Origin of the sequence: Actinospica sp. (assembly GCF_035552695.1) — a bacterium.
Taxonomy (GTDB): domain Bacteria; phylum Actinomycetota; class Actinomycetes; order Streptomycetales; family Catenulisporaceae; genus Actinospica.
On sequence record NZ_DASZKT010000131.1, the window covers coordinates 1 to 56348 of the forward strand.

Sequence of the window (56348 nt, forward strand, 5' to 3'; positions counted from 1 at the left end):
GTCGGCTGCGGCGCGGCGCAGTGCGCGCGCTGGCTGGCCGATCGGGGCGCGCGGGTCGTCGGGTTCGATCTCTCCGGGCGGCAGTTGCGGCACGCGCGGCGGATCGACGAGCAGTCGGGCCGTCCGGCGCTGAACCTCGTCCAGGCGGAGGCGACCGCGCTGCCGTTCGCCGACGCGTCGTTCGACGTCGCGTGCTCGGCCTTCGGCGCGGTGCCGTTCGTGGCGGACTCGGCGCGGCTGATGCGCGAGGTGGCGCGGGTGCTGCGGCCGGGCGGGCGCTGGGTGTTCTCCGTGCCGCACCCGCTCCGCTGGGCGCTGCCCGACCTCCCCGGCGACGAGGGCCTGGTCGTGCGGCACTCGTACTTCGACCGGCGACCGTACGTGGAGCAGGACGACGACGGTGCGGCGACGTACGTCGAGCATCACCGCACGTTCGGCGACCGCATCAGGGAACTGACGGCGGCCGGGCTGGCCGTGGCGGACCTGGTCGAGCCGGAATACCCCGAGGATCTCGGCGACCGCTGGGGCGGCGGCTGGTCCGCGCTGCGCGGCCGGCTGGTGCCCGGCACGGCGATCTTCGTGACCCGGAGAGTCGGCGTTTAGTTCACCTGGCGTCCGGTGCGGCGATTGGAGTGCCTCGGCTTCACCCTCTAAAGTCTGCGCCGAAACCGGGGACCCAAGTGAGAGAGGCGGCGCCATGGCACGCAAGCTACTCGCCGACAGCACGATCCTCGCCGTCGGGATGCTTTCGGGGAACGCCCTTTCCTACGGCTTCAGCTTCGCGCTCTCACACCACCTCGGCGCCGCCGACTACGGCCAGATCGGCACGCTGCTCGCACTCTTTCTCATCGCCTCGATCCCGGCGACGGCCCTGCAGGCGGTGACCGCTCGGCGGATCGCCGCCGCGAAGGCACAGGACGGTGCGACAGCGGGCGAGCGCGTGCACGCGATAGCCGGCCCGCTGCTGCGCTGGTCGGTGCTCGTCGGCGCGGCCGAGGCCGTGCTGTTCGTGCTGCTCTCCCCGCTTATCTCGGCCGCGCTGCCCGCGATCACGACCGCGCAGGTGGCGTGGACGGCCGTGTCGCTGCTGCCGTTCTCGGTGATCTCCGGCTACTTCGGCCTGTCCCAGGGCTCGAGCCGCTTCCGGGACTTCACGCTGCTGTTCATGCTCGTCTACGGGATGAAGCTGGTCGCGGGCGTGGCGGTCGGCATGACGCTCGCGAACCCGACGCTGGTGATGGCGGCCGTGGCCCTGTCCTGGTTCCCGACCTGCGCCGTGTGCCACTACCTGCTGCGCGACATGGTCACCGTGAGAACCTTGATTCGCGGCGACGGCTACCTGCTCGAGTTGCGCAGGGCCTCGTGGGGCATGGGCGTCGCGCTGCTGTTGTCGCTGCTGGACGGCCTGCTCTCGGCGCACTACTACCGGGGCCCGACGCTCGGCAGCTATCAGGCGGGGGCGCTGTTCACTCGTGCGGGCTACTTCGGCCCGCAATTCGTCGGCATCCTCGTCTATCCGCGGCTGGCCGTGCCGGAGACGCGCAAGACCGCGTTGCGCGTGGGCGTTCTCGCATCCGTGGCGATCGGCGCCTTCGTGATCATGGTTTCCGCGCTGTCGGCCGGACCGTTGATCGACTTCGCCTTCGGCGAGCACTACACGGTCGGCTCGGACTTCGACCTGAGCAAGGTGGCGTGGATCTTCGCGTACGCGGGGGCGATGCAGTCGCTGGTGCAGCTCGCGCAGCTCGACGCGGTGGCACGCGGCTCGGCGGCCGTGGGCTGGCTGGTGCTGTGCGGCACCGGCGCGGAACTGCTGACGATCATGACCGTGGCGCATCACGATCCGGTGCAGCTGATCAGCGTCGCCGCGATCGTCGCCACGGTGACGGCGGCAGGCGGGCTGCTTATGGCGGCGCGGTCCAAGCACGAGTCGGGCGTGCGTATGCGGAAGCCCGAGTACGTACCGGCCACATGATCTTTCCGAAACCTATGTGGCCGGACCACATGCGCCACCCGGCGCCTCGGCCTTACGGTCGAGTTCATGGCGAGGAATGTGGATAGCGTCAACCTGCGGGGCCGCACGGCCGTGGTGACGGGGGCTGCGAGCGGCATCGGCCGAGCGTGCGCGACGGCGCTGGCCGAGGCGGGGGCGAAGGTGCGAGTGCTCGACCTCGACGCGGACCGGGCGCACGAGGTCGCTGCCGCGATCGGCGGCGAGGCTCACGTCGTGGACCTGTCGGAGCCGCAAAACGTCGTGCACCTGGCCGAGGGCGCGGACGTCCTCGTCAACAACGCGGGATTTCAGGTGGTGCGTCCTCTGGAGGAGTTCCCACCGGATCAGTTCCGCCGGATGCTCGCGGTGATGGTCGAGGCACCATTCCAGCTCATCCAAGCCGCGCTGCCGCACATGTACGCGCAGGGCTGGGGCCGGATCGTGAACGTGTCCTCGGTGCACGGCCTGCGCGCGTCGGCGTACAAGGCGGGTTATGTGACCGCGAAACACGCGCTCGAAGGGCTGTCGAAGGTGGCGGCCGTCGAGGGCGGACCGCACGGCGTCACATCGAACTGCGTGAACCCGGGCTATGTGCGTACGCCACTGGTGGAGAAGCAGATCGCGGATCAGGCGGCGGCGCACGGGATTCCGGAGCAAGAGGTCATCGAACAGGTGCTGCTCGCGCGCTCGGCGATGAAGCAATTGATCGAACCCGAGCAGGTGGCTGGTCTGGTGCTGTATCTGTGTTCCCCGGCGGCGGCGTTCATCAACGGTGCCTCGTTGTCGATGGACGGCGCATGGACAGCTCAGTAGCCGAAGACGACACCATCTTCCTCTCCTTGCTGGCCCGCGACGCGCCGGCCGTCGAGTACGACGAGCCGGTCCGGTTCGCGCGCGAGGCCGGAGCATCCCCGGCGCGCATCGCAGCCCTCGAACAGGCGCGGGCCGTGGCACTCCGCGTGCGCGCCACGATCCGGGATCAGCGTCGACGCGAGAACGAACTGGCGGCGCTGTTCGAGACTGCCGGCGACCTTGCCGGTCTGCGCGACCTGGACGACGTGCTGCGCGCGATCGTCTTGCGGGCGCGCAAGTTGCTGGGGACGGACGTCGCGTATCTCTCGCTGCACGACGAGAACGCCGGCGACACGTACATGCGCGTCACGGCCGGTTCGGTCTCGGCCGAGTTCCAGCGCGTGCGCCTCGGCATGGGCGAGGGTCTCGGCGGGCTCGTGGCGCAGACGGCGTCGCCGTACGCGACGGCGGACTACTTCAACGACGACCGGTTCCGGCACACGCGGCCGATCGACAGCGCGGTGCACGACGAAGGCCTGGTCGCGATCCTCGGCGTTCCGTTGCTCGCGGGCGGCGAAGTGATCGGCGTGCTGTTCGCGTCGGACCGCAAGGTCAGGCCGTTCACGCGGGACGAGGTGGCGCTGCTGAGCTCGCTGGCGACGCACGCGGCGATCGCCATCGAATCGGCGAATCAGCTCGCTGAGACCAAGGCGGCACTCGCGGAGCTGGCCGAGGCGAGCCGCGTCATCCGCGAGCACAGCGCGGCGGTCGAGCGCGCCGCCGAGGCGCACGAGGCGTTGACCGGTCTGCTGCTGCGCGGCGCGGGATTGAGCGAGTTGGCGGAGTCCGTCAGCGAGATCCTCGGCGGAGCGGTCTGCGTCACGGACGCGCACGGCCAGGTGCTGCAGGGCTCGGCGTCGAACGTGCACGGGCCTGATGTCGAGGCGGCGACCGCGGAATCCGAACGCACCGGCAAGGCGGTCCGCGCCGAGCGCGAGCACCTGTGGATCGCGGCCGTGCAGGCAGGCGGCGAGCGGCTGGGCACGCTCGCCGTCCGCGCGGACGCGAGCCTGGACCCGGCCGACCAGCGCATCCTCGAACGCGCGGCGATGGTGACGGCGCTGCGGCTGCTGACCGAGCGGTCCGTGCGCGAGGCGGAGTACCAGGTGCGCGGCGAGCTGCTGACAGACCTCTTAGATGCGGCCGACCGCCCGGATCCGGACGCCGCCGCGTTGCGCGATCGTGCCAGAAGGCTGAACGCTGACCTCGACGCCGCGCACGTGGTCGTCGTCGCGAAGGCCGAGGACGCGGACCGCAGACGCCTGGCGTCGGCCGCGGCACATCTCGCGGCGACGAAGCACGGTCTGGCCGGCGAGCGGGCGGGGATCACTGTGTTGCTGCTGCCCGGCAACGACCCCACGGCCATCGCCCGCGACGTCGTCCACCAACTCCACGCCGCCATCCAGCGCCCCGTCACCGCCGGCGCCGCGGGACCCGGCCACGGCCCGCTCAAGCCCGCGCAGCTGTACACCGGGGCTGCCCACTGCCTCAACGCCCTGCTCGCCCTCGGCCGCATCGGCGACGCCGCCAGCGCCACCGACCTCGGGTTCGTCGGTCTACTTCTCGGCGGTGGCCAGGTCCCCGGCTTCGTCGAGCGCATCCTCGGCCCCGTTCTCGACTACGACGCCCGCCGCTCCACCGACCTGCTGCGCACCCTCGAGGCCTACTTCGCCTGCGGCGGCAACCTGATGCGCGCCAAGGACCGGCTGCACGTCCACGTCAACACAGTGACGCAGCGCCTCGACCGCATCGCCAAGCTCCTCGGCCCCGACTGGCAGTCCCCCGACCGCGCCCTCGAACTCCAGCTCGCGCTGCGGCTGCACAGCTTGCGATAGCGCGGGCGCCTCGCTGGGTGGCCCTGCGGCTACCAGCCAAGGCGGGGCCACGACCCACGGGCGCGAGCTGGCTAGCGTCGGGAGGCGGAAGCCGCCCGGCACACCGGAGGAATGACCATGAGAATTCAAATGCGACGCGCACGTCTCGTCCAGCTGTCTATCGCGGCGGCGGCCGCCGCGGCCGCCTTCGCGCTGCTACCCACCGCGAGCGCTTCCGCGGCCGGGACCTCGGCGTCGAGAACGGCGTCGAGCACGACGCCCGCCACGCAGAGCGCGAGTGACCGGCAGGCCGAGGCGAACAAGGCTCTGGTGCTCTACGTCCAGGATCAGCTGTGGAACGACGGCAATTACTCGGTCATCGACAAGTACGTCTCCGCGGACTACCTCCAGCACAACCCGACCGTGGCCAACGGCCCGGACGCGCTGCGCAATCTGGTCATCCAGGTCCGGGCGGCGGTTCCGCAGCTGCACATCACGGCGGTGCGCGAGGTGGCCGAGGGCGACCTCGTCTTCCTGCAGAACGAGTCCGGGAATCAGGCGAACTTCGACATCTACCGCGTCGAGAACGGCAAGCTCGTCGAGCACTGGGATGTTCTGGAGACCGCGCCGACCACGACGGCCAACGGCAACGATCCGTTCTCGCAGCTCAGCCAGCCCGCCGGCGACAGCGCTCCGGCCGCGGTGACCGCGCAGGACAAGGGCGTCGTGCTCGACTACGTCACGACCCTGATGCAGGATCACGATCTGAGCGCCATCGACCGGTACGTCGCCCCCTCGGTCTACCAGCATGATCCGGCGATCGCCAACGGGTCGGCCGCGCTGACGGCGTACTACTCCTCGCTGTTCGCGCAGAACCCGTGGTTCGGCGTCCAGATCGCGCAGGTGGTGGCCGAGGGCGACCTGGTCGCCGTGCACGCGCACGTCAAGGACGCGCCCTCAAACCTCGGCCAGGCCGCCGTCTACCTCTTCCGCGTCGAGGGCGGCAGGATCGTCGAGCAGTGGGGCTCGGCCGAGAACGTCCCGGCCACCTCGGCCAACGACAACACGATGTTCTAGACCCCGTCCCGGCGGCCCGCCATCTCGGCCAGCGCGGCTAGGCGGGCCGCCGAGGCGCTGCCGGGTTCCGCCTGGAACGCGGCGAGAAACCGGCCGGCCGTTCCCGGCACCGGGCCCGGCTCGTTGAGCGCGGCGAATCTCTCGTACCGCAGTTTCAGCTTCCCGACCCGCGGATGGTCGAACACGGCGACCCCGCGTGTACGGGCCCTGATGTCGTGTCGGCTCCACAGTTCGCGGAATCGCGCGCTGCCCGCCGACAGTTCCTCGACCAGCGCGCACCGTCGGATCCTCCTCGCCCAGCGCCCCGACCGTCGCGCGCAGCGCCGCCGCCCGGTCCGCGCTCTCCGCCGCCCAGCCTGGACGCGCGGCCCAGACCGGGTCCAGGAAGCACACCCGCAGCAGGCTGGTCCCGGGACAGTGCAGCGGGGAGAGCAGCCGCGCGAGCGGGTTGGCGGCGAGGACCGTGCCCAGACAGCCGGTGACGATCGCCGGCGTCAACGGCCACGCGTCGATCAGCCGGCACAGCGCGGGCGAGGCCGCGGACTCCGCCGCCTTGCGCCGGGCCGGCACCGGCCGGGCCAGCCGGTACAGGTGGACGGTGGCCTGCTCGTCCAGCCGCAGCGCGCCGACCGGCGCGTCCAGCACCTGCTTCGACGGATTCTGGTCCCGCCCCTGCTCCAGCCGCACGTAGTTACTCGGTGCTGATCCCGCACAGCGTGGCCAGTTCGTTCCGGCGCAGGCCCGGCACCCGGCACCCGGCGCCGGCCGCGGTCCGCGAGGCCCACGCTCTGCGGCCGGATCGCGGCGCGCCGGGCACGCAGGAAACGGCCGAGCTCGCTCTCTCCACCGACGCTCACAGCATCAGCATAGCCTCGTCGTAAAATAAATCCCTTCTCGTAAATTAAATCCCTTCGTCTTGACGCCGCACCCCCGAATCGTGAAACTTCCGCATGTCAGAAGTGCGCGATCCCATGCGCATCTCGCATTCAATGAGGAATGCCCATGCGAATATCCATTCCGGCCGGACTCGCGGCGATCGCGCTCGCGCTCGCCGTGCCGACCGCCGCGTTCGGCGCCCAACCGAACGCCGCCGCGGCCTCGTGCATCGCCTCGGGCGACGTCGCGGGCATCACCGCCGCGCTGTCCGGGCAGGGCGCGGCGGCCGTGCTGTGCCCGAGCGCGGTGTTCGACCTGACCAGCCCCGTCGCGTTCACCGCGGCGAACCAGCAGATCTACACCCAGGGTCTGCCGACCGGTTCCACCCGCGCGAGCCTCGTCGTGACCGGCTCCGGCCAGTCGTCCGCGATCACCGGCGCCAACGAGTCCGGGATCACGATCGAGAACATCCAAGTCAACGGCAATCGGCCGGCGCTGGGCCGGATCGCGAGCGGCAGCAGCGCGCTCATCGAGATCGGCGGTAACGCCAGCGGCCAGGCCGTGCAGAACGTCTATGCCTACGAGACCAGAGGCTGGTCGACGATCCACATCACCGAAGGCACGGTGACCAACAGCACGCCGGCGTGCCAGAGTGCGAAGATCCTCAACAACACGTTCGCGGAGGCGGGCACCGACGCATCCGGCACGTGGGCCGACGGCATCTCGCTCGCGTGCGGCAACAGCGAAGTCGAGAACAATACGGTCAATGACGCCACCGACGGCGGCATCGTCGTGTTCGGCGCGCCGGGCTCGACGATCTCCGGCAACACCATCACCTCGCTGACCGAGAACGAACTCGGCGGCATCAACATGGTCGACTATTCGCCGATGAACGGCAATTACACCGGCACCGTCGTGAAGAACAACGTCATCGACGGAAAGAGCGCGCTCATCAAGGTCGGTATCGCGATGGGGCCGCAGGTGTGGGGTTGCGGCACGGGTACCAACTACGGCGGCACGGTGACCGGCAACGTCGTCGAGGGCGAGAACGTGGCCTACGGCTACGCCGTCAACGGCGTGACCAACTGGACGGTGACGGGCAACAGCGACACCGCGCGGCACGTCGGCGTCACGTCGTCCAGCGGCTGCGGCGGCACTCCCGCGTCGCCCGCGGCGTATCTGGTGGACTCGGCGACGTCGAGCACACTGCAGAGCCAGTTCGTGTCCACCACACAGCTTGAGTACCTGCTGGGTGTGAGTGAGCCGTCGATCCTGACGGTTCCTCAGGCGCCGACGGCTTGCGGCGTCATGACCGCCAACCAGGGTCTCTACCCCGGGCAGTCGTTGGCCTCGTGCGACGGGCGCTTCACGCTCGACATGCAGGGCGACGGAAACCTCGTGCTCTACTTCAACGGCGCCGCCCTGTGGGCGTCGAACACCTCCGGGCACTCCGCCGGCGAGGCTCTGATGCAGGGCGACGGAAACTTCGTGGTCTACGACGCCACCGGGACGCCCGACTGGAGCAGCGGCACGACGAACAACTCCGGCGCCAAGCTCGACCTGCAGAACGACGGCAACCTCGTCGTCTACAGCTCGTCCGGCGCGGCGCTCTGGACCAGCAACACCGGAGGCCACTGAACCCTGCCACTGAACCCGATTGGGATCGCGCGGGCGCCCGCTGCAGCTACCGCAGCAGCGCCCGCGCGACCGCCTGCGCACCGGCGCCCGGAGCGAGGATCGTGTAATGGTTCGTATCGGGGACGAACTCGATGCGGGCGGGAGTGCGGTCGAGCCCTGCGAGCGCGAGGCGCTCGGGGTCGTAGAGCGCCTGCGATTCGTTGAGCAGGCCGCGGGCGGCGTAGAGGAAGTCGACGTCGCAGCTCACGTTGTTGACGATGTTCGTGCGGACGTGTTCGTCGAGCAGCACCTGCTTGCCGTCCGCGCGAATCGCCTCCTCGCGGCAGGAGCTGACGACCTGTCCGTTCGGGAGCATGCGGACATCGCGCACGAGGTACGCCGTCAACTGCGGGGTCCAGTTGCCGACGAAGGCTGGGTGGACGCGGTGGAAGTCGAGGTACGCCTGTTCGTCGGCGAAGGTCATCGAGAGCTTCTTGACCGCCGGGCCGACGATGGCCTCGAGGACGGCGTCCGCGTCGGCGCCGGGTGGCAGCGGGAAGCCGAGGCCGCCGTCGATGGCGACGAAGCGGGTGAACCGCTTGGGGGACGTGGCCGCGGCCTGCGCTGCGACGAATGCTCCAAGTGAGTGACCCACGAGCAGCGCCTGCTCCAGGTGCAGGGCGTCCAGCACGGCCACCAGGTCGGCCGCGTTCCGGTCGATGCCCCAAGGGCCGTCGATCTCCCGGGAGCCGGCCCGGCCGCGCAGGTCGACGCCGATCAGCTCGGCCCGGCCGCCGATCTCGTCCACAACTCCGGCCCAGGCCAGGGCGTTGCCGGTGATGCCGTGCACGAGCAGGATCGGCGGCGGCGGCGCGGCGGCTCCCGGCTCGGTCGCGGGCCAGCGGAGCACCGCCAGATCGCCGCCGGGCACCGGGACACTCGTCTCGGTGTACTCCCGCCACGTCGTCGTCATCTGATCTCAGACCTCCTCGATGCCCGTAGTTCTCTTCGCCCCCGTGCGCCCGGCCAAACCGCCGGGGGCTAAGAAGACGATCAGGACGAACGCCGCGCCGAGGAGCCGGCGCGCCCATGTGAGCCGCGTACACATTCCGCGCGAACCACATGTGTCCGGCGGACATCCGATCAGCCGGGGCGAACGGGCGAGACTACAGTGCTGGATGAACGACCATCACTGGATCGGCATCGACAAGGAAGTCAGAGATTCCTATGGACAAGGTGGTCGCCACGGCTGAGGCCGTGGCCGACATCCCGGACGGCGCCACGATCGCCGTCGGCGGGTTCGGACTGTGCGGGATCCCCTCCACGCTGATCGCCGCGCTCCTCGCCACAGGTTCACGAGACCTGCGCGTGGTGTCCAACAACTGCGGCGTGGACGGCTGGGGCCTCGGCCTGCTCCTCGAATCCGGACAGATCTCCCGGATGACCAGCAGCTACGTCGGAGAGAACAAGGAGTTCGCCCGGCAGTACCTGCACGGCGAACTCGAGGTGGAACTCACCCCGCAGGGCACGCTCGCCGAGCGGCTGCGCGCGGGCGGCGCCGGCATCCCCGCGTTCTACACCGCGACCGGAGTGGGCACGCAGGTCGCCGAGGGCGGGCTGCCGTGGAAGTACCACGCGGACGGGACCGTCGCGCTCGCCTCCCCGCCGAAGGAGGTCCGCAGCTTCAACGGCCGCGAGTACATCCTCGAACAGGCCATCACCACCGACTTCGCCCTGGTGCGCGCCACGATCGCGGACCGGCACGGCAACGCGGTGTTCAACGGCTCCTCGATGAACTTCAATCCCCTCGCGGCGATGGCCGGGCGGATCTGCGTGCTGGAGGCCGAGCGGATCGTCGAAGCCGGCGAGATCCCGCCGAGCGCGGTGCAACTGCCCGGCGTGCACGTACACCGGGTCGTCGAGGCGACGGTGGCCGAGAAGCGGATCGAGCGGCGCACCGTGCGCCCGCGCACGGAAGGGGTCTGACACCATGTCGCTCGACCGCAACCAGATGGCCGCGCGCGCCGCGCGCGAACTTTCCGACGGCCAATACGTGAATCTCGGCATCGGCCTGCCTACGCTTATCCCGAACCACGTGCCCGATGGCGTGCACGTGGTGCTCCAGTCCGAGAACGGGATCCTCGGCACCGGCCCGTACCCCTTCGACGGCGACGAGGAACCGGACCTGATCAACGCGGGCAAGGAGACGGTGACGCTGCTGCCCGGCGCCGCGCTGTTCGACTCCGCGGCCTCCTTCGCGATGATCAGGGGCGGCAAGATCGACGTGGCCGTGCTCGGCGCGATGCAGGTCTCGAAGGACGGGGACCTCGCGAACTGGATGATCCCCGGCAAGATGATCAAGGGCATGGGCGGCGCGATGGACCTCGTGCACGGGGCCAGACGGGTGATCGTCCTGATGGAGCACACCGCCAAGGACGGCGAGCCCAAGATCGTCGAATCCTGCACGCTGCCGCTGACCGGCAAGCGCGTCGTGCACCGCATCATCACCGACCTCGCGGTGATCGACATCGAGCCCGGCGGCCTGGTGCTGCGCGAGCTGGCGCCGGACGTCACCGAGGAGCAGGTCGTCGCGGCCACGGGCGTACCGCTCAAAATCGAGCTCTAGAAGCGCGAGGGGCCCGCACGCTCGAAGCGAGCGGGCCCTGCCTTGTGCCGAGTGCCGAAGACTACGGCTTGAGCGCCGGCCAGCTCGTGTCGAACAGGTCGTTGTCCTTCAGGAAGCCGTGCAGCGGAGTGGTCTCCGGGTAGTGGCCCCACTGGTGGTCGCCGTACGTGTGGCCCGGGCGCGGCTGGTGCAGCGACTCGCCGAGCAGCTGGCGCTGCACCGGGTTCAGGGAGGCGAAATCGGGACGTGCCCGGACGGCCTCGACCTCGTCGCGGATCGCGATCCAGCGCAGCGTGTAGGCGAAGAACATGCCCTTGCGCGTCACGTCCGAGTAGTTGTTGGTCCGGGTGTGCCAGATCCGCCGGTCGAAGAACACGGCGTCGCCCGGGTTGGCGAGCACCTCGACGGCGCCCTCCGGCTCCGGCCACTCGACATCGCGCCGCGGCGGCCCGTCGATCCAGTTCCTCAGGTGGCTGCCCGGCACGACCTTGAAGTTGCCGCGGCCCTCGGCCGACACGTCGGAGAGCCAGTAGGCGAGCTTGACCGACAGCCGCGGACGCGGGTCGGTCTCGATCTCGCGGTTCTGCCGGCCGCCGTCCTGGTGCCACTCGAAGCGGAAGGGCTTCGGCACGGCGATCTTCGGGTGCACGTCCAGGTGCGAGTGGTAGATGTGCACGTTCCAGCCGAGGATCGACCACACCAGCGGGAAGGTCTTCGGGTGGTCGAGCAGCGGAGCGACCTCCGGGCTGCGGTGCACCGCGGAGAGCACGTGCATCGCGCCCTCCGGCGAGAGAGCGTCCTTCGCCTTCTCCTCGGCGTAGATCCGGTCGATGACCTCGGTGTAGTACGCCACCTCCTCGGCGCTGAGCGCGTTCGGAATGACGAGGTAGCCGTCGCGATCGAACTGCTCGCGCTGCTCCTTGGACATCGGGGTCGTCGCGGAATCGCTCGCCGCCGGTATCTCCGTGGACTCCATGGTCACCTGCTCTCCTGGTCTGCTTGCCCGGTCACCATATCGGCCGCTCATGAACACCGGGTGAGTCGGTGACAGACCTGTGACACGTCGATTCGCCGTGGCACGACCCGGTTATCAGCCGGTTAGCGGCCATGCTCGCTCAGTGACCCGCCGCGCGCCAGTCCTTGCCGACGCCCACGGAAACGTCCAGCGGAACGCGCAGCTCGTACGCTCCGGCCATCTCCGTACGCACCAGCTGCTCCACCTGCTCGCGCTCGGCGTCCACGAGCTCGAGCACGAGTTCGTCGTGCACCTGGAGCAGCAGCCGGGACCGCAGACCGGCCTCGCCGAGCGCCGCCTCCACCCGCAGCATCGCGAGCTTGATGATGTCCGCGGCGGAGCCCTGGATCGGCGCGTTGAGGGCCATCCGCTCGGCCATCTGACGTCGCGGCACGTTGGTGGACGTCAGGTCGGGGAAGTAGCGGCGGCGCCCGAGCAGGGTCTCGGTGTAGCCGGTCTGCCGCGCCTGGTCCACCACCTGGTGCAGATAGTCGCGGACCCCGCCGAAGCGCGCGAAGTAGTCCTCCATGATCTTCGTGGCCTCGGCGTTCGTGATGCCCAGGCCGTTCGCCAGCCCGTAAGCCGACTGGCCGTACGCGAGCCCGTAGGACACGGCCTTGACCCGGCGGCGCAGCTCCCCGGTCACCTCATTCGGCGACACGCCGAACACGCGGGAGGCCACCGAGCTGTGCAGGTCCTCGCCGGAGTTGAAGGCCTCGATCAGCGCCTCGTCCCCGGACAGGTGCGCCATCACGCGCATCTCGATCTGGCTGTAGTCGGCGGTGAGCAGCGAGTCGTAGCCCGGACCCGCGACGAACGCCTTGCGGATCCGCCGGCCCTCGTCCGTGCGCACCGGGATGTTCTGCAGGTTCGGATCGGTCGAGGAGAGCCGGCCGGTCGCCGCGATCATCTGGTTGAAGGAGGAGTGGATCCGGCCGTCCTCGCCGACGGTCTTGATCAGGCCCTCGACGGTGCTGCGCAGCCTGCTCACGTCCCGGTGCCGCAGGATCGCCGCCAGCGCGGCCCGCTGCTGGTCGGTCGTGGCCTTCTGCACCAGCGTCTGCAGGGCGTCGGCGTCCGTGGTGTAGCCGGTCTTGGTCTTCTTGATGCCCTTGGTCGGCAGGGCGAGCTGCTCGAACAGCACCTCCTGCAGCTGCTTCGGGGAGCCGAGGTTGAACTGGGTGCCGACCGCCGCGTGCGCCTCCTCGATGGCGTGCTTCACGTCGGCCGCGAACATCCCCTCCAGCTCGCCGAGATAGTCCCGGTCCGCGGCGATGCCGCGCCGCTCCATCCGGGCCAGCAGCTCCACCAGCGGCAGCTCCACCTCGCCGAGCAGCCGGTCCTCGCCGACCTCGGCGAGCTTGGCCTGGAGCACCGCGCCGAGATCGAGGATCGCGCGGGCCTGGGCCATCAGCTGCTCCGCGTCCTTCGCGCCGTCCGCCTCCTCGGCCAGCGACTCCAGCGAGAGCTGGCCCGTCGGCTCCTCGGCCTCGCCCAGCTCCCGGTGCAGGAACTGCCTGGCCAGGTCGGCGAGCTCGACGCCGCGCTGGCCCGGGTTCACCAGGTACCCGGCGAGCGCGGTGTCCACCGCGAGGCCCCTGAGCTCCAGGCCGCGCGCATCGAGCGCGAGCAGCGGGCCCTTCGCGTCATGCAGCACCTTCGGCCTGCTCGCGTCGCCCAGCCAGGCGCGCAGCGCGTTCTCGTCCGCGGGGTCGAGCTCGGTCGGGTTCAGCCAGGCGGCCGGTCCCTCGCCGGTCGCCAGCGCCAGCGCGGTCACGTCGCCCGTGCCCCGGCCCCAGCGGCCCTTGGCGGCCACGCCCAGCGGCTCGAGCCCGGCCGCGTGCTCGGCGAGCCACCCGGCGACCTGGCCGGTGGCCAGCAGCTGCCCGGTGATGTCCACGCCCGGACCCGCCGGCGCCGGCTGCTCGCCCTCGGCCGCGCCCACCGTCAGCCCGAAGACCTCGCCGATCCGCGGACGCAGCACCCGGAACTGCAGGGTGTCGAACAGCCGGTCCACCGCCTCCGCGTCCCCGTCGCTCCGCTCCAGGTCCGCCGGACCGCGATCCAGCTCGACCGCGCGGTCCAGCTCGGTGAGCTGCCGGTTGCGGCGCACGGCGTCCACGTTCGCGCGCAGGCTCTCGCCGACCTTGCCCTTGATCTCCTCGACGCTCTCCAGCAGCGCGTCCAGCGAGCCGTACTCGCGGATCCACTTCGACGCCGTCTTCTCCCCCACACCCGGGACGGACGGCAGGTTGTCGGACGGATCGCCGCGCAGCGCCGCGAAATCCGGGTACTGCCGCGGGGTCAGCGCGTACTTCTCCTCCACGGCCTCGGGCGTGAACCTGGTCAGGTCGCCGACGCCCTTCTTCGGGTAAAGCACCGTCACCTGATCGGTCACCAGCTGCAGCGCATCCCGGTCGCCGGTGACGATCGCCACGTCGAAGCCCTCGGCCGCCGCCTGCGTGGCGAGCGTTGCGATCAGGTCGTCCGCCTCCGAGCCCTCCTTGCGGAACACCGGCACATGCAGCGCGTCCATCAACTCGGCGATCAGATCGACCTGGCCGCGGAACAGGTCCGGCGCGGCGGCGCGCTGCGCCTTGTACTCCGGGTAGAGCGCGGTCCGCTTGAGCGCGGCGCGGGAGACGTCGAAGCACACCGCGAGATGGGTCGGCGCCTCATCCCGCACGACGTTCGCGAGCATCGACGTGAAGCCGTACACCGCGTTCGTGGACTGCTCGCCGCCCGCCACGGTGAACTTCTCCGGAGGCAGGGCGTAGTAGGCCCGGAAGGCCATGGAATGACCGTCGAGCAGAAGCAGTTTCTTCGTGGTACCGGCCCCGGCGGGCTTCGCGCTAGTCGCCATGCTTGAATCCTAGGCGCAGGCACCGACATCTTCGGGCCCGACAGACGCAACCGCCGAAAGGAGTGGCCATGAGCGAGCCCACGCTGCCCGCTGGATTCGAGAAGCTTTACGAGGCCGTGCACGACGACCGGGGGCAGCTCTCGCGCAAGCTGGGCATCGAATTCGTGGAGTTCGACACCCAACGGCTGGTCGCGACGATGCCCGTGGACGGCAACCTGCAGCCCGCCGGCCTGCTGCACGGCGGCGCCTCCGTGGCGCTCGCCGAGACCCTCGGTTCGATCGGCGCGGCGCTGCACGCGGGCCCCGACAAGCTGATCGTCGGCGTGGACATCAACGCCACCCACCACCGCGCAGCCGTCTCCGGCCGGGTCACCGGCATCGCGAGGCCGCTGCACCTCGGCCGGTCCACCGCGACCTACGAGGTCGTGATCACGGACGAGGACGGGCGCCGGGTGTGCACGTCCCGGATCACCTGCATGATCCTGGAGCCGCCGAAGGGCTGATTCGGCGGCGGTCGGTGGTGGTCTGCGGCGGTCAGCGCGCCGCGACCTCCGGCTCCTCGACCGCGAGCGCGGCGTCGGGCAGCGCGGCGGGCCGGTCCTTGCGCGTGGCGAAGTAGCTGCCGAGCAGCACGAGCGGGAAACCGATGATGATGCCCGCCGTCAGCTTCTCGCCGAGCATCGCGACGCCGCACAGCAGCGCGACGGCCGGATTCACGTACGTGATCACCGTCGCGCGCACCGCCCCCGCCTCGGCGATCAGCTCGAAGAAGCAGATGAACGCGAGGGCGGTGCAGATCACGCCGAGCCCGACGATCGAGGCGAGCACGTTGAACCTGGGCAGGTGCGCGGGCGCGTCGAAGACGCCGAACGGCAGGTAGGCCAGCGCGACGACGGTCAGCGCGACCGCGGTGACCCCGAGGCCCGGCACCTCGCTCAACCGGCGGTCGGCGATCATCGGCGCGATCGCGTACCCGATCGAGGTCAGCACGACGGCGCCGACGGCCCACGCGGGAGTGCCGCCGGAGGTCAGGTTCACGCCGACGACCACGCCGACGCCGCCGAGCCCGATCGCCAGGCCGCCCAGGCGCACCGGCCGCAGCACCGAGCGGTCCCCCAGCCGCCAGGCGATGAGCGTGCCGATCAGCGGGACCATCGCGATGAGCAGCGCGACGACGCTGCTGTTCAGCTTCTCCTCCGCCGAGTTCAGCAGGTACCAGGTGACGCCGAGCTCGATCGCGGCGAACGCGAGCACCGGCTTCCACTGCGCGAGGGCGGGACGCACCGCGCCCTGACGTATCGCGACCGGCAGCAGCAGCACCGCACCGATCGCGGTGCGCGCGAAGACCAGGAAGCCGGGCGAGACGCCGGCGTCCACCACGACCTTGATCATCAGGTACGGGATGCCCCAGATCACGCCCATCGCCGCGAACAGCAGCCACGCCCGCCGAGTCATCCGCCTACCTCTTCCGCACCCGAGTGTGCGGACTCCGTAATGCCCGCAGCACCAATGTAACGGGCACCACCGACAGGCGGATAGTACGATCTCAGCGCTGCCGACGCAGCGCGATGCGCGCGCAGACGAAGGCGAGCGGCAGCTCGACGAACACGGCGCTGCCCCAGGCCATGAGCGCGTCGGCCCCGGTCGCCGAGGTCGAGGTGTCGAACCAGGCGTCCACCAGCAGCATCGCCGCGCTCGCCCCGGCGAACGCGCCGACCCGCGGATCCCCGCTGCGCCGCAGCCAGGCCGTGGTCCCCAGCATGATCGCGAGCAGCACGTCGAAACCGGACCAGGCCATCGACCAGTTGCGCGCCACGATGTGCGCGGGCAGCGTCGCCGCGAGCACCACGATCCACGGCAGCAGCAGCACGGCGCAGCCCGCGAGCAGTCGCGTCTCCCGCTGCCGCGGCGAGCCGTTGAACAGGGATCTCATGTGACGGCCTCATTCAGTGCGGAGCGCTTTCCCAACGCTCACCACGATGCCGTCGCAGGGCTCGAAGCGAATCGCCTGCCGGGTCGATTTCGCCGCATCACCCCGTGGACCGAGTCATCCGCGCGGCCTCCCCCCGAGGGATGAGGCCGCTGGTACCGCCTGCCGAGTCGCCGACCGAATCGCGAATCGGACCGCCTGCCGAATCGCCCAGCGGATCAGAGCCCGAACTCCGAACGAAGTCCGGCCAGCCGGTACGCCAACTGGTGGTTGCCCAAGCGGTGCAGGGCCTCGCGCAGCGGCTCGAAATCGCGCCGCCGCGCGGTCGCCGCGAGCACCGGCTCCAGCGGCACGCCCGAGTCGGTCAACTGCTCCACCAGCCAGACCAGGCCCGCCGGATCGGCCCACCCCGCGTACCAGGCCAGCAGCGCGTCCGGGCAGTCCGCGGGCGCCGCGGACACCAGCAGCGCCGCGAGCCGACCGCGCTGCGCGGCGGACAACTCCGCCTGCTCGGAAAGGAAATACGCGGTCTGCTCCTCCTCCGAGCAGCCAAGCAGCGCGGGCACCAGCAGGCGCGCGACGTCCATCGACCGCACCGCGGCCGCGATCGAGGCGATGCTCCCGAACGGCCGCACCGAATACAGCCGGATGAGGACCTTGATGTCCTCCTCGGCGCCCTGTTCCGACAGCGCGTCCAGCAACGCCGCGCACGCGGCGTCCCCGGTCGCCGCGAGCCCGGTCAGCACCGGCTCCACCTCGCGGTCCCGGCCCGCTCTGCGCAGCGCCAGCAGCAGCGGCGCCGCCTCGTCCGGCCGTCCCGCCGCCACCGACACCAGCAGACCCACCGCAGAGTTCGAATGCCCGCGCTTGCGCAGCAGAGCGCTGTACCGCAGCACCGTCGCCACCGGCTTGTTCCGCGCCGCCGCGGTGAACGCGTACACCGCCAACTCGGACCGCCGCCCCGCATTCAGATAAGCGGCCAGCGACTCCAACTCACCCTCAGAAGTCTGATATTTCGCGAGCACCGCGTCCAGGAAGTAATAGGCCAAGTCCGCAACACCGGCCGTCATCAGAGCGCTGGCTGCATACGCCGTCGAAGAAGGATGCGGCCCGCACGTCTCCACCATTTCGTGGAATATCTCCTCGGCCGCACCAACCGCCCCGGAAGCCATCATCTGCCCCAGCAGCGACGCGGCGCGGTCCACCGGCAGCGTCGTGGCAACCAGATGCGCGACGCGGCGATACAGCTCGTAGGACTCCGCGACAAAGCCCTCATTCTCGTACTGCTCGGCCAAAGCGAGCACCTTGTGCCCTGACCAGTAAGTGGTATCCGGCAATGGCGGCACTTGCATCAACTACCCTGCCTTCGTCCCGCGACAGACGACGATCCCCCAAAGAAAACATGGCGACTCGGGCGCGTTTCTATCACGGAAACCACAGGAGTGGAAGAGGGGGCGAACACGCAGAGCGGGGCCCCGGCGACTCTACGCCGCCGGGGCCCCGCCTCGAGCTCATCGAGCACTTACACCGGAGGCGTCAGTGCGAGGGAAGCTCCGCGACCGAGGTGGTGTCGATGGCGAGATCGATCTTCTCCTTGGTCAGCGACACCGCCTGCGCCCAGTAGTAGATCACCAGGCTGAAGACGGTCACCACGAGGATGTCCGACCACCAGGCGTGGATGACCGGACTCTTGAACGCGAAGCTGTGCCCAGGGCCGAAGTCGCTCATCCAGTCGATTGCGCCCATGCCCACCAGGTACACCGGCAGCCAGCCCGCCGCCTTCAGGTCCAGGATGAGCGAGGTCGGATTGAGCTTGAACACCTGTGTAACGATCAGGATCACGTAGCCGAGCAGGATCGCGATGCCCAGGCCCTCCAAGGTCGGCCAGCCCGACCAGAAGATGACCAGGTTCGCCACCACGAAGGCCAGCGGAGCGATCACCGCACCGCCCGCGAGGCGGAAGGGCCGCTCCCAGTCGGGCAGCTTGGACCGGAACACGCCGAAGGCCAGCGGAGCGCCCGCATACATGAGCACACTCGCCGAGGTGATGAAGCCGACGAAGTTGTTCCAGTTCGAGTAGTTGATGAAGCAGGCGCAGCCGACGACGAAGGCGGTGAGCAGACCCACCCACGGCAGGCCGTTCTTGTTGAGCCTGCCCGCGCCCTTCGGCCAGTAGCCGTTCTTGTCCATCGCGATGCTGTAGCGCGAGGTGGCCGTCGTGTAGATGACGCCGGTGCCGAACGGCGAGATGACCGCGTCGATGAACAGGATCTTCGCCAGCCAGCCGAGGCCCACCAGCGTCGTGATGCCCGCCCAGGGGCCGGAGATCCCCGGGAAGTTCAGGTTCGCCCAGAGGTGCGGGATGTTCGCGACCGGGATCGCGCCGATGAAGAACACCTGCAGCAGGATGTAGATCGCGGCGCCGATCAGGATCGAGAGGATCGTCGCCAGCGGGATGTCCCGCTTCGGGTTCGAGGACTCGCCGCCGAGCTGGATCGCCTGCTCGAAACCGAGCAGCGAGAAGATGATGCCGGAGCCGCTGACCGCTCCGAACACGCCCTCGATCCCGTGCGGCATGAAGCCGTCGCCCGCGGAGAAGTTCGAGGGGTGGAAGTGCGTCACCGCGACGATCAGGATCGTCGCCAGCGGAATCGCGATCTTCCACCACATGATGACGTTGCTCACCTGAGCCAGCGTCTTGATACCGATGAAGTTCATCGCGACGAAGACGGCCATCAGCAGAATCGCCACCACGTACCCCCAGCCGTGCAGGGTGCCGCTGGCCGTGGTCCAGTTCGAGGCGAACGAGTAGTGGCCGGTGTAGCTCAGCGTCGCCTCGACCTCGATCGGCGCCACCGACGCCGCCTGCAGCCAGGCGAACCAGCCGAAGGACGCACCCGCCGCGCCACCGAAGGCATAGTGCGCGAATCGGGCCGAACCACCGGCAACCGGGAACATTCCACCGAGTTCGGCGTGCACCAGAGCCAGAATGATGATGGCGAGCGAACCGATACCCCAGGCGATGATCGCCGCGGGACCGGCTGTCACCAGAGCCCGCTCGGCCCCCTTGAGCCATCCCGAACCGATGATCGACGTCTCCGAAGCCCATAGCAGGCCGATCAGGCCCACGTTCCGCTTCAGATGATTGCTAACCCCGGCGGTGGCCGGAGTGGTCTCTGCTGCCATTCGGAATCCTTCACTCACGTCAGGCGACGGATCGGGTTTACGGGCCGTCAGCACGGCCGACATGTTGGCCCATGCTAGAGACTCGTTTGCAGCGTGAGAAGACTGTGCATGCTGCGATTTGGTAAACCTCCGTGCTTGGGCGCGCGAAGGCATCCACGCAGGTAGCTACCCAAGTGGATCAGATACTGATCTTGCCGATCTCATCTGACGGCCCGTGAATGAGGCCTTTCACCAGCCGGGAGCGACCGTTTACCGCATTCCCGCACCGAAAAGCGTTTCCCGAAGCGCGGACACTCCGGCACCGAATTCCACATAGCTCCGATACCGCGCATGCCGGACCCATTACGGAATGCAAGCATACGGATACACAGGGCATGCAAAGACTACGGCCGCCCGCTCGCGTGTCGCGAACGGGCGGCCCGGCCGACTCCGTCGGCCACGGCGCTGCTGCCGTCTTGCCGGCGCGCTGCCGCCCGCCGCCGGCGCGACTGCCACGGCGCCCCGTGCCTGCGGCCGACTTCTAGCTTCGACCTACTCCTACTGCGGCGTGGACGCCGGCGAGGTCCCGTCGACGACGGCCTGCGCCACCTCGCGCATCGTCAGCCGCCGGTCCATCGAGGTCTTCTGGATCCAGCGGAACGCCGCCGGCTCCGTCATCCCCAGCTGCGCCTGAAGCAGACCCTTGGCACGGTCCACGATCTTCCGCGTCTCGAAGCGCAACTGCAGGTCCGCGACCTCGTTCTCCAGCGCGCGCAGCTCGTCGTACCGCGAGGTCGCCATCTCGATCGCCGGCACCAGGTCGGCCTTCGAGAACGGCTTGACCAGGTACGCCATCGCCCCGGCGTCCCGCGCCCGCTCCACCAGCTCGCGCTGCGAGAAGGCGGTGAGCATCAGCACCGGCGCGATCTTCGCCTCGCCGATCTGCTCGGCGGCCGAGATCCCGTCGAGCACCGGCATCTTCACGTCCAGGATCACGAGGTCCGGACGCAGTTCCTCGGCGAGCTTCACGGCCTCAGCCCCGTCCCCCGCCTGCCCGACGACCTCGTACCCCTCCTCCGCCAGCATTTCGGCCAGGTCCATGCGGATCAGCGCCTCGTCCTCGGCGATCACCACGCGCTTGCGCGGCTGGTTGCTGTCCTCGGCGGTCATCTTCGGCCCCTTTTGCTGCTGACTGTCGCGACTGTCGTAAGCCACCAGCCTAGACGACCGCCAAACCCCCCCGCACCGCCGGTCCGCGATGCGGTATGCTCGACCCCAGGTTTTGAGCAACCATGGGAACCGCAGGACAATAAAACACCAGGTCAACGCATAAGCCCCGGTAGCCCAATTGGTAGTAGGCAGCGGATTCAAGTCCCGCACAGTGTCGGTTCGAGTCCGACCCGGGGTACATATAAAATGACGATTCGCCATTTCCAGTGAATTAGCATTGTTATCATTGCGCAGGCCCGTGGGCTGCGCAGACGCTCGGTGCATGCCAGTTCTCGCACACTCGCTCGAAACCCGCGCCAAGGCCGTCACCATGCTGCGCGACGGCGTCACCAATGCCGAGGTGGCGCGAATATTCGGAGTCCCGTCGGGGACCATCGGCCATTGGAAGCACGAAGACCGCCGAAGATCAGGAACATTGCCCGGCAGACTGCGCTCTCGCTGCCCACGTTGCGAACCTGGCGCGGTGCAGCTCGATCGCAGAGAATACTCGTACCTGCTGGGCCTTTACCTCGGTGATGGCTGCATCAGCGACGGAGCTGCGATGCGGCGGAAGGGCGTGTACTTCCTCAACATCGCCTGCGCTGATGCATGGCCGGGTCTCATGGACGAGTGCGAGGCAGCGATGCGCGCCGTCATGCCGCACAACAGCGTCAACCGCGTGCAGAAACCGGGAATGCACGAAGTGAAGGCCTACTCCAAGCACTGGCCGTGCTTGTTTCCGCAGCACGGGCCGGGCAGGAAACATGAACGTGCGATCGTACTCGAGCCCTGGCAGCAGGCGATCGTGGACGAGTTCCCTCAGGAGTTCGTTAGAGGGCTCATCCACTCGGACGGGTGTCGCGTCTACAACGTCGCCGTACGCACACGCAACGGGAAGACGACGCGCTGCTACTACTCGCGGTACCACTTCACGAACGAGAGCTCACACATCAGGGATCTGTTCACGGGCACGCTCGACAAGCTCGGAGTCGAGTGGCGGTACAACCGGCGTAACTGCGTATCGATAGCACGGCGTGAGTCGGTGCGGCGGCTTGACGAGTTCGTGGGGCCCAAGCACTGAGCCGGGGACGAGGACGGCGGGCGGGCCGGAGGCCGCGCCCGCCGAAGCGTCGCAGTTGGAGCTGCTTTGATCAGGCCTTGCGGTAGGCCGGGGCCGCGCCGGTGACGGCGTCGCCGACGCGGTGGACGCGGACGGCGTTGGTGGAGCCAGGGATTCCGGGCGGGGAGCCGGCGGTGATGATGATCAGGTCGCCGGGCTTGCAGCGGCCGAGCTCGAGCAGCGCGTGGTCCACCTGGAGCACCATGGCGTCGGTGCTGTCGACCATCTCGCCGATGAAGGTCTCCACGCCCCAGGTCAGCGCCAGCTGGGAGCGCACGATCGGCTCGGGGGTGAACGCGAGCACCGGGATCGGCGAGCGGTAGCGGGCGAGGCGGCGGGCGGTGTCGCCGCTCTTGGTGAACGCGACCAGGAAGGTGGCCGAGAGGTAGTCGCCGAGCTCGGCGGCGGCCCTCGCGACGGCGCCGCCCTTGGTGCGCGGCTTGGAGATCGCCTGCGGCAGGCCCTTGGCCATGACCTCGTTCTCCACGGCACAGATGATCTTGGCCATGGTCTGCACGGTCTCGACCGGGTAGTCGCCGACGCTCGTCTCCGCGGAGAGCATCACCGCGTCGGCGCCGTCGAAGATGGCGTTGGCCACGTCGCTGGCCTCGGCGCGGGTCGGCCGGCTCGCGGTGATCATCGAGTCGAGCATCTGGGTCGCCACGATGACCGGCTTGGCGTTCCTGCGGCACATCGTGACGAGCTTCTTCTGCACCAGCGGGACCTGCTCGAGCGGCATCTCCACGCCGAGGTCGCCGCGGGCGACCATGATGCCGTCGAAGGCGTCGACGATCTCGTCGAGGTTGTCCACCGCCTGCGGCTTCTCCACCTTGGCGATGACCGGCAGGCGCACGCCGACCTCGTCCATCACCGCGTGCACGTCGTCGATGTCCTTGGCGCTGCGCACGAAGGAGAGCGCGATCATGTCGGCGCGCAGGCTGACGTCGTTCTCGCCGAGGGCCCAGCGCAGGTCGGCGATGTCCTTCTCGCTGAGCGCGGGCACCGAGACGGCCACGCCCGGCAGGTTGATGCCCTTGTTGTTGGAGAGCTTGCCGCCCTCGACGGTGCGGCACTTGACCCGCGGCCCGTCGACCTCGACGACCTCCATCGCGACGCGGCCGTCGTCGATCAGGATGCGGTCGCCGGGCTTGCAGTCGCCGGCGAGGCCCTTGTACGTGGTGGAGCAGATCTTCTGGTCGCCGGGGACGTCCTCGGTGGTGATGGTGAACTCGTCGCCCCGCTCGACCGTGACCGGCCCCTCGGCGAACTTGCCGAGGCGGATCTTCGGGCCCTGCAGGTCGACGAGCACGCCCACCGCGCGCCCAGCCTCGTCGGCCGCCTTGCGGACGTTGAAATATCGCTCTTCATGCTCGGCGTAGGACCCGTGCGAGAGGTTGAGCCTGGCGATGTCGAGGCCGGCCGCCACCAGGGCCGACAACTGCTCTTGAGAGCCGGCCGAGGGGCCGAGTGTACAGACGATCTTCGCGCGACGCATATGAGCGACCCTATCCCTTACCCATAAGTAACAATGCCCAATCCAGGGACTCGAAGCGCCGGACGGGAGCGCGCACCACCAGTCCGGTACCCCTCATCCTAACCACACCAGCCAGGGGCGACTTCATCGGAAGTCGCCCCTGACGAAACGGTGTACAGCGCTCGAATTGAGGGTGGATCAGACGAGCAGCTGACGCGTGGTGGGTTCGATGGGGGACGCGAGGTTGGAGTTGCCGCCGAGGTAGCGGTCGACGGTGGCCGCCGCGGACCGGCCCTCGGCGATCGCCCAGACGATGAGCGACTGGCCGCGGCCGGCGTCTCCGGCGGCGAACACGTTCGGCACGTTGGTGCGGAACTCGGCGTCGCGGCGGATGTTGCCGCGCTCGTCGAGCTCGAGGCCGAGCTGGCCGACGAGGCCGTTGTCCTGCTCGGGCCCGGTGAAGCCCATGGCGAGCAGGACGAGGTCCGCGGGGATCTCGCGCTCGGTGCCGGGCACGGGCTCGAAGCGTCCGTTCTCGAACTTCACTTCGGAGAGTCGAAGAGCCTTGACGTTGCCGTGCTCGTCGGCGACGAACTCGGTCGTGCTGGACGCGTAGACCCGCTCGCCGTTCTCCTCGTGTGCCGAGGAGACCCGGTAGGTCATCGGGTACGTCGGCCACGGCTGGCCGGCCGGACGCTCCTGCGGCGGCTCCGGCATGATCTCGAGCTGGGTGACCGAGGCCGCGCCCTGCCGGGTGGCGGTGCCGAGGCAGTCCGCGCCGGTGTCGCCGCCGCCGATGACGATGACGTGCTTGCCCTTGGCGTGGATCGGCGGGGTGACGAAGTCGCCCTCGGAGGACTTGTTCGACAGCGGCAGGTACTCCATCGCCTGGTGGATTCCGGCGAATTCGCGGCCGGGCACGGGCAGGTCCCGCGCCTTCGTCGCGCCGACGGCGAGCACCACGGCGTCGTAGCGGTCGCGGATCTGCGAGGCGAGGATGTCCTGTCCGACGGCGACGCCGGTGCGGAACTTGGTGCCCTCGGCGCGCATCTGCTCGATCCGGCGGTTGAGGTGCCGCTTCTCCATCTTGAACTCGGGGATGCCGTAGCGCAGCAGGCCGCCGATGCGGTCGGCGCGCTCGTACACGGCCACGGTGTGGCCGGCCCGGGTCAGCTGCTGGGCCGCCGCCAGGCCCGCGGGTCCGGAGCCGATGACGGCGACGGTCTTGCCGCTGTGCCGCTCGATCTCCGCGGGCTTGACCAGGCCGGCGTCCCAGGCCTTGTCGATGATCGAGACCTCGACGTTCTTGATGGTCACCGCGGGCTGGTTGATGGCGAGCACGCAGGCGGTCTCGCAGGGCGCCGGGCACAGCCGTCCGGTGAACTCGGGGAAGTTGTTGGTCGCGTGCAGCCGCTCGATGGCCTCGGCCCAGTCCTCGCGCCAGACCAGGTCGTTCCACTCGGGGATGAGGTTGCCGAGCGGGCAGCCGTTGTGGCAGAAGGGGATGCCGCAGTCCATGCAGCGTCCGGCCTGCTTCACGATGATGGGCAGCAGCGCGCGCTGCGGGTAGACCTCTTTCCAGTCCTTGACGCGCTCGGCGACCGGGCGCCGCTCGGGGTGCTGGACGGGGGTCGTGATGAAACCGCGCGGGTCAGCCATGTGCGGCCTCCATGATCTTGTCCATGGTCTCCTGCTCGGACAGGCCCGCGCGCTGCGCGGCGGCCCGAGTGCCGAGAACCTGCTTGTAGTCGGTCGGCATGATCTTGGCGAAGCGGGCGATCGAGCCCGCCCAGTCGGCCAGCAGGACGGCGGCGGCCTGGGAGCCGGTCTCCTCGAAGTGCCGCTTGACGGCGTTGTGCAGGAAGGTGCGGTCGTCGGCGTCGAGGGCCTCGACGTTGACGAGTTCCGGGTTGACCCGGGCGACCTTGAGGTCGAGCACGAACGCGATGCCGCCGGACATGCCCGCGGCGATGTTCCGGCCGTGCTCGCCGAGGATGACGACGCGGCCGCCGGTCATGTACTCGAGCGCGTGGTCGCCGACGCCCTCGACGACGAAGGTGGCGCCGGAGTTGCGGACGGCGAAGCGCTCGCCGACGGTGCCGGAGATGTAGATCTCGCCGCTGGTCGCGCCGTAGCCGATGACGTTGCCCGCGATGATGTTCTTCGCGGCGTCGAAGGTGGCCTCGCGCGGCGGGCGGACGACGACGCGGCCGCCGGACAGGCCCTTGCCGACGTAGTCGTTCGCGTCGCCCTCGAGCCGCAGCGTGATGCCGCGGGGCAGGAAGGCGCCGAGGGACTGGCCCGCGGAGCCGGTGAGCGTGATGTCGATCGTGTCGTCGGCCAGGCCCGCGCCGCCGTACTTCTTCGTCACCTCGTGACCGAGCATCGTGCCGACCGTGCGGTTGACGTTGCGCACCGGCAGCTGGACCCGGACCGGAGTGCCGTCGTCGATCGCGTCCTTCGCGAGCTCGATGAGCTGGTTGTCGAGCGCCTTGACGAGGCCGTGGTCCTGGACCGTGGTGCGGTGCCGCGGCGCGTCGGCGGGCAGTTCGGGCACGTGGAAGATCGGGGCCAGGTCGAGGCCCGCGGCCTTCCAGTGCTCGACGGCCTTGGCGGTGTCGAGGTGCTCGACCCGGCCGACGGCCTCCTCGATGCTGCGGAAGCCGAGCTCGGCGAGCAGTTCGCGCACCTCCTCCGCGATGAACTCGAAGAAGTTGACCACGAACTCGGGCCTGCCGGTGAACCGGGCGCGCAGCTCGGGGTTCTGGGTGGCGACGCCGACCGGGCAGGTGTCGAGGTGGCACACGCGCATCATCACGCAGCCGGAGACGACGAGCGGGGCGGTGGCGAAGCCGAACTCCTCGGCGCCGAGCAGCGCGGCGATGACCACGTCGCGGCCGGTCTTGAGCTGGCCGTCGGTCTGCACCACGATGCGGTCGCGCAGGCCGTTGAGCAGCAGGGTCTGCTGGGTCTCGGCGAGGCCGAGCTCCCAGGGGCCGCCGGCGTGCTTGAGCGAGGTGAGCGGCGCGGCGCCGGTGCCGCCGTCGTGGCCCGAGATGAGCACGACGTCGGCGTGGGCCTTGGAGACGCCGGCCGCGACGGTGCCGACGCCGACCTCGGAGACCAACTTCACGTGCACTCGCGCCGCCGGGTTGGCGTTCTTGAGGTCGTGGATGAGCTGGGCGAGGTCCTCGATCGAGTAGATGTCGTGGTGCGGCGGCGGCGAGATGAGGCCGACGCCGGGGGTGGAGTGCCGGGTGCGGGCGATCCAGGGGTAGATCTTGTTTCCCGGCAGCTGGCCGCCTTCGCCGGGCTTGGCGCCCTGGGCCATCTTGATCTGCAGGTCGTCGGCGTTGGTGAGGTACTCGGAGGTGACGCCGAAGCGGCCGGAGGCGATCTGCTTGATCGCCGAGCGGCGCGCGGGGTCGTGCAGCCGCTCCGGGTCCTCGCCGCCCTCGCCGGTGTTGGACTTGGCGCCGATGGAGTTCATCGCGATGGCGAGGGTCTGGTGCGCCTCGAGCGAGATGGAGCCGTAGGACATGGCTCCGGTGGAGAAGCGCTTGACGATCTCGCTGACCGGCTCGACCTCGTCGATCGGGATCGGGCCGCGTCCGGCGGCGTCGAAGGCGAACAGGCCGCGCAGCGTCATCAGCCGCTGGGACTGCTCGTTCACCCGCGACGTGTACTGCTTGAAGATGTCGTAGCGGCGGTTGCGGGTGGAGTGCTGGAGCCGGAAGACGGTCTCCGGGTCGAACAGGTGCGGCTCGCCCTCGCGGCGCCACTGGTACTCGCCGCCGATCTCGAGGCGGCGGTGCGAGGCGCGGTTGACGCCGCGCGGGTAGGCGCGGGCGTGCCGGGCGGCGACCTCGGCGGCGATCTCGTCGAGTCCGATGCCGCCGAGCTTGGAGGCGGCGCCGGTGAAGTAGGTCTCGACGAGCGCCTGGCTCAGGCCCACGGCCTCGAAGACCTGGGCGCCGCGGTACGAGGCGACGGTGGAGATGCCCATCTTGGACATGACCTTGAGTACGCCCTTGCCGAGCGCCTTGATCAGGTTCCTGATGGCCTTCTCGGCGGGCACGTGCACGAAGGTGCCGGAGTTGGCCAGGTCCTCGACCGTCTCCATGGCGAGGTACGGGTTGACCGCGGCGGCGCCGAAGCCGATGAGCAGCGCGACGTGGTGCACCTCGCGCACGTCGCCGGCCTCGATCAGCAGCGAGGTGTGGGTGCGGGTCTTCTCCCGGATCATGTGGTGGTGCACCGACGAGGTGAGCAGCAGCGACGGGATCGGCGCCTGCTCGGCGTCGGAGTGCCGGTCGGAGAGCACGATGATGCGCGCCCCGTCGGCTATCGCCCCGGAGACCTCGGAGTTGATCTCGGCGAGCCGCTCGCGCAGCGCCGTGCCGCCGCCCGCGGCCCGGTACAGGCCGGAGATGGTGACGGCCTTCAGGCCCGGCAGGTCGCCGTCGGCGTTGATGTGGATGAGCTTGGCCAGCTCGTCGTTGTCGATCACCGGGAACGGCAGCTGGACCTGACGGCAGGCGGCCGGGGTGGTGTCGAGCAGGTTTTCCTCGGGGCCGATGGTGGTGGCCAGGGAGGTGACGAGCTCCTCCCGGATGGAGTCCAGCGGCGGGTTGGTGACCTGCGCGAACAGCTGGGTGAAGTAGTCGAACAGCAGCCGCGGGCGCTGCGAGAGCACGGCGAGCGGGGTGTCCGAGCCCATCGAGCCGATCGGCTCGGCGCCGGCCTTGGCCATCGGGGCGAGTAGGACGCGCAGCTCCTCCTCGGTGTAGCCGAAGGTCTGCTGGCGGCGCACCACCGAGGCGTGCGTGTGCACGATGTGCTCGCGCTCGGGCAGGTCGCCGAGCTTGATCAGGCCGGCGTGCAGCCAGTCCTGGTAGGGCTGCTCGGCGGCGAGCTCGGCCTTGATCTCCTCGTCCTCGACGATGCGGTGCTGGGCGGTGTCCACCAGGAACATCCGGCCGGGCCGCAGCCGGCCCTTGCGCACGACCTTGGCCTGGTCGAGGTCGAGCACGCCGACCTCGGAGGCGAGCACGACGAGGCCGTCGGAGGTGACCCAGTAGCGGGAGGGGCGCAGGCCGTTGCGGTCGAGGACGGCGCCGATCAGGGTGCCGTCGGTGAAGGTGATCGAGGCCGGGCCGTCCCAAGGCTCCATCTTGCAGCCGTTGTACTGGTAGAAGGCCCGCTTGACCGGGTCCATCTCGGTGTGGTTCTCCCACGCCTCGGGGACCATCATCAGCACCGCGTGCGGCAGCGGCCGTCCGGCCAGGTGCATCAGTTCGAGCACCTCGTCGAAACTCGCGGAGTCGGAGCCGGACGGGGTGACGATCGGGAAGACGCGGTCCAGCGGACCCTGGATGGCGTCGGTCGCGAGTTGGGATTCGCGGGCGCGCATCCAGTTCTTGTTTCCCTGCACGGTGTTGATCTCGCCGTTGTGCGCGATGAAGCGGTACGGGTGGGCGAGCGGCCAGGCGGGGAAGGTGTTCGTGGAGAAGCGCGAGTGGATCAGTGCGATGGCACTGGTGAAGGCGGGGTTGGACAGGTCGGTGAAGAAGGGCTCGAGCTGTCCGGTGGTGAGCATTCCCTTGTAGACGATGGTGCGCGCGGAGAGCGAGGGGAAGTAGGACTCGGTCTCGTGCTCGACGCGCTTGCGCAGCACGAATGCCAAGCGGTCGAGTTCAATGCCCTGCTCTCCGGCGCCGCCGGCGACGAACAGCTGGCGGAAGCGCGGCATGACGGCGCGGGCGGTGTTGCCGAGCAGGTCCGGGGTCACCGGCACGTCGCGCCAGCCCAGGACCGTGAGGCCCTCCTCGGCGGCCACCCGGGCGACGGCGGAGCGGGCGGCCGCCTCGGCCTCGTCGGTGTCCGGGATGAAGGCGAGGCCGACGGCGTAGCCGCCGCGCTCGGGCAGCGGGAAGTCGACCGCGCTGCGCAGGAAGGCGTCCGGGACCTGCACCAGGATGCCCGCGCCGTCGCCGGAGTCGGGCTCGGCGCCGGAGGCGCCGCGGTGCTCGAGATTGCGCAGGGCGGTGAGGGCCTGGTCCACGATCCGGTGGCTGGGCTCACCGGTGAGGGTGGCTACGAAGGCGACCCCGCAAGCGTCCTTCTCGGCGCGCGGGTCGTAAAGACCCTGCGCCCGAGGCAGAGCGCCGAAGAGTGCGCCGGCTTGGGGGGACGATGAAGCCATCGGGTCCTCCGTGTCGTCTGTGTGGGCCGCAACGTAAATGTGCGCACGAGGGACGACTCTGGCCCTGCCGCGGTGAAACCAGAGGTTACACGATGGGTCGAGATTCCGTCATGAGGGCATACTGCGTCTCACTATATGGACGGCACTTCTCTGACCTGCGGATGGCGCGCGCTACACCCTGTTTTCCCCGCGTTGCGCGACTTTCACTCGTCCAGCCTATGACTCATGTCACAGCGGTGTGAACGGCAAGAGGCCGTCTCCAGTCCTGGAGACGGCCCCCCGAGCCTTCGCCCGCGCTCGACCTGCGGTTATTCGCGCTGTTCCGGCGCGACCGAGGCGGCGGACCCGGTTTCCGATTCAGCAGGTGTCTCAGCATCCGGATGATCTTCGGTGGAGATCCCGGCCTCACCCGCCTCAGCGGGCTCTTCGGAATCCGTCGCGAGCGCCGCGTCCGGCCCGTAGGGCTTGAAATGCGGCCAGTAGAGCTCCTCCCCGGTCTCCTTGCCGGGTTGGCGCCGCTGCGAGATCAGGAAGAAGGCCAGCGCGCCAAGGAAGCAGATAATTGATACCCAGTCATTGACGCGCAGCCCCAAGAAGTGGTGCGCGTAGTCGCTGCGCAGGTGCTCGATCCAGCCGCGGCCGACCGTGTATCCCATGACGTACAAGGCGAACAGCCGGCCGTGGCCGAGGCTGAACCGGCGATCGGCCCACAGCAGCAGCACGCAGACGAGTACGTCCCAGATCACCTCGTACAGGAAGGTGGGCTGGAAGTAGCCGAGCACCGTCGTCGTCCCGGGAACACCGGAGCAGGGGACCGCGACCCGCGTTCCGCTGGTGGCCATGCAGTGGATCGTCAGACCCCAGGGCTTGGAGGTCGGATCGCCGTAGAGCTCGTTGTTGAACCAGTTGCCCCAGCGCCCCATGGCCTGCGCGAGCACGATGCCCGGAGCGACCGCGTCGGCGTACGGCGGCAGCCGCACGCCCCGGCGCCGGGCGCCGATCCAGGCGCCGAGCCCGCCGAGCGCGATCGCGCCCCAGATGCCGAGGCCGCCGTCCCACACGTAGAACACCCGCACCCAGTCCTGGCCGCGCGGGAAGTAGAGCTCGGGGTCGGTGATCACGTGGTAGAGCCGGCCGCCGACCAGGCCGAAGGGCACCGCCCAGATCGCGATGTCGGTGATGATGTGCGGCTCGCCGCCCTTGGCCCGCCACCGGCGCTCGCCGAGGTACACCGCGATGGCGATGCCGGCGATGATGCACAGGGCGTAGAAGCGGATCGGGAACGGCCCGAGTTTTATCTCGGCCGTCGTCGGGCTGGGCAGATACGCCAGGGGCGTGGTCTTCATGACTTACTCGCACTCGGGCTCGAAGTGGCAGACGCCGAGGCGGAAGCCGAAGCGCTCGCGGTCGCTGAAGCGGTGCCGGTGCCGGTCGCGGAGGCCGAGGTCGAGGCCTTGGTCGACGCGGACGACTTGGCCGACGGCGTGCTCGAGGACGAGAACGCGTGGGTGGTGAGAACGAGGGTCAGCACGACGCCGACGAAGACGACTCCGGCGATCGGTCCGTAGATCGCGAGGCGCCGGTTGCGCTTCGTCCGGTACTCCGCCTCGGCCTGCGTTATGGCGGCCCGCTCCCGGGCCAGTTCCTTGCCGATCCGATTCCGCCTGCTCATCGCGTCGTCATCCGCTCCAGTCGTCGGGACGGGCGCGGCCTACCCGAGGGGACCGCCACCCGACGCAGAATCCTAATCACGCGGAAGGACGACCGGACAGGCCGGTCGCCCCTTCTCGGTGAATTCTCGGCAAGGCGTGATCTCTTCGTGACCTCGGCCTGCTTCAGCCCGCCGCCGAGATGGCCTTGTTCAGCGCCGCGGTGAAGGCGGCCTGCTGCACGGACGCGCTCTGCGAGGTCAGGTTGTAGCGGGTGCCGTTGATCAGGTAATCCGGGGTGGACACGTTCCCGCTCTCGGCGGTGTTGAGCGCGTTGTAGTTCTTGACGACCCAGGGCTGGTACCTGCCGGAGTTCACGCACGACTCAAAGGTCGAACCGTCCAGGCCGGAGACCTGTTTCGCGTAGGAGATCAGCAGCGAGTTCGAGGAGAACGCGTCGTCCGACTCGTCCGGTTGATTCGCGTAGAGAATGTCGTGGTACGCCTTGAACTTCGCGTTGCCCACGTTCTGCGCGCAGGCCGCCGCGTTGCCCGCCTGGATCGAACCGGTGCCGCCGGAGTTCTGGTCGATCAGGTTCACGATGTGGTACTTGACGACGATCTTCCCGGCGTCGGCGTCGGCGGTGTAGATCGGGTTGAACATCGACTCCGCCTCCTTGCAGAACGGGCAGCGGAAGTCCTCGTAGATCGTCAGCGTCACCTTGGCGTTCTGGTCGCTGCCGAAGGGGATCGCCAGGCCGCTGTCCACGGTGCCGGACGGGAAGACCAGCGGACCGTTCGCGGCCGAGGAGTTCGTCTGGTTCACGTGGTGCTGCACGCCGATGCCGATGCCCACGGCGGCGGCGATCACGATGACGACCAGGCCGCCGATCAGGTATTGCCGCTTGCGGCGGGCCTTCGCCTGTTCCTCGGCGTACGCGGCCGCGGCCCGGTCGCGCGCCTGGGACCGCTTTCTCGACTCCGATGCCATGGCGAACATCGTGCCACAGGCATTACTCCAAGCGAGTCACCACACGCGGAGAGTGATGGTACGTCAGACCGCGAGCGCCTCGTCCGCGGAGAACTTCGAGCGCGGCTTCCACAGCAGCCAGAGCGCCGGGAGCATGAAGAGCACGTCGCGCAGCACGTCGAGGGTGTAGCGGGTCTGGCCTTCGGCGACCTGGCCGCCGCCACCGCCGCAGCCGCAGCTGATCGAGATGCCGCGAGCGCCGAGCGAGATGATGCCGCCGATGTAGACGAGCAGCATGATCACGGAGAGCAGCGCGACCAGTCGCGTGCCGAGCCCGATGATCAGCAGCAGGCCGAGGGCGAGCTCTACATAGGGCTGCCCGTAGGCGAACGGCGTGACCAGGCTGGACGGCAGGATCTGGAAGTCGCGCACGTCCGCGATGTTCTGCGTGGGCTGGGTCAGCTTCGGCAGGCTGTAGTAGAGCCAGATCGCGCCGAGCAGCAGCCGGGCGAGCAGCGAGATCCACGAGCTCCGGGCATCCAGGAGGGAGAACCTGCTCGGCATGAGGTCGAATCCTCCTGGATGCCCCGTCAGACGACTACAACGAGTCGTCAGTATGTCACGGACGGACAGCGCGAACGCCCTCCGCCAGCTCGCGCGCCAGGTCGCGGACGGCGGCCAGGCCGCTCGGCTCGTCCGGCGCCTCGAGCAGCCTGCGCACGAAGGCGGAGCCGACGATCACACCGTCGGCGAAGCGCGCGACCTCGGCCGCCTGGACCCCGTTCGAGACGCCGAGCCCGACACAGACCGGCAGGCTCCCCGCCGCCTTGCGGGTGCGCTCGACCAGGCCCTCGGCGTTGCCGCTGACGGCGTCGCGGGTGCCGGTCACGCCCATCAGCGAGGCCGCGTAGACGAAGCCGCGGCACACGCCCGTGGTCAGCGAGATCCGCTCCGGCGTCGAGGTCTGCGCCACGAGGAACACCCGGTCGAGCGAGTGCGCGTCGGCCGCCGCGATCCACTCGTCGGCCTCCTCCGGGATCAGGTCGGGCAGGATCGTGCCCGCTCCCCCGGCCGCGGCGAGCTGCTTGGCGAAGCGGTCGCAGCCGAAGCGCTCGATCGGATTCCAGTAGGACATGACCAGGGTCGGCGCGCCGGTGGCGGCCACGCCCTCGACGACCCGCAGCACGTCCAGCGTGTTGACGCCGGCGTCCAGCGCGACCTGCACGGCCCGCTGGATGACCGGGCCGTCCATCTGCGGGTCCGAATACGGAAGGCCGACCTCGATGATGTCGACGCCGCCCTCGATCATCGCCTGGCACGCGGCGATCGAGCCCTCGACGCTCGGGTAGCCGGCCGGGAGGTAGCCGATCAGGGCGGCACGGTTCTCGGCCTTGGCGGCGGCGAGCACCTCAGAGAGCTTGCTCACGGCTCAGACCTCCATACCGAAGTAGGTCGCGGCGGTGTGCATGTCCTTGTCGCCGCGGCCGGACAGGTTCACGATGATGACCGGCTCGCGGCCCAGCTCCTCGCGCAGCTTCGGGGCGATGCGCACCGCGCCGGCCACGGCGTGCGCGGACTCGATGGCCGGGATGATGCCCTCGGTGCGGCACAGCAGCTTGAAGGCGTCCATCGCCTCGGCGTCCGTGACCGGCTGGTAGGTCGCGCGGCCGGTGTCGTGCAGCCAGGCGTGCTCGGGGCCGACGCCGGGATAGTCGAGACCCGCGGAGATCGAGTGGCTCGGCAGGGTCTGGCCGTACTCGTCCTGGAGGATGTAGGTGCGCGCGCCGTGCAGCACGCCGACCGCTCCCCCGGTGATCGAGGCGGCGTGCAGGCCGGTCTCGACGCCGGAGCCGCCGGCCTCGAAGCCGAACAGCCGCACCGACTCGTCGGGCAGGAACGCGTGGAACACGCCGATCGCGTTCGATCCGCCGCCGACGCACGCGGCCACCGCGTCCGGCAGCGCGCCGGTCATCTCCTGCACCTGGGTGCGGGCCTCGACGCCGATGATCCGGGCGAAGTCGCGGACGATCGAGGGGAACGGGTGCGGACCGGCGGCCGTGCCGAACAGGTAGTTCGTGTGCTCGACGTTGGTCACCCAGTCGCGGATCGCCTCGTTGATCGCGTCCTTGAGGGTGCGCGAGCCGGTGGCGACGGGCACGACCTCGGCGCCCAGCATCCGCATCCGGGCCACGTTCAGGGCCTGCCGCCGGGTGTCCTCCTCGCCCATGTAGACGACGCATTCGAGGTCGAAGATCGCCGCGGCGGTCGCGGAGGCGACGCCGTGCTGGCCGGCTCCGGTCTCCGCGATGACCCGCTTCTTGCCCATCCGCCTGGTGAGCAGGGCCTGGCCGAGCACGTTGTTGATCTTGTGCGAGCCGGTGTGGTTGAGGTCCTCGCGCTTGAGCAGGATCCGGGCGCCCGCGTGCGCGGACAGCCGCTTGGCCTCGGTGAGCAGCGAGGGACGGTTGGCGTAGGTGCGCAGCCAGTGGGTGAGCTCGGCCTGGAACTCCGGGTCGTTCTTGGACTTCTGGTAGGCCTCGGTGAGCTCGGCGAGGGCGGCCATCAGCGCCTCGGGCATGAAGCGGCCGCCGAGCTTGCCGTAGTGCCCGGCGGCGTCGGGCTGCGGCGAGAGATGGGCGTACGACGCGGCGAAGAAGGCGTCGGAAAAGACATTGGCGTCCGTCATCGGACTTCGTCTCCTGATGAAGGTGAGTGAGCTATTTCGATCGAAACAGGCGCGCGGGACTAGGCCGCAGCGACGACCAGCCATCGCCGGCCCGCGGGCGCGTGGCGCCACCACGGACGCCGACGGGCGGCCGCGCGCGGGGAGGTCGATGCACTCACGGAACTCATCCTAGCGGGAAGCGCGGCGGCTATCGGCCGCGGCGCATCGCCGGGTGCGCGCCGGCGGCGACCAGATCGGCGACGCAGGAGCGCGGGTCCCGGCCGGTGACCAGCGACTCGCCGACCAGGACAGCGTCGGCGCCGGCGTTGGCGTAGGCGATCAGGTCGTGCGGGCCGCGCACGCCGGACTCGGCCACCCGCACGATCGCGTCGGGGATGTGCGGGGCGAGCCGGGCGAAGGTGTCCCGGTCCACCTTGAGCGTCTTCAGGTCGCGCGCGTTCACGCCGATGATCTTCGCCCCGGCGTCGACCGCCCGCTCGATCTCCTGCTCGTCGTGCACCTCGACGAGCGGGGTCAGGCCGATGGACTCGGCCCGCTCGATCAGCGAGACCAGCGCGTCCTGGTCCAGCGCGGCCACGATCAGCAGCGCCAGGTCGGCGCCGCACGCGCGGGCCTCCCACAGCTGGTAGCTGGAGACGATGAAGTCCTTGCGCAGCACCGGGATGTCGACCCGGGCGCGTACGTCCTTGAGGTCCTGCAGCGAGCCGCCGAAGCGCCGCTGCTCGGTCAGCACGCTGATGACGCTGGCGCCGCCGAGCTCGTAGTCGGCGGCCAGGCCGGCCGGGTCGGCGATCGCGGCCAGCGCGCCCTTGGACGGGCTTGACCGCTTGACCTCGGCGATCACCGCCACGCCCTCGCCGCGCAGCGCCCGCACGCCGTCCTTCGCCGAGGGCTGGGTTCGCGCGCGGGTCTTGAGGTCATCCAGGGAGGTGACCTCCTGGCGTGCGGCGAGGTCGACGCGGACACCCTCGATGATCTCCTCGAGCACGTTCATCGCTCCGCTACCGTCCCCTCAGATCCGCAGGCCACACACGGCGCCGTCTTGCCCTGCCATGCTATCGGCCTTGCGCCGCGCACGCTGCCAAGATCCACGTCGCGGACCGGGTGCGGCGGCCTTCGAACACGCATCCGCCCCGGTCACGGCACGATTGACACCGTGCTCGGAAACGGGGCGGCCGACCGGATCAGGGGGCCTCGGGAGGCCTCAGGAGGCGGCGCGGGCCTCGGTGGCCCTCGCCTTGGCGGCGGCCCAGTCGTCGTTGGTCTTGGCGCCCATGCCCGCGGCGTTCATCGCCAGGTTCGCGATGACCGCGACGACCTGCAGCACGCCGCCGGCCACGACCAGCGCCCAGATGCCGAACGGGAAGGCGATGCCGCCGATCAGCCAGCCGAGGATGGAGATGGCCGCGGCGGTCCAGCGGGCCGGGGCGTAGCCGTGGTCCGCGTGCGGCTCGGTGTGCGCCACGGACGAGCCCAGCATGGACATGCCGACAAGCGCCGCCTTGCCGGCGACCCCGGCCGCCTTGGACGGGCCCTTCTGGACCTGGGTCTCCTCGATCACCTCGGACATGACGTGCTGACTCCTAAAAGTCGAAAGGTATGACTGGCCACCATTCTCCCCCATGCCCCGGCGTGACCCACAACCAGGGGGCCCGGTGGAGACGGATCTCACGTCGGCTGGTCGGCCTTCGGCTGCGCGTCGAGCTCCTCGAGTTCGGTGAGGTCGCTGCCGCGGCCCTGCGCGTCCCACAGGTCGCGCGCGGTGACCTTGCCCGCGGGTTTGGCCGCCGCGGCCCGCGTGGCCGGGGCCTCGTAGCGGCTGCCGAGGCCGGACCAGGCACGGCCGCGCGCGAGCGTGTAGATCCCGGCGGCGCAGAGGATCACGCCGCCGAGGATCGTCAGGTACGGCCACAGGTTGTTGTCGATATTGACGATCTTGGTGGTGGAGCCGAGCCCCTGCGCGCCGGCCTGCGCGTGCAGCGCCTCGTCCAGCCGGCTGAGCCGGTCGGCGACGGCGTACACGGTGCCCGCGCCGGCCAGCGCCAGCACCGCGCCGACCAGGTAGCGCCCGATCCTGCGCACGGCGAACAGGGCGAGCGCGCCCGCGAGCCCGGCCAGGCCGAGCGCGTACGGCACGCCGGTCAGCTGCGAGCCGGTCGCGGTGACCTTGAAGGTGATCGGCTGGGTGACGTCGCCGTGCGCCCAGCCGCGGCCGATGGTGAGCAACACGACGCCCGCGCCCACGGCGGCGAGCAGCGCGGCGAGCGTCTTCGCCCTCGTGGCCCTGCGCGCAGGGCGAACGCGCTCCTGCTCGGTGACCTCGGCGGGGGTGGTCTGCACGACTGCCATGGCCCCATCCTCGCAAACGTGGTTCCGCGATCACCCGGCGGGTCAGTCCGCGGCGCGCAGGGTGCCCGCGGCCGCGATGGCGCGCAGCACGGCCATGGCCTTGTTGCGGCACTCGGCGTCCTCGGACTCGGGGACCGAATCGGCCACGATCCCGGCGCCGGCCTGGACGTACGCCGTTCCGTCGCGCAGCAGCGCGGTGCGGATGGCGATCGCGGTGTCGCTGTTGCCGGCGAAATCGAGGTAGCCGACGCAGCCTCCGTACACGCCGCGGCGGGTGGGTTCGAGGTCGTCGATGATCTGCAGGGCGCGCGGCTTGGGGGCGCCGGACAGGGTGCCCGCGGGGAAGGCTGCGAGCAGCACGTCGAGGGCGCTGCGGTCGGCGGACACCGTGCCGACGACCGTGGAGACCAGGTGCATGACGTGGCTGTAGCGCTCGACGCTCATGAAGTCGAGCACCTCGACCGAGCCGGGAGCGCTGATCCGGCCGAGGTCGTTGCGGCCGAGGTCGACCAGCATGAGGTGCTCGGCGCGCTCCTTCGGGTCGGCCAGCAGCTCCTCGGCCAGCGCCGCGTCCTGCTCGGGGGTCGCGCCGCGCGGCCGGGTGCCGGCGATCGGGTGCAGCATCGCCTCGCCGTCGGTCACCTTCACCAGCGCCTCCGGGGAGGAGCCGACCACGTCGAAGGCGCCGCGCTCGCTCGGGAAGCGGAACAGGTACATGTAAGGGCTCGGGTTCGTCGCGCGGAGCACCCGGTAGACGTCCAGGGCGCTCGCGTCCGTGGCCATCTCGAAGCGTTGGGAGAGCACGATCTGGAAGGCCTCGCCCGCGCGGATCTCCTCCTTCGCGCTGTCCACCGCGGCCCGGAAGTCCTCGCCGGTGCGGTTCGCGGTGTACGCGGGCGTCACGCCGAGGTCGAGGGTCGCGGGCGGCAGCCGGTCCGGCCGGGTGAGGTCGGCGGCCATCGCGTCGAGCCGGGCGACGGCGCCGTGGTACGCCGCGTCCACGCCGTCCGGCGTGCCGTTGAGGTTGATCGCGTTGGCGATCAGGGTGACCGTGCCGTCGGTGTGGTCGAGCACCGCGAGGTCGGCGGCGAGCAGCATCGTGAGCTCGGGCAGATCGAGGTCGTCCTTGGCGTGCTCGCCGACACGCTCGAGTCGGCGGACGGTGTCGTAGCCGAGGAAGCCGACGAAGCCGCCGGTCAGCGGCGGCAGGTCGGCGCGGTCCCGGTCGTGCGGGGTGCGCAGCAGATCGAGCGTGGCGCGCAGCACCTCGAGCGGCTCGCCGCCGGTCGGCGCACCGGCGGGCGGGGTGCCGATCCAGGCGGCCGCGCCGTCGCGCTCGGTCAGCGCCAGTTCGCTGCGGACGCCGATGAACGAGTAGCGCGACCAGACGCCGTGCTCGGCGGATTCGAGCAGGAACGTGCCGGGGCGCTCGGCCGCGAGCTTGCGGTAGAGCCCGACCGGGGTCTCGCCGTCGGCCAGGAAGCGACGGGTGACCGGGATGACCCGCCGCGAGTCGGCCAGGGCGCGGAAGGCGGGCAGGTCCGGGGTGGTGGCGCCGGTTGTCATGGCAGACATTGTGCAGGACTTCCGGCCGTCACCGACCTTCGAGTTTGAGTTCGCGGCCGTCGAAGCAGGTGTGCGAGCCGGTGTGGCAGGCGGGTCCGCTCTGGTCCACCTTCACCAGCAGGGTGTCGCCGTCGCAGTCCAGCGCGACGGACTTGACCTGCTGGAAGTTGCCGGAGGTCTCGCCCTTGACCCAGTATTCGGCGCGACTGCGGGACCAGTAGGTCGCGCGGCCGGTGGCCAGGGTCCGGCGCAGCGCCTCGTCGTCCATCCACGCGAGCATCAGCACTTCACCGGTGTCGAACTGCTGGACCACGGCGGGTACCAGGCCCTGGCCGTTCCGTTTCAACTTCGCTGCGATCTCCGGGTCCAGCGCCATCCGCCCGGGCCTTGATTCGTCCATGGCCCTATTGTCGCGCTCAGACGATCACGTCGATGCCACGGGGACCCCGGATGAATTCGCTCAGCGGCGCCCGAGCGGAGTTGCGCGACGGGCCGCGGGCCGCGTTCCCGGCGTGGCTGCTCGCGCACGTGATCGTGCTGGCGGTGTGTTTTCCGGATCGACGGCCACGGGATCTTCTCGCCGCTTTTCGCCTGGGATACGCACTGGTATCTGGCCGAGGCGAACGGGATGGCGCACGGCGGCAATGTGTTCGGCGATTTCACGGGGCCCGGCGGCCTTGCCCATTTCTTTCCGCTGACGTCGTCGTGTGTCGCGGGGCTGGCGCTCGTGACGCGGCTGCCGGTCACAGTGGCGTTTCGGCGACTGGATCCTCCCGTTCACCCAGCAGGTGTCGAGCGGCAATCGCGGCGCCGTCACGCAGGACCCGTTCGCGACCATCCGGACGCTGCTGAACACCCCGGACTCCGCAAGCATCCTGATCACGTCGCTGGCCTGCGCCGCGATCGGGGTCTTCGCACTGACCGCCTGCTGGGGGCTGCTGCCCGGCTCGTTCACGGCGTGGTCCGCGGTGATGTTCGTGCTCGGAATCACCTCGCCGCTGTTCACGTCCGAGCCGCGCTACCTCGCCGCGATCATCCCGTTCTGCATCTCGCTGCCGGAGCTGATCCGCGGTCGCCGGCTGTGGATCCCGTTCGTGGCGGCGAACCTCGCGCTGCTCTACTCGGTGACCTGGCTCGCGCTCACGTACCGTCAGATAGCGTGACCGACCGCGGTGCGCGCCCAGGAGGCGTAGAGCCCCGCGTAGATTCCGCCCTGCCCGACGAGTTCCCGATGCGTTCCGCGCTCGACGAGCCGTCCGGCGTCGAATACGAAGACCTCGTCGGCGGCTTGGGCCGTGGAGAGCCGGTGCGCGATCGAGACGGTCGTGCGGCCGCGGGTGAGTGCTTCGAGCGCGCGGGCGATGCGCTGCTCGGTGGCCGGGTCCACGGCCGAGGTCGCCTCGTCGAGCAGCAGCAGGTCCGGGTCGGCGACGTATGCGCGGGCCAGCGCCACCAGTTGGCGCTCACCGGCCGAAAGCGATTCGCCGCGCTGTCCGACTGCCGTGGCGACGCCGCGCGGCTGACCGGCCAGCCAGTCGCCGAGCCCCAGCGTCTCGAAAGCCCGCGCCACCGCCGCGTCCTGCGCTCCGGGTGCTCCGTAGCGGACATTGTCGGCGAGCGTGCCCTCGAACAGGAAGCCGTCCTGAGGGACCATCACCACGCGCCGCCGCAGTTGCTCGAACGGGATCTGCCGGGCGTCCACGCCGCCGATCAGCACGGCGCCCTCGACCGGATCCATCAGCCGCGTCAGCAGCTTGGCGAAGGTCGTCTTGCCGGATCCCGTCTCGCCGACGACCGCGATCCGGGCGCGCGCCGGAATCGTGACGTCCACGTCGCGCAGCACCCGGGCGCCGCCGGGGTAGGCGTAGGCGACGTGGTCGAAGCGCACGTCGAGCGGCCGGTCCGGCAGATCCGTGCCCGCGGCGCCGGGGTCGGGCACGTCCGGAACCGCCTCCAGCAGCCCGATCACGCGGCGCCAGCCGGAGATCGCGTTCTGCGCCTCGTTGAGCACCTCGACGCCCCACTGCACCGGGGTGATGAACAGCGAGACCAGGAACAGCATGGCGACGATCTGACCGGCGGTCAGGTCCCCGCCGACGCCGAGCAGCGTGCCGACGACGATGACGCCCGCGTTCGCCAGGCCCGCCGCGATCTCGCCCGCGCTGAACGTGCTGATGACGACGCGCTGCGCGCCGATCTGGGCGCGCCGCGTGCGCACGATGGACTCGTCCATCCGCGCGGCCATCCGGTTCTCGATGCCGTAGGCGCGCACCACCGGCGTGCCGACCAGCGTCTCGCTGACCGCGCCGAGCATCCGGCCGATGGCCGCGCGGACCGCGCTGTACTTGCGGCCGGTCCGGCGCTGTACCAGTCGCATCGTGGCGAACAGCGGCAGGAAGCAGAGCCAGATCATGATCGTCAGCTGCCAGGAGTAGACCGCCATCACGATCGTCGCCAGCGCCATCTGGGCGATGCTGACGAACAGCGTCAGGCCGCCCTCCTGGATGAAGTTGGTGATGGTGTCCACGTCCGAGGTGACCCGGGAGACGAGCGAGCCGCGCTGTTCGGCCTGCTGGTGTGCCACGGACAGGTCGTGCACGTGCCGGAATGCCTTGATACGCAGGCCGGAGAGCCCTGATTCGCTGGCCTGGTAGAGGCGGCGGCTCATCGCGGTCGCCGAGAGCATGGTGGCGATGACGGCGACGGCCGCGATGGCGACCATCCGCTCCACCTCGCCGACGTCGACCTTGCCGGACGCGGTGCCGAAGCCGTGGTCCACGGCCTGCTGCACGGCGATGGGGATGACGATGCGCCCGGTCGTGGCGACCAGCGCCAGCAGCATCGTGGCGCCGATGCCCTTGACGAACTCGGGCGACAGCCGCAGCCCGGTCCGGACGATCTTGATGGGACCGCCCGTGGCTTCGCCGACGATCGGGGCGGCGGGAGCCGATTCCTCGACTTCTTCGACCGTGGTGGTCACGCCACGACCTCCTTCTCCTCGGCTTCTTCAGCAGCCTTGGCGTACGCGGTGATCAGCTCGCGGTAGCCGGCGCTACGTGCCAGCAGCTCGTCGTGCGTGCCACGTGCGGAGATGGCGCCGTCCTCCAGGAACAGCACCTCGTCGGCCAGCGCGACCGTCGCCTTCCGGTAGGCGATGACGACGACCGTCGCGCGCCCCGCGTCCGCGTCCTCGCTCTGCTCCCGGAGCCCGTCGAGGATCGCCGCCTCGACGCTCGGGTCCACTGCTGACGTGCAGTCGTCGAGGACGAGCAGCCGCGGGTGACGCACGAGCCCCCGGGCGAGCGCGAGACGTTGCCGCTGGCCGCCGGAGAGCGTCGTGCCGCGCTCGCCGATCACGGTGTCGAGCCCCTGCGGCAGAGCCTTGACGAACTTCTCGGCCTGCGCGGTGCGCAGCGCGGCCCATACCTGCTCGTCGCCGACGTCGTCGCCGAGGGCCACGTTCGCGCGCACGGTGTCGCCGAAGATGAAGGTCTGCTGCGGGACCAGCGCGACCGCGTCGGACACCTCGCCCTTCGCGTAGTCGGCGAGCTCCGTGCCGTCGAGCCGGATGGCGCCGCCGGTCGGGTCGGACAGCCGGGCCAGCAGCGCGGCGATCGTCGACTTCCCGGCGCCGGTCGCGCCGACGAGGGCGACCGTGCGTCCCGGCTCGATCGCGGCGGTGAGCGAGCGCAGCACCGGAGCGGTCTCGGCGCCCGGGTACGCGAAGGTCACGCGGTCGAACGCGAGCGCCGCGGCCGAACCGTCGCGCCGCCCGACCGTCTCCCCGTACTCGGTGTGGTCCTCGGCGGCGAGCACCGCAGCGACCCGCTCGTAGCCGACGACGGAGCGCGGCAGGTCGCCGAGCACCCAGCCGAAGGCCTGGATCGGGAAGGCGAGCAGGGTGATCAGATAGGCCACGTTGACCACGTCGCCCGGCTGCGCGTTCCCCGAGGCGACCTGCTGTGTGCCGAAGAGCAGCACCGCGAGCACGCCGAGGTTGGGCAGCGCCTCCAGGATCGGGTTGAACAGCGAGCGGGCGCGGCCCGCGGAGATGTTGGCGTCGCGCAGGGCCCGGGTGCGGTCGGCGAAACGCTCGGTCTCGGTGGCCTCGCGTCCCAGTGTCTTGACGACGAGCGCGCCGTCGAACGACTCGTGCGCCACCTCGGCCACGTGCGCACGCAGCTCCTGGGCGCGGGCGAAGCGGGGACCCGCGTGCCGCACGTACACGGTGTTGGTGATGATGATCGCCGGGATGAGCAGGATGCCGACGAGGGCGAGCACCGAGTTCGTCAGCAGCATGTCGGTGATGCCGATGATCAGCATGACGCCGACGCCGAGGGACATCGGCATCGGCGCGATCGGCATGAAGGCCATCTCCACGTCCGAGTTCGCGTTGGACAGCAGGCGGCCGGTGGGGCGCTGCTGGTGCCACGCGAGCGGAAGGCGCAGGTAGGCGGCCGTGACCAGTTGGCGATAGCGGGCCTGCATGCGGAACTGGAGGACTCCGGCGAGCAGCCGGCGGCCGAAGATGCCGAGCACCTTCGCCACCGCCACACCGACGATCAGCAGACCGCCGACGGCCAGTGTCGCGACCTTCACGTGATGCGCGGCCAGCGAGGGAAGCACGACGTGGTCGGTGGCCCAGCCCACGGCCCACGCGGCGCCGACGGTCATGCTGCCGTACAGCGCGCTGCCGATCAGTGCCCCCGCGAAGACCTTTTTCTCGGTGTGAATGGCCAAGCCCAGAACCCACAGCCCGCGGCGGGTCGGCGACGCGTCGGCCGGATAGGGTCGCATCGGTACTCGGTCCCCCTTGGTCGTTTGGGCGCGCGAAGAGACTAGCTGGGGAACAAGGCCTGTGTATAGCGCAATTCCCCCCACGCAGTCCTTACCGTAGCGCGTGATGGCCCGGCGCGTCAGGGCCGGATACTCTTTGCGCATGACCGGATTCGCAGCGCGGGAACGGCAGGAACTGGCCGAGCTCCTGGCCACAGTGGGGCCGGACGCGCCGACCCTGTGCACGGGCTGGCGCACCTCCGACCTCGTCTCGCACCTCGTGTTGCGCGAGGGCCGCCCGGACGCGGCGGTGGGCATCATGGCGAAGCCGCTCGCCGGCTGGACCAGGCGGGTGCAGGAATCGACCCGCGCCCGCGTCCCCTACCCCGAACTCGTCGAACGCTTCCGCTCCGGCCCGCCGGCCTGGTCCCCCACCCGGCTCGGCTCGGTCGACGAGGCCGCGAACACGATCGAGTTCTTCGTCCACCTCGAAGACGTCCGCCGCGCCAACCCCGACTGGAAGCCCCGCGAGCTCGGCCCCGAACTGGACGACGAGCTGTGGCGCAGGCTGCGCTCCGGCGTGAAGCTGCTGTTCCGCAAGGTCCCCGTCGGGGTCACCCTCGTCCGCGCCCCGCAGCAGCTGACCGTCGTCGCCAAGCCCGCCACCCCGCAGATGGTCACGGTCACCGGCGCCGCCGGCGAGCTGACGATGTTCTGCTACGGCCGGAAGGACGCGGCCAAGGTCGAGCTACACGGAGACGCCGTAGCCGTGGAGACACTGCGCCGCACGCCGCTGGGGGTCTAGCGGCGCTGGACCGCGGCCCTCCTATTTCTTCGTTCCCTCCGAATCCCGCAGGGGCTCGGGCAGCAGGGCGGCGGGGGCGTCTTGGTAGACGACCGGGACCAGCCAGCGGCGGATGGCGGCGGCGCCGACGGAGGTGTGGGCCGGGGCGGTGGTGGCGGGGAAGGGGCCGCCGTGGTGCTGGGCGTGGGTGACGGCGACACCGGTGGGCCAGCCGTTGAAGACGATGCGGCCGGCGATGCGCTCGAGTTGGGGCAGCAGGTCTCGGGCGGCGGCGACGTCTGCGTCGTCGTCGGCGTCCAGGTGGATGGTGGAGGTCAGGTGGCCCTCGCCGACGCTGCCGAGCTTGAGCAGGTGGGAGGGCTCGGAGTCGTTGCCCGGCTGGTACGTCACGACGATGCCGACCGGGCCGAAGTGCTCCTCGCGCAGGCGCTCGGCGTGGGCGCGGAAGTCCTCGGCGCTGACGGCGTAGACGGCCGGAGTGGGGGCCCACGGGCCCTCGCCGGGCTTGCCCTCGGCGAGCAGCCGCACGCCCGGGACCGCGGCCATCTCCTCGAGGCCCGCGACGAGGCCGCTGTGGATCCGCTCGGCGAGCATCGGGGTGCCGACGGTGCCGGAGACGGCCTCGGCGATCGCGCTCAGCAGGGCGGCGTCTTCGGGGACGAACATGATGCCGGGGTTGGTGCAGAACTGCCCGGAGCCGAGGGTGAGCGAGCCCGCGTAGCCGCTGGCGATCTCCGCGCTGCGCTGCGCGACGGCACCGGGCAGCACGAAGACCGGGTTCACGGAGCCGAGTTCGCCGTAGAACGGGATCGGGGTCGGGCGCTCGGCGCACAGCTTGGCGAGCGCGAGGCCGCCGCGGGTGGAGCCGGTGAAGCCGACGCCGGTGATGCCGGGGTGCTTGACCAGGTGCACGCCCGCCGTGAAGCCGAAGACGATGTCGAAAACACCGTCGGGTGCGCCGGCGCCGCGCAGTGCCTCGCGGGTGAGCTCCGCCGTCCGCAGCGAGGTGCGCGGGTGCGCTTCGTGCGCCTTGACGATCACCGGGCAACCGGCGGCGAGCGCCGAGGCGGTGTCGCCGCCGGCTACCGAGAAGGCGAAGGGGAAGTTCGAGGCGGCGAACACGGCGACCGGTCCGAGCGGGCGGTTGACGCGGCGCAGGTCGGGGCGGGCACCTTCGGCGTGCTCGACGACGGTGTCCTGGTACGAGCCGTCGCGCAGGAGTTCCGAGAACAGGCGCAGTTGGCCGGTCGTGCGCGCGACCTCACCGGAGAGGCGGGGCACGCCGAGTGCGGTCTCTCGGTCGGCGAGCGCGACGAGTTCGTCCACGTGCTCGTCGAGGGCGGCGGCGATGGCGTCCAGCGCCGTGGCGCGGTCGAAGGCCTGCCACGCCGGGAACGCGGCCTCGGCGGCCGCGACGAGCCGGTCCACGTCGCCGGCGGGTGTGGCCGGAAGCGGCGCGCCCGCGGGCTCGCCGGTGCGCGGGTCGTAGCCCTGGATCAGGTCCTGGTCGTCAGACATGTGCATCCTCACAGGTTGTCGGCGTCGTAGTCCGGTGAGCAGAAGGGGCCGCCGAGGTGCTTGAAGGCGAAGTCGGTCGGGTCGAGCGGCCCGAATCGGGCGACGAGCTTGTCGTGGAAGGCCTCGGCGTCGTCCTGCGGCCGGTAGCCGAGCGCGCGGGCGCCGTCGAGCGAGACCCAGCCGCCGCGGGTGTTCGGCGAGACGCCGAAGATCACCTGGTAGCCGGGCTTCTCCGCGCTGAGGCAGGCCTCGAACAGGCGGCCCGCGTCGTCCGGGGAGAGCCACGTGGACAGCGAGCGCAGAGCGCGCGGCTCGGGGAAGCAGCTCAGGATGCGGATGCTGATCACGTCCATCCCGTAGCGCTTGGCGTAGAGAGCGCCGATGGCCTCTCCGGCGGCCTTGGAGACGCCGTAGTAGGTGTCCGGGAGCGTGGTGACGTTCTCCTGCACGGGGAAGTCGTCCGGCGTGTAGAAGCCGACGGCGTGGTTGGACGAGGCGAACACGACGCGCGGGACCTCGGCGCGCCGGGCCGCCTCGAAGACCGTGTAGGTGCCGTTGATGTTGACGTCGAGGATCCGCTCCCAGGGCGCCTCCCCGGAGATTCCGCCGAGGTGGATGACGGCGTCGACGCCCTGGCAGGCCTCGATCATCGCGTCCGGGTCGGTGACGGAGCCCTGGATCACTTCCTCGCCCTCACCCGGGGTGATCTCGGCGAGGTCGAGCAGGCGCAGTGTGCGTCCCTGCTTGGCGAGCCTGGGCCGCAGGATGCCGCCGACTCTGCCCGCGGCACCGGTGATGAGGACGGTGGACACGTCTGTCTCCTAGCGGGTCGGGTGGTCAGACGGCGGTGCGCAGGATCGCGCCGAGTTCCGCGGCGTGCCGCACGACCGCTTCGGCGACGTGCGCGGCGTGGTCGGCGTCGGCGAGCCGCGCGGAGGGAACCGAGCAGCTGATCGCCTCGGTGGCCGGGTGCTTGTAGTCGAGGGTGGCGGCGAAGCAGCCGAGGCCGGCCGTGTTCTCGCCGCGCTCGATCGAGTAGCCGCGCTCGCGCGTCCCCGCGAGGTCGTCGAACAGCGCCCGGCGATCGGTCAGGGTCTGCGGGGTGATGGCGACGAGGTCGGCCGGCAGGAGCGAGTCGACCTCCTCCTCGGTGCGCTGGGCGAGCAGCGCCTTGCCGAGCGAGGTCGCGTGCGCGGGCAGCCGCCGGCCGACGCGGGAGGTGAGCCGCAACTGGTGGGCGGACTCGCGGCTGGCCAGGTACACGATGTCCGCGCCGTCGAGCCGGGCCAGGTGCACGGTCTCGTTGACCTCGGCGCGCAGGTCCTCCAGCACGCGGGTCGCGGCCCGGATGACCGGGTCGCGGTCGAGGTACGAGGTGCCGACGAGCAGCGCGCGCACGCCGATGGAGTAGCCGGTGCCGCGCCGGTCGGTCTCCACCCAGCCGCGCGCCACGAGCGTGCGCAGGAGGACGAAGAGGCTGGATTTCGGGTAGGAGAGTTCTCGCTGGATCTCGCTGAGCGTCAGCGGTTCACTGGTACGGGCGAGCAGTTCCAGCAACTCCACGGTGCGGTCCGCGGACTTGACGCCCGCCACCGCCGCACCGCCGTCTGCCGCCTTGACGTGCTCTGGTCGCCGTTCTAGGGTTCCCATAGATTCATCATACTGCACTAGGTTCACTCATGTGAACACCCGCGAAGGGACCAACCCCGTGCCGCCCAGCGCCAGCCCCCGCCGCCTCGACGGCCTGCTGTTCTTCCCGGTCACCGCGTTCGACGCGGACGGCCGCTTCGCCCCGGGCGGGTACCGGGAGCACGTCGAGGCCCGGATCGCCGACGGGCCCGGCGCGATCTTCGCGGCCTGCGGCACCGGCGAGTTCCCGGCCCTCGCGCCGGACGAATACGAGCTCTGCGTCCGCACGGCGGTGGCGGCCGCGGATTCGCGTGTGCCGGTGATCGGCGGCTGCGGCTACGGCACCGCCCTGGCCAAGGAGTACGCGCGGGCGGCCGAGCGTGCCGGGGCGGACGGCCTGCTGGTGCTCCCGCCGTACAGCGCGGACGGCGGCCAGGACGGCCTGCTGCGGCACTACACGGCGCTCGCCGATTCCACGGACCTGGACCTGATCCTGTATCAGCGCGACTCGACCGTCTTCACGCCGGAGACCGTCGTCGAACTGGCGCAGGTGCCGAACATCGTGGGCTTCAAAGACGGCCGCGGCGACCTGGACCTGATGCTGCGGATCGTCAGCGCGGTGCGCACTTCCCGTACTCCGGGCGAGCCCGAACTGCTGTTCTTCAACGGCATGCCGACCGCCGAGATGACGCAGCCCGCGTACCGGGCCATCGGCGTGCCGCTGTACTCCTCGGCGGTGTTCTGCTTCGCCCCCGACATCGCACTGGCCTTCCACGGCGCGCTGGAGAAGGGCGATCGCAAGACCGTGGACACGCTGATCGACGAGTTCTTCCGTCCGTACGTGCAACTGCGGCACAAGCGCCCTGGCTACGCGGTATCCCTGGTGAAGGCGGCGACGCGCGCTGCCGGGCACGAGGTCGGGGCGGTACGCGCGCCGTTGACCGAGCCGGATCCGGAGCACGTGGCGGAACTGCTGGCGCTGCTCGATCGCGCGCGAGCGGCGCTCGCATGAGAGGGCTCGGAGTCAACCTCTATCCGTGGGACGTCGCGGGCGACCCGGATTGCGCCGAACGGATAGCCGATCTCGGGGCCGATCGGGTGACGTTGGCTGCGGCGTATCACACGGTCAGGGCACTGAGTCCGCGGCATCCGAGCCGCAAGGTCGTGACCGCCACCCATTCGGCCGTCTACTACCGGCCCGAGCGAGCGCACTGGGACGACTCGCTGCTCCGCCCGGCGGAGGCGGCGTGGGCGCCCGGTTCGTTCACCGAGGGCGCGAAGGCCCTGCATGCGGCCGGCCTGAAGGTCTACGCGTGGACGATCCTGGCGCACAATCAGCGGCTCGGCACAATGCACTCAGAGCACGCGGTCGTCAACGCGTTCGGTGATCCGTATGCGTGGGCGCTGTGCATCAACTCCCTCGCGGTGCGCACGTACTGCGCGCTGCTCGCGTCTGAGGTGGCGAGCCAGCCGGAGATCGACGGCATCGAGCTCGAATCCTGCGGCTGGTATGGGTTCGACCACCTGCACGCGCACGACAAGACGAGCAGCATCGCGTTCGACTCCGCGACGAAGTTCCTGCTGAACCTGTGCTTCTGTGCCGCATGCTCGGCCTCTTATGCGGCCGCCGGGCTCGACGGGCTGCGTGATGCCGTGCGAGCGGCACTCGCTCCGGTCTTCCTGGGCACCGCCGAGTCGGCCGTGCTCGACGCGGAACTGCTGGAAGACGTCTCCGCGCTCCGCATCCAACTCGCCTCGCGTTTCCAGGCCGAAGTCGTCGCCGCGGTCCGCTCCGTGCGGCCCAATCTCCCGATTCTGCTGCATACCTCGGCCGATCCACTCGCCACCGGTGCGAATCCGGGCGCGGTGCCGGACGGAAGCTTCGGTGCGGTGATCCAGTGCGGCGGCGCTCGCTCGGACGCGGCGCTCGTCGGCCTCCTCGCGTACGCCGATGCTCTCGACAAGGCCGGAACGCCGCAGACGCTCGCGGCGACGCTCAACGTCGTCGGCGGCATGGGTTCCGACCGGGCCGGACTCGCTTCATGGGTGGACGAAGTCCGCACGGCCGGGGCCAACGAAGTCCGGCTCTACCACGCCGGAATCGCGTCCGCGGCGGACCTCGCGGCGATCAGGACCTTGTGAGGCAGTCCGCCGCCGGGAGCTAGCCCTTGGCCAGCCCGTCCAGCAGCAGGCGCCAGACGCGCTCGAACTGCTCGCCGATCTTCGGGTCCGTCCACTCGTGCCGATGGGCCGGATGGTGGAAGCGCGTCGTGGCGTCCCAGATCGCCATCGCGCCGCCGTCCAGCACCGGGGCCCGGAACTCGCCCGACTCGACCCCGTCCCGCAGGATCCGGGCGATCTGACTAGTCAGCACGCTGACATGCTCGCGGATGACCTCGGAGTCGTCCTTCTCGATCATGGCGTAGGTGCCGAAGAGCTCCGGGTCCAGCCGCGCGAGACCGTGCTTGTACTCCACCAGCGCCAGCAGCCACCGATGGAGCCGATCCGCGGCCGGACCGGACTCGTCGGCGATGGGCCGCAACTGCCCGGCCTTCTTCTCCAGCCCCTGCTGCACGACGGCCGCGCGCAGCGCCGCCTTCGTGGGGAAATGACGGTAGACGGAGCCGTGCGAGACGCCGAGGGACTGGGCGACGTCGACGACGGTCGTCTTGGCCGGACCGTACCGACGCAGCGCCTCCTCGGCTGCCGAGAGGATCTGCTCCCGCGTGAGCGGCTCCGCCGCCATCATGACCTACCTCTTACTTCTCGCTGTCCAGCGTCCGCGCCTGCGCGGTCGGGTATCGGTCGCCCGCGGCCGCGTCCCTCGGCACCGCCTTCTCGATCTGCTCCAGGTCCGCGGGCGTGAGCTGGACGTCGAGTGAGCCTAGCGCCTCGGTGAGCCGGTCCCGGCGCCGGGCGCCGATGAGCGGCACGATGTCCTCGCCCTGCGCCAGCACCCACGCGATCGCGATCTGTGCGACGCTCACGCCCTTGGCCTCGGCGATCGATCGCAGTTCCTCGACGAGCGAGAGGTTGTGCGCAAGATTCTCGCCCTGGAACCGCGGGGAGTACGTGCGGAAGTCGGTGGCATTGGTCGAGCGGTCCGCGGTCCAGTGCCCGCTGATCAGCCCGCGCGAGAGCACGCCATACGCCGTGATCCCGATCCCCAGCTCACGCGTCGCCGGCAGGATCGCCTCCTCGATACCGCGCGAGATCAGCGAGTACTCGATCTGCAGATCGGTCACCGGGTGTACGGCATGCGCCCGACGAATCGTCTCGACACCAACCTCGGACAGGCCGACCTGCCGCACGTAGCCAGCCTCGATGAGCTCCGAGATAGCGCCGACCGTCTCCTCGATCGGCACGGCCGGGTCCAGCCGGGCGGGCCGGTAGATGTCGATGTAGTCGACACCGAGCCGGGTGAGCGTATACGCCAACGCGGTCTTCACGGCCGCGGGCCGCGCGTCATAGCCGAGCCAGGCCGAGTCCGGACCGCGCTGCGCCCCGAACTTCACCGAGATCCGCACCGACTCGCGCGGGATCCCGAGCTGCTTCAGCGCGCGGCCGAGCAGCATCTCGTTGTGCCCCATGCCGTAGAAGTCGCCGGTGTCCAGCACCAGCATGCCGGCGGCGACGGCCGCCTCGATCGTCGCGATGGATTCGGCTTCCTCGGCCGGCCCGTACATCCCGGACATCCCCATCAGCCCGAGCCCGAGCGCGCCGGAACCGACCGCGGCCGTTCCGGTCCCCAATGTGCGAGTGATCATCGTCATCTCCTCGTCCTAGCGATACCTCAAGCTTGGACCTTGGAATGACAGATGTCAATCTTTGTCAGCCGTACTCCGCTAGGCGGTCACGATGGAGCCCTGCAGCGACATGACCGTCGAGTTCACGGCCTCGATGATGTCCACCGGGACGTGCAGCTTCCACAGCACGGAGACGAGGTAGTCGCGCACGAGCAGGAACTGCCGCTCGGTGATGTCCAGGCCCGTGTGCGCGTCGACCATGTCCCGGCCCTCGTACGCGCTCGGTCCGCCCAGCACGCTCGTGAGCAGTGCCGCCTGGTGCTTCTTGAGCTGAACCATGTCCGTGGTGGCGAAGGACTCCTTGAGTTCCTCGTCCGCGAGCACGAGGTCGTAGAACTCGCTCACCGCCAGCTGCAGCGCCGGGCCGCCCCCGATCCGCCGGTAGAACGAGGCCGCCGTAAGCTCCTCAGTCGTCATCGCCAACTCCCGTCATCCCGCTCGACCAACGCTTCGCAGAGATCTGATCGCGGGAGTGCTTCGCCCGTGCGCGTCGCAGGTAAAGCCGCAAGAAACTTCCGCTCTCAGGCGGGTCGCACGCGGTGTGAGATGAGCGGTGTGAGATGGGCGGTGCGAGAAGATCCGGTGGGACTGGAAGTACCCGACCGCTCAGAACCGGGGCTTGCGCAGCTCCCAGCCGGGCTCCGCCAGCCGCATCGCGGAGGCGTCGTCGCGCACTCGGACGCCGCACTCCTCGTACTGGCGGTTGAGCTGTTCGAGGGCGTCGTAGTCCAGTTCCACCCCGAGGCCGGCGTCGCCGGGAACCAGCAGCGCGCCGGTCTGCTTGTTCCACTCGAAGGCGCCGGGCTGGACGACGTCCTCGCGCGTCCACGGCGAGTGCGTGTCGCAGGCGTACGTCAGGTTGGGGACGGCGGCGGCGAGGTGGGTCATCGCGGCGAGCGAGATGCCCATGTGGGTGTTCGAGTGCATCGACAGGCCCCAGCCGAAGGTTTCGCAGATGCCTGCGAGCTTCAGCGAGGCGCGGAAACCGCCCCAGTAGTGGTGGTCGGAGAGCACGACCTTCACCGAGTCGAGCGCGACGGCCTCGGGGATCTCCTGGAACGCGGTGACGCACATGTTGGTCGCGAGCGGCAGCGAGGTGTGCCTGGCGACCTCGGCCATGCCCGGATTGCCGCCGGTCGGGTCCTCGAGGTACTCCAGCAGGCCTTCCAGGCGCTTGGCGCTGCGCTTCGAGGTCTCGATCGACCAGTTCGCGTTCGGGTCCAGACGCAGCGGGAGGTCGGGGAACGCGTCGCGCAGGGCCTCGATCGCGTCGGTCTCGGTGTCCGGGTCGAAGACGCCGCCCTTGAGCTTCAGCGAGCCGAAGCCGTAGGTCTCGACCATGCGCTCGGCCTGCCTGACGATGCCCTCGGGGTCGACCGCATCGCCCCAGTCGTCGTCCTTGTAGCCCGGCCCGGTGGCGCCCTCGGGGTGCTTGGCCCAGCGGTAGAACAGGTACGCGCTGTACGGCACCTCCTCGCGTACCGCGCCGCCGAGCAGGTCGCATACGCGCAGGCCGGTCGCCTTGCCCTGCGCGTCGTAGCAGGCCACTTCGAACGCGCCGATCGTCTGGCCGACCGTCTTCTGCAGCGAGGCCTTGCCGACGAGCTCGGTGAGCGTGCTCGGGGTCACGCCGGCGAGCACCGCCGCGACCCGCTGGGTCAGGCCGTTGAGGTCGAAGACGCTCAGGCCGACGAGCGCGGGGGCCGCCTTGCGCAGGTTGTCCAGCGTCGGGGTGTCGCCGTACGCCTCGGACAGGCCGATCACGCCCTCGTCCGTGCGCAGCTCGATGACGGCGCGCAGCTGGTACGGCTGGTGCACGCCGGAGGCGTTGAGCAGCGGCGGATCGAGCACCGCCACGGGGGTCACGACGACGTCGGTGATCTTCGGTGTCCGCATGACGCCTCCCATGGTTCACGTACGTGAACGCAATGCATATCGCTGAACGGCTCGGCTACCGCAACATATGCTGTGCGATCTGGGGCGTCAAGCGCGCTCAGCGCACCGGGTGGCCGAGCTCCCGCAACGCGTCCTTGACCTCGCCGATGCTCAGCTCGCCGAAGTGGAACACCGAGGCGGCCAGCACCGCGTCCGCGCCCGCCGCGACGGCCGGGGCGAAGTGCTCGACCTTGCCCGCGCCGCCCGAGGCGATCACCGGGATGGTGACCTCGGCCCGTACGAGCCGGATCAGCTCCAGGTCGTAGCCGTCCTTCGTGCCGTCCGCGTCCATAGAGTTGAGCAGGATCTCGCCGGCGCCGAGCTCCGCGGCGCGCGCGGCCCACTCGATCGCGTCGATGCCGGTGGAGGTGCGGCCGCCGTGCGTGGTGACCTCGAAGCCGGAGTCGGTCCGCACGCCCTCCGGGCAGCGCCGCACGTCGGCGGAGAGCACCAGCACCTGACGGCCGAAGCGCTCCGCGATCTCGGTGATCAGCTCGGGCCGCGCGATGGCCGCCGTGTTCACGCCCACCTTGTCGGCGCCCGCGCGCAGCAGCCGGTCCACGTCCTCGGCGGTGCGCACTCCCCCGCCGACGGTCAGCGGGATGAACACCTGCTCGGCCGTGCGGCGGACCAGGTCGTAGGTGGTCTCGCGGTCCCCGCTCGAGGCCGTGACGTCGAGGAACGTGAGCTCGTCCGCACCCGCCGCGTCGTACGCGCGAGCCAGCTCGACCGGATCGCCCGCGTCGCGCAGGTCGGCGAAGTTGACGCCCTTGACCACGCGGCCGGCGTCCACGTCGAGGCACGGGATGACGCGAACGGCGAGGGTCATCTCGCACCGTCCCGGTAGGCGTCGAGCTCGACCTCGACCAGCATCTGCGGGTCGATCAGCTTGGACACGACGACCATCGTGGCCGCCGGCCGCATCGCGTCGAACAGTTCCTTGTGCGCGCGGCCGACCGGGGCCATGTCGCGGGAGTGCGTGACGTACATCCGGGTGCGCACGATGTGCTCTTTGCCGAACCCGGACTCCTTCAGCGCCTCAAGCGCGAGGCTGAACGCCGTCATCGCCTGGCCGTACGGGTCGCCCTCGTTGTGCACCACGCCGTCGACGACCGCCGTGCAGCCGGAGACGTAGGCGTTGGGTCCGGCGATCACGGCCCGGCTGTAGCCGAAGGCGTCCTCCCACGGACCGCCGGACGCGATTCGAATCACACTCAACGGGACACAGCCTCCAAGGCCTGCTCGAGGGTGAACGCGCCCGCGTACAGCGCCTTGCCCACGATAGCCCCCTCCACGCCCAGCGGCACGAGCTCGGCCAGCGCGCGCAGATCGTCGAGGCTTGACACGCCGCCGCTCGCGACGACGGGCCGGTCGGTCGCCGCGCACACCTCGCGGTAGAGCTGCACGTTCGGCCCGGCGAGCATGCCGTCCTTGTTCACGTCGGTGATCACGTAGCGGGCGCAGCCCTCCTTGTCGAGCCGGGCCATGGCCTCGAACAGCTCGCCGCCGTCCGTGGTCCAGCCTCGCCCGCGCAGCCGCCAGGACCCGTCCTCCAGCTTGCAGTCGAGGCCGACCGCGATTCGGTCCCCGTACTCGGCGATGGCCTGGGCGACCCACTCGGGCCGCTCCATCGCCGCGGTGCCCAGGTTGATCCGGGCGCAGCCGGTCGCGAGGGCCGCGCGCAGCGACTCGTCGTCCCGGATGCCGCCGGACAGCTCCACCCGCACGTCCAGCGCGGCGACCACCGAGGCGAGCAGTTCGCGGTTGGAGCCGCGGCCGAAGGCGGCGTCCAGGTCCACCAGATGCACCCACTCGGCCCCCGCGGACTGCCAGGCCAGCGCAGCTTCCAGGGGCGCGCCGTAGGACGTGGCGGTGCCCGCCTCGCCGCGTACCAGCCGGACCGCCCGGCCGCCCTCGACATCGACGGCGGGCAGGAGTTCGAGCTTCGACATGCCGGGGGTTTCCTTCGCTAACTCAGAGAGAATCAGAGCGTTTTGATCCAGTTGGCGAGCAGTTGCGCGCCCGCGTCGCCGGACTTCTCCGGATGGAACTGGGCGGCCCACAGCGGCCCGTTCTCCACGGCGGCGACGAAGGGCCGCGCACCGTACTCGCACCAGGCGACCTTCGGCGTCGGCAGCGAGCCGGTCTCGGTGAGGTGCCACTCCTGCGCCGCGTAGGAGTGCACGAAGTAGAACCGGGTCTCATCGTCGAGGCCTGCGAACATCGCGCTGTCCTCGGGGATGGAGACCGTGTTCCAGCCCATGTGCGGCACGACCGGGGCCTCGAGCTGGGCGACCGTGCCCGGCCACTCGGCGCAGCCCGCGGTCCGCACGCCGTGCTCGATGCCGCGCTCGAACAGGATCTGCATGCCGACGCAGACGCCGATGACCGGGCGTCCCCCGGCCAGCCTGCGTCCGATGATGCGGTGACCGAGCACCTTGCGCAGCCCGTCCATGCAGGCCGCGTAGGCGCCGACGCCGGGCACGAACAGGCCGTCGGCCTCGACGCAGGTGTCGAAGTCGGAGGTCACGGTGACGTCCACGCCGTGCCTGGCCACCGCCCGCTCCGCCGATCGGATGTTGCCCGACCCGTAGTCGAGGATCGCGACCGAGGTCATCCTTTTACTTCCACCGCATGACGCCGGAGGCGAGGGCCAGGGCGCTGCACACGCCCATCGCCGTGATGATCAGCTTCGAGAGGCCTTGCTTGGCGAACGAGATCACGCCGCCGAGCAGGAAGAGGCCGAGCATGATGAGCAGCGCGGCGCTGTAGCTGTTGGTCACAGGACACCCTTCGTGGACGGGATGCCGGTCACCCTCGGGTC

The 56348-nt window shown here is 70.1% G+C and carries 53 protein-coding genes, 1 tRNA gene and 1 pseudogene (1 of these 55 running past the window's edge); 16 read left to right on the plus strand and 39 right to left on the minus strand.

Annotated features, from left to right (window positions below; genetic code table 11):
- The 5 genes from VG296_RS16385 to VG296_RS16405 form a co-directional block, all read left to right on the plus strand.
- Positions 1–603: class I SAM-dependent methyltransferase (locus VG296_RS16385; protein ID WP_325566597.1), on the plus strand; the 603-nt coding region annotated here is incomplete at its 5' end.
- A 94-nt stretch (positions 604–697) separates the two neighbouring features.
- Positions 698–1975 (plus strand): hypothetical protein, encoded by a 1278-nt coding sequence (locus tag VG296_RS16390; RefSeq protein WP_325566598.1) that lies wholly within the window; start codon positions 698–700, stop codon positions 1973–1975.
- Positions 1976–2041: 66 nt separating this feature from the next.
- Positions 2042–2806, plus strand: a complete 765-nt coding sequence (locus tag VG296_RS16395; protein ID WP_325566599.1) for a 3-hydroxybutyrate dehydrogenase — start codon at positions 2042–2044, stop codon at positions 2804–2806.
- On the plus strand, positions 2791–4680 hold the full coding sequence (locus VG296_RS16400) for a helix-turn-helix domain-containing protein (RefSeq protein ID WP_325566600.1): 1890 nt from the start codon (positions 2791–2793) through the stop codon (positions 4678–4680). Before VG296_RS16395 ends, VG296_RS16400 begins: the two co-directional genes overlap by 16 nt.
- Positions 4681–4809: 129 nt before the next feature.
- On the plus strand, positions 4810–5736 hold the full coding sequence (locus tag VG296_RS16405; protein ID WP_325566601.1) for a nuclear transport factor 2 family protein: 927 nt from the start codon (positions 4810–4812) through the stop codon (positions 5734–5736).
- Here the strand turns inward: VG296_RS16405 and VG296_RS16410 are convergent.
- Both VG296_RS16410 and VG296_RS32905 read right to left on the minus strand, forming a co-directional pair.
- Complete coding sequence (locus VG296_RS16410; protein ID WP_414641101.1) at positions 5733–6023, minus strand: hypothetical protein; 291 nt, start codon at positions 6021–6023, stop codon at positions 5733–5735. The genes VG296_RS16405 and VG296_RS16410 overlap by 4 nt on opposite strands.
- Before the next feature lie 67 nt (positions 6024–6090).
- Positions 6091–6306, minus strand: a pseudogene (locus VG296_RS32905) (hypothetical protein); the annotation flags it as partial.
- Here VG296_RS32905 and VG296_RS16415 point away from each other — a divergent pair.
- Both VG296_RS16415 and VG296_RS16420 read left to right on the plus strand, forming a co-directional pair.
- Entirely contained in the window at positions 6200–6427 is a 228-nt protein-coding gene (locus VG296_RS16415) for a hypothetical protein (RefSeq protein WP_325566602.1), read from the plus strand. The pseudogene VG296_RS32905 and the gene VG296_RS16415 overlap by 107 nt on opposite strands.
- 311 nt (positions 6428–6738) lie before the next feature.
- Positions 6739–8250 (plus strand): right-handed parallel beta-helix repeat-containing protein, encoded by a 1512-nt coding sequence (locus tag VG296_RS16420; RefSeq protein WP_325566603.1) that lies wholly within the window; start codon positions 6739–6741, stop codon positions 8248–8250.
- Positions 8251–8296: 46 nt separating this feature from the next.
- Here the strand turns inward: VG296_RS16420 and VG296_RS16425 are convergent, their stop codons facing one another.
- Positions 8297–9202, minus strand: a complete 906-nt coding sequence (locus tag VG296_RS16425) for an alpha/beta hydrolase (protein WP_325566604.1) — start codon at positions 9200–9202, stop codon at positions 8297–8299.
- A gap of 254 nt (positions 9203–9456) precedes the next feature.
- On the opposite strand from VG296_RS16425, the gene VG296_RS16430 reads away from it, so the two are divergent.
- Both VG296_RS16430 and VG296_RS16435 read left to right on the plus strand, forming a co-directional pair.
- On the plus strand, positions 9457–10215 hold the full coding sequence (locus VG296_RS16430) for a CoA transferase subunit A (RefSeq protein WP_325566605.1): 759 nt from the start codon (positions 9457–9459) through the stop codon (positions 10213–10215).
- A gap of 4 nt (positions 10216–10219) precedes the next feature.
- Positions 10220–10855 (plus strand): CoA transferase subunit B, encoded by a 636-nt coding sequence (locus VG296_RS16435; RefSeq protein ID WP_325566606.1) that lies wholly within the window; start codon positions 10220–10222, stop codon positions 10853–10855.
- A 61-nt stretch (positions 10856–10916) separates the two neighbouring features.
- Here the strand turns inward: VG296_RS16435 and VG296_RS16440 are convergent, their stop codons facing one another.
- Complete coding sequence (locus VG296_RS16440) at positions 10917–11831, minus strand: phytanoyl-CoA dioxygenase family protein (RefSeq protein ID WP_325566687.1); 915 nt, start codon at positions 11829–11831, stop codon at positions 10917–10919.
- Between the two features lie 139 nt (positions 11832–11970).
- Entirely contained in the window at positions 11971–14733 is a 2763-nt protein-coding gene (gene polA / locus VG296_RS16445) for a DNA polymerase I (protein ID WP_325566607.1), read from the minus strand.
- A gap of 68 nt (positions 14734–14801) precedes the next feature.
- Between polA and VG296_RS16450 the strand changes: the two genes are divergently transcribed.
- Positions 14802–15236: a hotdog fold thioesterase gene (locus VG296_RS16450; RefSeq protein WP_325566608.1), complete on the plus strand. Its 435-nt coding sequence runs from the start codon at positions 14802–14804 to the stop codon at positions 15234–15236.
- Between the two features lie 31 nt (positions 15237–15267).
- Here VG296_RS16450 and VG296_RS16455 read toward each other — a convergent pair whose 3' ends face one another.
- The 5 genes from VG296_RS16455 to VG296_RS16475 form a co-directional block, all read right to left on the minus strand.
- Positions 15268–16188, minus strand: a complete 921-nt coding sequence (locus tag VG296_RS16455) for a DMT family transporter (RefSeq protein ID WP_325566609.1) — start codon at positions 16186–16188, stop codon at positions 15268–15270.
- A 91-nt stretch (positions 16189–16279) separates the two neighbouring features.
- The gene (locus VG296_RS16460; RefSeq protein ID WP_325566610.1) at positions 16280–16666 is read right to left on the minus strand and encodes a hypothetical protein; all 387 of its coding nucleotides are present in this window, start codon (positions 16664–16666) and stop codon (positions 16280–16282) included.
- A gap of 215 nt (positions 16667–16881) precedes the next feature.
- Positions 16882–18018, minus strand: a complete 1137-nt coding sequence (locus VG296_RS16465; protein ID WP_325566611.1) for a hypothetical protein — start codon at positions 18016–18018, stop codon at positions 16882–16884.
- A 181-nt stretch (positions 18019–18199) separates the two neighbouring features.
- Complete coding sequence (locus VG296_RS16470; protein ID WP_325566612.1) at positions 18200–19849, minus strand: APC family permease; 1650 nt, start codon at positions 19847–19849, stop codon at positions 18200–18202.
- 537 nt (positions 19850–20386) lie between these two features.
- Complete coding sequence (locus VG296_RS16475) at positions 20387–20998, minus strand: ANTAR domain-containing response regulator (RefSeq protein WP_325566613.1); 612 nt, start codon at positions 20996–20998, stop codon at positions 20387–20389.
- 163 nt (positions 20999–21161) lie between these two features.
- Here VG296_RS16475 and VG296_RS16480 point away from each other — a divergent pair.
- Together VG296_RS16480 and VG296_RS16485 are read left to right on the plus strand one after the other, a co-directional pair.
- Positions 21162–21236 (plus strand) — tRNA-Leu (locus VG296_RS16480).
- 84 nt (positions 21237–21320) lie between these two features.
- Complete coding sequence (locus VG296_RS16485) at positions 21321–22118, plus strand: helix-turn-helix domain-containing protein (RefSeq protein ID WP_325566614.1); 798 nt, start codon at positions 21321–21323, stop codon at positions 22116–22118.
- A 70-nt stretch (positions 22119–22188) separates the two neighbouring features.
- On the opposite strand, the gene pyk is transcribed toward VG296_RS16485, so the two are convergent.
- The 14 genes from pyk to hisI all read right to left on the minus strand — a co-directional run bounded on the left by pyk (position 22189) and on the right by hisI (position 39455).
- On the minus strand, positions 22189–23652 hold the full coding sequence (gene pyk, locus VG296_RS16490) for a pyruvate kinase (protein WP_325566615.1): 1464 nt from the start codon (positions 23650–23652) through the stop codon (positions 22189–22191).
- Positions 23653–23829: 177 nt separating this feature from the next.
- Complete coding sequence (locus VG296_RS16495) at positions 23830–25290, minus strand: glutamate synthase subunit beta (RefSeq protein ID WP_325566616.1); 1461 nt, start codon at positions 25288–25290, stop codon at positions 23830–23832.
- Positions 25283–29836 carry a glutamate synthase large subunit gene (gene gltB / locus VG296_RS16500; protein WP_325566617.1) on the minus strand — a complete coding sequence of 1518 codons (4554 nt, stop codon included), beginning with the start codon at positions 29834–29836 and terminating at the stop codon, positions 25283–25285. Before gltB ends, VG296_RS16495 begins: the two co-directional genes overlap by 8 nt.
- A 308-nt stretch (positions 29837–30144) precedes the next feature.
- Positions 30145–31182 (minus strand): prolipoprotein diacylglyceryl transferase, encoded by a 1038-nt coding sequence (lgt, locus tag VG296_RS16505; protein WP_325566618.1) that lies wholly within the window; start codon positions 31180–31182, stop codon positions 30145–30147.
- Complete coding sequence (locus VG296_RS16510; RefSeq protein WP_325566619.1) at positions 31179–31508, minus strand: hypothetical protein; 330 nt, start codon at positions 31506–31508, stop codon at positions 31179–31181. The genes lgt and VG296_RS16510 overlap by 4 nt, the downstream gene beginning before the upstream one ends.
- Positions 31509–31671: 163 nt before the next feature.
- Positions 31672–32475: a DsbA family protein gene (locus tag VG296_RS16515; RefSeq protein WP_325566620.1), complete on the minus strand. Its 804-nt coding sequence runs from the start codon at positions 32473–32475 to the stop codon at positions 31672–31674.
- A gap of 63 nt (positions 32476–32538) precedes the next feature.
- Positions 32539–33018 (minus strand): MauE/DoxX family redox-associated membrane protein, encoded by a 480-nt coding sequence (locus VG296_RS16520; RefSeq protein WP_325566621.1) that lies wholly within the window; start codon positions 33016–33018, stop codon positions 32539–32541.
- 55 nt (positions 33019–33073) lie between these two features.
- Positions 33074–33880 carry a tryptophan synthase subunit alpha gene (trpA, locus tag VG296_RS16525; protein ID WP_325566622.1) on the minus strand — a complete coding sequence of 269 codons (807 nt, stop codon included), beginning with the start codon at positions 33878–33880 and terminating at the stop codon, positions 33074–33076.
- Between the two features lie 3 nt (positions 33881–33883).
- Positions 33884–35140, minus strand: a complete 1257-nt coding sequence (gene trpB / locus VG296_RS16530; protein ID WP_325566623.1) for a tryptophan synthase subunit beta — start codon at positions 35138–35140, stop codon at positions 33884–33886.
- A 187-nt stretch (positions 35141–35327) separates the two neighbouring features.
- Complete coding sequence (gene trpC / locus VG296_RS16535; protein ID WP_325566624.1) at positions 35328–36134, minus strand: indole-3-glycerol phosphate synthase TrpC; 807 nt, start codon at positions 36132–36134, stop codon at positions 35328–35330.
- 210 nt (positions 36135–36344) lie between these two features.
- Positions 36345–36710, minus strand: a complete 366-nt coding sequence (locus tag VG296_RS16540) for an HGxxPAAW family protein (protein WP_325566625.1) — start codon at positions 36708–36710, stop codon at positions 36345–36347.
- Between the two features lie 98 nt (positions 36711–36808).
- Positions 36809–37489 (minus strand): Trp biosynthesis-associated membrane protein, encoded by a 681-nt coding sequence (locus VG296_RS16545; protein ID WP_325566626.1) that lies wholly within the window; start codon positions 37487–37489, stop codon positions 36809–36811.
- Positions 37490–37531: 42 nt separating this feature from the next.
- Positions 37532–39055, minus strand: a complete 1524-nt coding sequence (locus tag VG296_RS16550) for an anthranilate synthase component I (protein WP_325566627.1) — start codon at positions 39053–39055, stop codon at positions 37532–37534.
- Positions 39056–39083: 28 nt separating this feature from the next.
- Complete coding sequence (hisI, locus tag VG296_RS16555) at positions 39084–39455, minus strand: phosphoribosyl-AMP cyclohydrolase (RefSeq protein WP_325566628.1); 372 nt, start codon at positions 39453–39455, stop codon at positions 39084–39086.
- 388 nt (positions 39456–39843) lie between these two features.
- On the opposite strand from hisI, the gene VG296_RS16560 reads away from it, so the two are divergent.
- Positions 39844–40218, plus strand: a complete 375-nt coding sequence (locus VG296_RS16560; protein WP_325566629.1) for a hypothetical protein — start codon at positions 39844–39846, stop codon at positions 40216–40218.
- On the opposite strand, the gene VG296_RS16565 is transcribed toward VG296_RS16560, so the two are convergent.
- The gene (locus VG296_RS16565) at positions 40206–42035 is read right to left on the minus strand and encodes an ABC transporter ATP-binding protein (protein WP_325566630.1); all 1830 of its coding nucleotides are present in this window, start codon (positions 42033–42035) and stop codon (positions 40206–40208) included. The genes VG296_RS16560 and VG296_RS16565 overlap by 13 nt on opposite strands.
- Entirely contained in the window at positions 42032–43852 is a 1821-nt protein-coding gene (locus VG296_RS16570) for an ABC transporter ATP-binding protein (protein WP_325566631.1), read from the minus strand. The genes VG296_RS16565 and VG296_RS16570 overlap by 4 nt, the downstream gene beginning before the upstream one ends.
- 142 nt (positions 43853–43994) lie before the next feature.
- Here VG296_RS16570 and VG296_RS16575 point away from each other — a divergent pair, with 142 nt between their 5' ends.
- Positions 43995–44636, plus strand: a complete 642-nt coding sequence (locus VG296_RS16575) for a TIGR03085 family metal-binding protein (protein WP_325566632.1) — start codon at positions 43995–43997, stop codon at positions 44634–44636.
- Positions 44637–44657: 21 nt separating this feature from the next.
- Here VG296_RS16575 and VG296_RS16580 read toward each other — a convergent pair whose 3' ends face one another.
- Genes VG296_RS16580 through VG296_RS16590 form a run of 3 tightly spaced genes read right to left on the minus strand, consistent with a single transcriptional unit; the run spans position 44658 to position 47804 of the window.
- A complete protein-coding gene (locus VG296_RS16580) occupies positions 44658–46154 on the minus strand; it encodes an aldehyde dehydrogenase (NADP(+)) (RefSeq protein ID WP_325566633.1) in 1497 nt (498 codons plus the stop codon).
- Positions 46155–46162: 8 nt separating this feature from the next.
- Positions 46163–46966 (minus strand): NAD(P)-dependent oxidoreductase, encoded by an 804-nt coding sequence (locus tag VG296_RS16585; protein WP_325566634.1) that lies wholly within the window; start codon positions 46964–46966, stop codon positions 46163–46165.
- A 25-nt stretch (positions 46967–46991) separates the two neighbouring features.
- Positions 46992–47804 carry an IclR family transcriptional regulator gene (locus VG296_RS16590; RefSeq protein ID WP_325566635.1) on the minus strand — a complete coding sequence of 271 codons (813 nt, stop codon included), beginning with the start codon at positions 47802–47804 and terminating at the stop codon, positions 46992–46994.
- Positions 47805–47835: 31 nt separating this feature from the next.
- On the opposite strand from VG296_RS16590, the gene VG296_RS16595 reads away from it, so the two are divergent.
- Entirely contained in the window at positions 47836–48795 is a 960-nt protein-coding gene (locus VG296_RS16595; RefSeq protein WP_325566636.1) for a 5-dehydro-4-deoxyglucarate dehydratase, read from the plus strand.
- On the plus strand, positions 48792–49925 hold the full coding sequence (locus VG296_RS16600; protein WP_325566637.1) for a hypothetical protein: 1134 nt from the start codon (positions 48792–48794) through the stop codon (positions 49923–49925). Before VG296_RS16595 ends, VG296_RS16600 begins: the two co-directional genes overlap by 4 nt.
- Positions 49926–49944: 19 nt before the next feature.
- Here the strand turns inward: VG296_RS16600 and VG296_RS16605 are convergent, their stop codons facing one another.
- The 10 genes from VG296_RS16605 to hisB form a co-directional block, all read right to left on the minus strand.
- A complete protein-coding gene (locus VG296_RS16605) occupies positions 49945–50532 on the minus strand; it encodes a TetR family transcriptional regulator (protein ID WP_325566638.1) in 588 nt (195 codons plus the stop codon).
- A 10-nt stretch (positions 50533–50542) separates the two neighbouring features.
- The gene (locus VG296_RS16610; RefSeq protein ID WP_325566639.1) at positions 50543–51550 is read right to left on the minus strand and encodes an aldo/keto reductase; all 1008 of its coding nucleotides are present in this window, start codon (positions 51548–51550) and stop codon (positions 50543–50545) included.
- A gap of 78 nt (positions 51551–51628) precedes the next feature.
- Complete coding sequence (locus VG296_RS16615) at positions 51629–52006, minus strand: group 1 truncated hemoglobin (RefSeq protein WP_325566640.1); 378 nt, start codon at positions 52004–52006, stop codon at positions 51629–51631.
- 189 nt (positions 52007–52195) lie between these two features.
- A complete protein-coding gene (locus VG296_RS16620) occupies positions 52196–53485 on the minus strand; it encodes a glucarate dehydratase family protein (protein ID WP_325566641.1) in 1290 nt (429 codons plus the stop codon).
- A gap of 97 nt (positions 53486–53582) precedes the next feature.
- Positions 53583–54353, minus strand: coding sequence for an imidazole glycerol phosphate synthase subunit HisF (hisF, locus tag VG296_RS16625; protein WP_325566642.1), 771 nt, complete (start codon positions 54351–54353; stop codon positions 53583–53585).
- Positions 54350–54742 (minus strand): RidA family protein, encoded by a 393-nt coding sequence (locus tag VG296_RS16630; RefSeq protein WP_349259583.1) that lies wholly within the window; start codon positions 54740–54742, stop codon positions 54350–54352. Before VG296_RS16630 ends, hisF begins: the two co-directional genes overlap by 4 nt.
- Positions 54739–55476, minus strand: coding sequence for a bifunctional 1-(5-phosphoribosyl)-5-((5-phosphoribosylamino)methylideneamino)imidazole-4-carboxamide isomerase/phosphoribosylanthranilate isomerase PriA (priA, locus tag VG296_RS16635; protein WP_325566643.1), 738 nt, complete (start codon positions 55474–55476; stop codon positions 54739–54741). The genes VG296_RS16630 and priA overlap by 4 nt, the downstream gene beginning before the upstream one ends.
- Before the next feature lie 32 nt (positions 55477–55508).
- On the minus strand, positions 55509–56141 hold the full coding sequence (gene hisH / locus VG296_RS16640; protein ID WP_325566644.1) for an imidazole glycerol phosphate synthase subunit HisH: 633 nt from the start codon (positions 56139–56141) through the stop codon (positions 55509–55511).
- Between the two features lie 4 nt (positions 56142–56145).
- Entirely contained in the window at positions 56146–56307 is a 162-nt protein-coding gene (locus VG296_RS16645; RefSeq protein ID WP_325566645.1) for a hypothetical protein, read from the minus strand.
- Positions 56304–56348, minus strand: the end of a protein-coding gene (gene hisB / locus VG296_RS16650) for an imidazoleglycerol-phosphate dehydratase HisB (RefSeq protein ID WP_325566646.1). Its footprint extends 564 nt past the window's final position; the window shows 45 of its 609 coding nt (coding positions 565–609); its start codon lies beyond the right edge, outside the window; the stop codon is at positions 56304–56306. The genes VG296_RS16645 and hisB overlap by 4 nt, the downstream gene beginning before the upstream one ends.

Bases quoted from the DNA above. Each gene is read 5' to 3' on its own strand.
- VG296_RS16520 (WP_325566621.1), bottom strand. From the start codon at position 33,018: ATGCCGAGCAGGTTCTCCCTCCTGGATGCCCGGAGCTCGTGGATCTCG.
- trpB (WP_325566623.1), bottom strand. From the start codon at position 35,140: ATGACGGACGCCAATGTCTTTTCCGACGCCTTCTTCGCCGCGTCGTAC.
- VG296_RS16395 (WP_325566599.1), top strand. From the start codon at position 2,042: ATGGCGAGGAATGTGGATAGCGTCAACCTGCGGGGCCGCACGGCCGTG.
- gltB (WP_325566617.1), bottom strand. From the start codon at position 29,836: ATGGCTTCATCGTCCCCCCAAGCCGGCGCACTCTTCGGCGCTCTGCCT.
- VG296_RS16435 (WP_325566606.1), top strand. From the start codon at position 10,220: ATGTCGCTCGACCGCAACCAGATGGCCGCGCGCGCCGCGCGCGAACTT.
- VG296_RS16590 (WP_325566635.1), bottom strand. From the start codon at position 47,804: ATGGGAACCCTAGAACGGCGACCAGAGCACGTCAAGGCGGCAGACGGC.
- hisI (WP_325566628.1), bottom strand. From the start codon at position 39,455: ATGGACGAATCAAGGCCCGGGCGGATGGCGCTGGACCCGGAGATCGCA.
- VG296_RS16580 (WP_325566633.1), bottom strand. From the start codon at position 46,154: ATGTCTGACGACCAGGACCTGATCCAGGGCTACGACCCGCGCACCGGC.
- trpC (WP_325566624.1), bottom strand. From the start codon at position 36,134: ATGAACGTGCTCGAGGAGATCATCGAGGGTGTCCGCGTCGACCTCGCC.
- VG296_RS16575 (WP_325566632.1), top strand. From the start codon at position 43,995: ATGACCGGATTCGCAGCGCGGGAACGGCAGGAACTGGCCGAGCTCCTG.
- VG296_RS16620 (WP_325566641.1), bottom strand. From the start codon at position 53,485: ATGCGGACACCGAAGATCACCGACGTCGTCGTGACCCCCGTGGCGGTG.
- VG296_RS16470 (WP_325566612.1), bottom strand. From the start codon at position 19,849: ATGGCAGCAGAGACCACTCCGGCCACCGCCGGGGTTAGCAATCATCTG.
- VG296_RS16550 (WP_325566627.1), bottom strand. From the start codon at position 39,055: ATGACAACCGGCGCCACCACCCCGGACCTGCCCGCCTTCCGCGCCCTG.
- priA (WP_325566643.1), bottom strand. From the start codon at position 55,476: ATGTCGAAGCTCGAACTCCTGCCCGCCGTCGATGTCGAGGGCGGCCGG.
- VG296_RS16390 (WP_325566598.1), top strand. From the start codon at position 698: ATGGCACGCAAGCTACTCGCCGACAGCACGATCCTCGCCGTCGGGATG.
- hisH (WP_325566644.1), bottom strand. From the start codon at position 56,141: ATGACCTCGGTCGCGATCCTCGACTACGGGTCGGGCAACATCCGATCG.
- VG296_RS16615 (WP_325566640.1), bottom strand. From the start codon at position 52,006: ATGACGACTGAGGAGCTTACGGCGGCCTCGTTCTACCGGCGGATCGGG.
- lgt (WP_325566618.1), bottom strand. From the start codon at position 31,182: ATGAAGACCACGCCCCTGGCGTATCTGCCCAGCCCGACGACGGCCGAG.
- VG296_RS16450 (WP_325566608.1), top strand. From the start codon at position 14,802: ATGAGCGAGCCCACGCTGCCCGCTGGATTCGAGAAGCTTTACGAGGCC.
- VG296_RS16605 (WP_325566638.1), bottom strand. From the start codon at position 50,532: ATGATGGCGGCGGAGCCGCTCACGCGGGAGCAGATCCTCTCGGCAGCC.
- polA (WP_325566607.1), bottom strand. From the start codon at position 14,733: ATGGCGACTAGCGCGAAGCCCGCCGGGGCCGGTACCACGAAGAAACTG.
- VG296_RS16420 (WP_325566603.1), top strand. From the start codon at position 6,739: ATGCGAATATCCATTCCGGCCGGACTCGCGGCGATCGCGCTCGCGCTC.
- VG296_RS16495 (WP_325566616.1), bottom strand. From the start codon at position 25,290: ATGGCTGACCCGCGCGGTTTCATCACGACCCCCGTCCAGCACCCCGAG.
- VG296_RS16425 (WP_325566604.1), bottom strand. From the start codon at position 9,202: ATGACGACGACGTGGCGGGAGTACACCGAGACGAGTGTCCCGGTGCCC.
- VG296_RS16430 (WP_325566605.1), top strand. From the start codon at position 9,457: ATGGACAAGGTGGTCGCCACGGCTGAGGCCGTGGCCGACATCCCGGAC.
- VG296_RS16440 (WP_325566687.1), bottom strand. From the start codon at position 11,831: ATGGAGTCCACGGAGATACCGGCGGCGAGCGATTCCGCGACGACCCCG.
- VG296_RS16460 (WP_325566610.1), bottom strand. From the start codon at position 16,666: ATGAGATCCCTGTTCAACGGCTCGCCGCGGCAGCGGGAGACGCGACTG.
- VG296_RS16600 (WP_325566637.1), top strand. From the start codon at position 48,792: ATGAGAGGGCTCGGAGTCAACCTCTATCCGTGGGACGTCGCGGGCGAC.
- VG296_RS16455 (WP_325566609.1), bottom strand. From the start codon at position 16,188: ATGACTCGGCGGGCGTGGCTGCTGTTCGCGGCGATGGGCGTGATCTGG.
- VG296_RS16485 (WP_325566614.1), top strand. From the start codon at position 21,321: ATGCCAGTTCTCGCACACTCGCTCGAAACCCGCGCCAAGGCCGTCACC.
- VG296_RS16400 (WP_325566600.1), top strand. From the start codon at position 2,791: ATGGACAGCTCAGTAGCCGAAGACGACACCATCTTCCTCTCCTTGCTG.
- VG296_RS16540 (WP_325566625.1), bottom strand. From the start codon at position 36,710: ATGTCCGAGGTGATCGAGGAGACCCAGGTCCAGAAGGGCCCGTCCAAG.
- VG296_RS16545 (WP_325566626.1), bottom strand. From the start codon at position 37,489: ATGGCAGTCGTGCAGACCACCCCCGCCGAGGTCACCGAGCAGGAGCGC.
- pyk (WP_325566615.1), bottom strand. From the start codon at position 23,652: ATGCGTCGCGCGAAGATCGTCTGTACACTCGGCCCCTCGGCCGGCTCT.
- VG296_RS16405 (WP_325566601.1), top strand. From the start codon at position 4,810: ATGCGACGCGCACGTCTCGTCCAGCTGTCTATCGCGGCGGCGGCCGCC.
- hisF (WP_325566642.1), bottom strand. From the start codon at position 54,353: ATGACCCTCGCCGTTCGCGTCATCCCGTGCCTCGACGTGGACGCCGGC.
- VG296_RS16475 (WP_325566613.1), bottom strand. From the start codon at position 20,998: ATGACCGCCGAGGACAGCAACCAGCCGCGCAAGCGCGTGGTGATCGCC.
- VG296_RS16570 (WP_325566631.1), bottom strand. From the start codon at position 43,852: ATGCGACCCTATCCGGCCGACGCGTCGCCGACCCGCCGCGGGCTGTGG.
- VG296_RS16515 (WP_325566620.1), bottom strand. From the start codon at position 32,475: ATGGCATCGGAGTCGAGAAAGCGGTCCCAGGCGCGCGACCGGGCCGCG.
- VG296_RS16510 (WP_325566619.1), bottom strand. From the start codon at position 31,508: ATGAGCAGGCGGAATCGGATCGGCAAGGAACTGGCCCGGGAGCGGGCC.
- VG296_RS16610 (WP_325566639.1), bottom strand. From the start codon at position 51,550: ATGATCACTCGCACATTGGGGACCGGAACGGCCGCGGTCGGTTCCGGC.